Genomic DNA, 56,092 nt, shown 5'->3' with positions numbered 1-56,092 from the left:
CCCGTCCTCGGCGCTGCGATGCAGCAGGACGTGCAGAGTGGGGCGGCCCTCGGTCGGTTCACGGACCTGGAAGACCGCACTGAGCACCTCGACGGGTGTCGGCGTCGCCATGGCGCTGAGTCTAACGGCCGCCGCCTGCCGCCCGGCGGCGGGAATAAGGCCGGTGCGGGCCGGTGTTACCATGGCGATCAGTAGTTTTCGACCGATGGTCGAAAACCCTGTTCAGGCCAGCCCGCCTGGGCGGGACGCTGCGAAGGGAGCAGTCGCCATGACTTCAACGATCATCACCCGGACCGAGACCGATCTGGGCATGCCCGACCCGGGCGTCACCATCCCGGCCGCCTACGGCGGCGTGGAGGCCACGCCGGAGTGGGCCGCCGAGATCAAGCGGCTCGCGAAGGAGCGCAACGCGGTGATCCTGGCGCACAACTACCAGCTGCCCGCCATCCAGGACATCGCCGACTACGTGGGCGACTCGCTGGGCCTGTCGCGGGTGGCCGCGGAGGTCGACGCCGACGAGATCATCTTCTGCGGCGTGCACTTCATGGCCGAGTCCGCGAAGATCCTGAGTCCGGAGAAGCGCGTGCTGATCCCGGACGAGCGGGCCGGTTGCTCGCTCGCCGACTCGATCACCGCCGAGCAGCTGCGCGAGTGGAAGGCCGACTACCCGGACGCGATGGTCGTCTCGTACGTCAACACCACCGCGGAGGTGAAGGCGCTGACCGACATCTGCTGCACGTCGTCGAACGCCGTCGACGTCGTCGCCTCGATCGACCCGGACCGCGAGATCCTGTTCCTGCCGGATCAGTTCCTGGGTGCGCACGTGAAGCGGGAGACCGGTCGCGACAACATCCACATCTGGGCCGGGGAGTGCCACGTGCACGCCGGCATCAACGGTGACGAGCTCACCGACCAGGTCGACAGCCACCCGGACGCCGAGCTGTACATCCACCCCGAGTGCGGCTGCGCCACGTCGGCGCTGTATCTCGCGGGCGAGGGCACCGTGCCCGACGAGAAGGTGAAGATCCTCTCCACCGGCGGCATGATCGACGCGGCCCGCGAGTCCACCGCCAAGCAGGTCCTGGTGGCCACCGAGGTCGGCATGCTGCACCAGCTGCGCAAGGCTGCCCCGGAGGTCGACTTCCAGCCGGTGAACCCGCGTGCGGCGTGCCCGTACATGAAGATGATCACCCCGGCCGCGCTGCTGCGGTGCCTCACCGAGGGGCGCGACGAGGTGCACGTCGACCCCGAGATCGCCGCCAAGGCGCGGCTGAGCGTGCAGCGGATGATCGAGATCGGCAACCCCGGCGGCGGTGAATAGCCCGGTGGGCGAGTCGTTCATCGGACAGGCGGGGCCGGCCGCGGAGCTGGACTTCGCCGTCACCGAGGAGCTGGTGGCGCTCATCGCCACCGCGCTCGACGAGGATCTGCGCTACGGCGCGGACGTGACCACGCTGGCCACCGTCCCGGCCGACACGGTCGCCGACGCGCGCATCGTCAGCCGACAGCCCGGCGTGATCGCCGGGCTGCCGGTGGTGCGTGCCGTCTTCGATCTGGTGATCGGCGCCGACAACTACGCGGTGACTTCCGAACTCGCCGACGGCAGCGTCGTGGAGCCCGGGCAGACGGTGCTCGCGCTCCGCGCGCCGGCGACGACGTTGCTGACCGCGGAGCGCACGGCGCTGAACCTGCTGTGCCATCTGTCGGGCATCGCCACGGCGACCGCGCAGTGGGTGGCCGCCGTGGAGGGTACGTCCGCGCAGATCCGCGACTCCCGCAAGACGCTGCCCGGCCTGCGTTTCCTGCAGAAGTACGCGGTGCGCGCCGGCGGCGGCGTCAACCACCGCATGGGGCTCGGCGATGCCGCCCTGATCAAGGACAACCACGTGGTCGCTGCGGGCGGCGTGGCTGCCGCGCTGGAAGCGGTGCGTGCTGCCGCCCCCGACCTCCCGGTGGAGGTGGAGGTCGATTCGCTCGCCCAGTTCGATGAGGTGCTCGCGCTGAACCCGCAGCTGGTGCTGCTGGACAATTTCGAGCCGTGGGAAACGCAGATGGCGGTCCAGCGCCGCGACAAGCGATCCCCGGGCACCAAGCTGGAATCGTCCGGCGGCCTCACCCTGGACGTGGCGATCGACTACGCCCGCACCGGCGTCGACTACCTCGCCGTCGGCGCCCTCACCCACTCGGTCACCGTCCTCGACCTCGGCCTCGACTGGTAACTGTCCCCGCGTGTCGCGGAACCGGAGGCGCGGGTGACCGCGTCTAACCGGGCATGGGGGATATCGGTGCCGTCGCGGCAGAACTGGCATCGCACGACGGCGTGATCACCGCGCAGCGCTGGTCCGGGTTGCGGCCGCCGCGCACGGCGGTGTCGCCGACCGCACGACGGCGGCGTGGTGGCACGGTCTGGTCGATGAGTTGGCCACTCCGCTGACCTTCGCGGTCCCGGACCGGGTCCCGCCGCACAGCTGGAAACAAGGCCCGATCGATGCGATCCGGCGGCGCTATCACCTGGCCGACGTGGTCACTGTGCGCGACCTACCTGTGACCGGGCTTGCGATGACGATCCTCGCGGCGAGCATCGAGGTCGCCGACGGCGCGCGACTGATCGATCATGCACTCCAGACCCAGCCCGTGGTCGTGGCCGACTTGACGGCCTGCGTGGAGCGTAACGCGGGGTTGCGCGGCTTCGTCGAGGTCCGGCGCCTGCTGTCCATCGCGAGCGGCGACACCGAATCCGCGGCCGAGCGGATGTTCGTCGACTCCGTGCGCGCCGAACGGCTGACCGGGTGGGTGCTGCAGCATCGGTTCGGGCGATGGCGGATCGACGTGGCGTGGCCGGTCGAGCGTGTCGCCGTCGAGATCGATGGCTGGGCCTTCCACCGCGGCGTCAAGGAGTTCGATCGGGATCGGGCCAAACGCAATGCGCTGGCCGCCGCCGGGTGGATCGTCCTCTCCTTCACCTGGCACCAGCTGACCTACGAACTGGAGTCGTGCACGCGCCAGCTCATCGAGGTGTTGGCGAGTCGCCGGGCCGAGTTGGCCTGACCGCTCGCCTGAGTGTGAGGTTGTGACGCTCATAGCGCCACAACCTCACACTCTGTGGGCGGCTGGCTCGGGTAGGTCAGCGGTAGTCGATGACCATGCGACCCTCGATCTCGCCCTGCTCCATCCGGTCGAAGACGGCGTTGATGTCGGCCAGCTTCGCGGTCGCGACGGTGGGCTTGATCAGGCCGCGGGCGTAGAAGTCGATCGCCTCCACCATGTCCTGCCGGGTGCCGACGATCGAGCCGCGGATGGTGAGGCCCTTGAGGACCACGTCGAAGATCGGGGCGGGGAAGTCGCCGGGCGGCAGACCGACGAAGACGATGGTGCCGCCGCGGCGGGCCATGCCGATCGCCTGCCCGAAGGCCTGCGGGTGCACCGCCGTGACGAGCACGCCGTGCGCGCCGCCGGTCTGCGCGGTGATCGCGGCGACGGGATCTTCGACGGCGGCGTTCACCGTCACCTCGGCGCCGTGTTCGCGGGCGAGTGCCAACTTGTCGTCGGCGATGTCGACGGCCGCCACCCGCATGCCCATCGCGCGGGCGTACTGCACCGCGACGTGGCCGAGGCCGCCGATACCGGAGACCACCATCCACTGGCCGGGCCGCACGTCGGCCACCTTCAGGCCTTTGTAGACGGTGACGCCGGCGCAGAGGATCGGGGCCACTTCCACCGGATCCAGACCCTCCGGGACGCGGGCGGCGAAGCGGTCGTCCACCAGCATGTATTCGCCGAACGAGCCGTTCACCGAGTAGCCGCCGTTCTGCTGGCTCTCGCACAGGGTCTCCCAGCCGGTGCGGCAGTATTCGCAGACTCCGCACGCCGACCACAGCCACGCGTTGCCGACCAGATCACCGACCGCGAGTTCGGTGACGCCGTCGCCGACGGCCACCACCCGACCCACGCCTTCGTGGCCGGGCACGAACGGGGGAGACGGCTTCACCGGCCAGTCGCCGTTCCGGGCATGCAGATCGGTGTGGCACACGCCGGAGGTCTCCAGCTTCACCAGCGCCTGCCCGGGGCCGGGCGCCGGCATGTCGATCTCGCTGATCTCGAGGGCTTCGCCGAGCGCGGTGACGACGGCGGCGGTGATCTTCTCGGACATCGGTACTCCTAGCGGGACAGTCGCTGCTACGGGTCCCGGGCAGCGTGGCCGGTGGTTACCTGTCAGCTTGCCCGCTGCACCCGGGGCGCAGGAGCCGAATCGTGCACTGTCTACCGCTCGCGTGCCGGAGTGTCACGGAACCGAGGAGCGGGGTGACCGCGTCTCACCGGGTATGGGGGATACCGGTGCCGTCGCGGCACATTTGGCAGCGCACGACGGCGTGATCACCCGCGCAGCGGGCGGTCGCGTGCGGCGTGAGTCGAGCGCAGCCGGATCCCGGAGCCTCGGTAGGGGAGTCGGACCTCAGCGGTAGGGCGAGGTGCTGCCGGAGCGGATGCCGGCCGGCCCGTGCAGGACGGCGCGGGCGAAGTCGGCGAGGTGCGGATCCAGGGCGCGCGGGGGCGGCCAGCCGGTCGCGCCCACGGTGGAACCGAGCGAATTCAAGACGAACTTGACGGGCAGCGTGATGTCGCCGATCGAGCGCCGGTCGAACCGGTCGTCGCCCTCTCCTCGGGGCTCCCAGCCGCACACGTCGAGCGCGTACGCGACGTCCCGCCAGCGTTCGTCTGCCCAGGTGTTCGGCGTCGCGCGACCGTCGGCGTAGGTCGTCAGGAGCGCGGCCCCGGCGACCTGGGCGCCGGGCGACAGGGTGTGCAGGATGCGCGAGGTCAGGGCGTCCCACAGTGCGTCGGTGCCGGTCGCGGCCCGGTGGCCGTGGCCGGTGCGGACCAGTCGGCCGCGCAGTTTTCGGACGAGCCCGAGCCGGGTGGCAGCGTCGCGCAGATCGCGGATCGGCGGGGTGGACTCCTCGCGGGTGCTCGAGCCGATCCGGCTGTCGTGCCAGCCCAGCGTCGTCATGCCGTCGAGCACCACTGCGGGCGGCAGCCAGCCGGCTTTGGTCAGCGTCAGGCCGTCCGGTCCGACCGCGTCGAGAAGCCACGCGAACGGTGCCACCAACTGTCTGCGGACCTCCGGCGACACGTCGACCGGGTCGAGCAGGCCGGTGCGCCGGACGTACTGGCGGAACTCCGACCGGATACCGGCGGGAAGGCCGGAGGCGAAGTCGGCGAGCAGGGCATCCGGCGCCAGATCGTCGGGGCCGCGCAGATCGTCGGCGACGAGGAGACCGGACAGGTCCAGCGGGTCGCGTTCGTCGGCGCGATAGCCGAAGTAGTCGTCGAGTTCGGCCTGAATCGACGCGACGTCGAACGTCTCCGGCGTCGGCGGGAACCACGGTCCGGTCACCGCGGCGACCCATTCGGCGATCTCGGCGTGCTCGGGATGGTCGGGGTCGGCGAGGATCGCGAGTTTCTCGGTGTAGCCCCACGCGCCGCCGGAATCCTCGACGGGTCCGCGTCGCTGCCCGCCGACGAGGGTGACCGGCCGCAGGTCGCCGATCGCGGTGGTCTGCGCCGAGGCAGTGATTCGGTGGGTCCAGCCGTCGCCGAAGTCGTACTCGTACCAGATCGGACCGCCGTCGACGGCCGCGGCGATCGACACCTCGGCCTCCGGGCGGAAGCCCGTCGGGTCGAGCTCGTCGAGTTGGTACGGGTCGCCCCAGTGCCGGGTCGCGCGGCGCGGGTCCTGCGCGTCGACGAAGAGGTGCAGGTGCTGCTCGCGCCACCCGAAGGCGAGCTGAATCGCGGTGTGCAGGTCGGCCATCGACAGGTCGCCGTTCACCTGGAGTTCCCGGACGATGGGCGGCTCGATCTCCTCGAGCTGGATGTGCAACGTGATCATCGACGCCATGCGAGGAGCGTACGTGGGGCCGAGCGCACAGCTCCCTGGTTGGAAAGAGTTTGCGAGCGGCGCATATCCTAGAAGGACACTCCACGCCGAGACAAGGGACAACCACTTCATGCTCGCCAGAACCGATCTGCGCGGTACCGACGTCACGCTGAGTCAGCTGCGTCGTGCCCTGCCGCGCGGAGGCACCGACATCAACTCCGTACTGCCGGTCGTGACGCCGGTGGTGGAGGCGATCGCCGAGCACGGGGCGAGCGCGGCGCTGGACTACACCGAGCAGTTCGACAAGGTCCGTCCCGCCTCCGTGCGGGTCCCGGCCGCGGTGATCGCGCAGGCCCGCGCAGACCTCGACCCGGCCGTCGTCGCAGCCCTGGAGGAAGCGATCCGACGCGCCCGCAAGGTGCACGCCGATCAGCGTCGCCAGACCTCCGTCACGCAGGTGGCGCCCGGCGGCACCGTCGCCGAGAAGTGGATCCCGGTGCGCCGCGTGGGCCTGTACGTGCCCGGCGGCAACGCCGTGTACCCGTCGAGCGTGGTGATGAACGTGGTGCCCGCGCAGGAGGCCGGCGTCGGCTCGCTGGTGGTCGCCTCGCCCGCGCAGGCCGACTTCGGCGGCTGGCCGCACCCGACGATCCTGGCGGCCTGCGCGCTGCTCGGTGTCGAGGAGGTGTGGGCCGTCGGCGGCGCGCAGGGCGTGGCCCTGCTGGCCTACGGCGGCACCGACACCGACGGCGCTGAGCTGGATCCGGTCGACCTCATCACCGGCCCGGGCAACATCTACGTGACCGCCGCCAAGCGCCTGGTCCGCAGCGTGGTCGGCATCGACTCGGAGGCCGGTCCCACCGAGATCGCGATCCTCGCCGACGACTCCGCCGACCCGGCGATGATCGCCGCCGACCTGATCAGCCAGGCCGAGCACGACGTGCTCGCCGCCTCCGTGCTGGTCACCGAGAGTGCGGCACTGGCCGACGCCGTCGACGAGGCCGTCGCCGAGCGCGCCGCCACCACCAAGCACAGCGAGCGTGTGCTCACCGCCCTCGGCGGTCCGCAGTCGGGCATCGTCCTGGTCGACGACCTCGAGGCCGGGCTGCGTGTGGTCGACGCCTACGCCGCCGAGCACCTCGAGATCCAGACGCGCGACGCGCAGGCGGTGGCCGACCGGGTGACCAGCGCCGGGGCGATCTTCGTCGGCGCCTACTCGCCGGTGAGCCTCGGCGACTACTGCGCCGGGTCCAACCACGTCCTGCCGACGTCCGGTTCGGCGCGCTACTCGTCGGGCCTGTCGGTGCAGACCTTCCTGCGCGGCGTGCACATCATCGACTACGACCGGGACGCCCTCGCCGACGTCGCCGACGCCGTGGTCACCCTCGCGAACGCCGAGGACCTGCCCGCCCACGGCGAAGCGGTGACCGCGCGGTTCGGGGGCACCGCGTGACCGCTCAGCCGACGACGCCCGGCGCGCGGGTGACGCTCGACGACCTGCCGCTGCGCGACAACCTGCGCGGCAAGAGCCCGTACGGTGCGCCGCAGCTGCAGGTATCGGTGGTGCTCAACACCAACGAGAACCCGCACCCGCCGAGCCCGGCGCTGGTGGAGGACGTCGCCGAAGCCGTCGCCGACTGCGCGCGGGCGCTGCACCGCTACCCGGACCGCGACGCCGTCGCGCTGCGTACCGACCTCGCCGACTACCTGACCGACGCCACCGGGGTCGCGCTGACCCACGAGAACGTGTGGGCCGCCAACGGTTCCAACGAGATCCTGCAGCAGATCCTGCAGGCCTTCGGCGGTCCCGGGCGCACCGCGCTCGGCTTCACGCCGTCGTACTCGATGCACCCGATCATCTCCGACGGCACCGAGACCGCCTGGCTCGACGGTAAACGCGCCGCCGACTTCGGCCTCGACGTCGACTACGCGGTCGGCGAGATCGCCGCGCAGGCCCCGGACGTGGTCTTCGTGACCTCGCCCAATAACCCGACCGGCGGCAGCGTCCCGATCGCCGACCTGCGCCGCATCCTGGATGCGGCCCCCGGCATCGTGATCGTCGACGAGGCCTACGGCGAGTTCTCCGACCAGCCCAGCGCCACCACCCTGATCGACGAGTACCCGGCCCGCCTGATCGTCTCGCGCACCATGAGCAAGGCCTTCGCCTTCGCCGGCGGCCGCCTCGGCTATCTGGCCGCCGCGCCCGCGATGATCGACGCCCTGCTGCTGGTGCGCCTGCCGTACCACCTGTCGGTGCTCACTCAGGCCGCCGCGCGCGTCGCGCTGCGCCACAGCACCGAAACGCTGGCCGGTGTGGCGGCGATCGTCGCCGAACGCAAGCGGGTCACGGCGGCGCTCACCGCGATGGGCTACGACGTGATCGCCTCCGACGCCAACTTCGTGCTGTTCGGCGAATTCGCCGATGCGCCCGCGAGTTGGCAGCATTACCTCGACCACGGCGTGTTGATCCGCGACGTCGGGATCCCCGGTCGCCTGCGTGCGACCATCGGGTTGCCCGCCGAGAACGACGTCTTCCTCGACGTCAGCCGCGCCCTCGCCGCCACCGACCGAAAGGCCGTCTCATGAGCCGTATCGCCCGCATCGAGCGAACCACCCGCGAATCGTCGATCACCGTCGAGATCAACCTCGACGGCACCGGCGTCACCGACATCTCCACCCGGGTGCCGTTCTTCGACCACATGCTCACCGCGTTCGGCGCGCACGGCGGCTTCGACCTCACCGTGCAGGCCGTGGGCGACATCGAGATCGAGGCGCACCACACGGTCGAGGACACCATGATCGTGCTCGGCCAGGCCATCGCCGAGGCGCTCGGCGACAAGCGCGGCATCCGCCGGTTCGGCGACGCCTGGATCCCGATGGACGAGACCCTCGCGCAGGCGATCGTCGACGTCTCCGGCCGCCCGTACTGCGTCTTCACCGGCGAGCCCGATCAGATGCTGACCACCGTGATCGGCGGCTACTCGGGCGGCGACGCCGGGCCGGTCACCTCGTACGCCACCGTGATCAACCAGCACGTGTGGGAGTCGTTGGCGCTCAATGCCCGCATCGCGCTGCACGTGCGCGTGCTGTACGGCCGCGACCCGCACCACATCACCGAGGCCGAGTTCAAGGCCGTCGCGCGGGCCCTCCGCGCGGCCGTCGAACCCGATCCGCGCGTCACCGGCATCCCGTCCACCAAGGGCACCCTGTGACCGCTCGCGTGCCGTCGGTGGTGCTGCTCGACTACGGCTCGGGCAACATCCGCTCCGCCCAGCGCGCCCTGGAACGTGCCGGGGCCGACGTGGAGGTGACCACCGATTTCGCGACGGCGGTGGAGGCCGACGGTCTGCTGGTCCCCGGTGTCGGTGCCTACGCGGCCTGCATGGCCGGACTGCGCGCGGTGCGCGGCGATCGGATCATCGGCCGACGACTGGCCGGCGGTCGCCCGGTGCTCGGCATCTGCGTCGGCATGCAGGTGCTGTTCGAGCAGGGCGTCGAGTTCGGCGTGGAAACCGAGGGCTGCGGCGAGTGGCCGGGCGCGGTGACCCGCCTGCCCGCGCCGGTGCTGCCGCACATGGGCTGGAACACCGTCGAACGCTCCGACGACTCCGCGATGTTCGCCGGAATCGACCTGGACGCCCGTTTCTACTTCGTCCACTCGTATGCGGCGCAGACCTGGGAGCTCGACAATGTCGGCTCGCCGCTGACCGCGCCGAAGCTGGCCTGGACCGACTACGGCGCCCCGTTCCTCGCGGCGGTGGAGAACGGTCCGCTGTGGGCCACGCAGTTCCACCCGGAGAAGTCCGGGGACGTCGGCGCGGGGCTGCTGCGCAACTGGGTGGCGACGCTGTGAACCATGCGGGCGGCGCCGCCGAGCACTTCTCGTTCGGCCGCATGGTTGCGCGAGCACTCGGCGCCGCGGCCCTGGTGTTGGTGGTGGCCGTACCGTTGGTGTGGTGGCTGGCGCGCACCGTGGAGATGGTGGCGCTCGGCGTGGCGATCGGCGCCATCGTGGTGATGCTGATCGTCATGGCGGTGGTGGTGCGTCGCGAGCTGCGACACGTCCAGCACGAGATCGACCACTTGAAGTCCCGCCGCCACCCCGAATCCTGACCGACCCCGACACCTGAACCACCCCGAATCCTGATCGACCGACAACCCTTCCCGCCCAACCACTTTCGCCCAACCACCAATTTCGAGAGAAGACTCCAACCAGATGGCTCAGATCCTGGAACTCCTGCCCGCGGTCGACATCGTCGACGGCCAAGCCGTCCGCCTGGTGCAGGGCGCCGCGGGGTCGGAGACCTCGTACGGTTCGCCCCGCGACGCCGCCCTGGCGTGGGAACGTGACGGCGCCGAGTGGATCCACATGGTGGATCTGGACGCCGCCTTCGGGCGCGGCGACAACCGCGCCCTGATCAGCGAGGTGGCCGCCGAACTGAACCTGAAGCTGGAACTGTCCGGCGGCATCCGCGACGACGCGTCGCTGGCCGCGGCCCTGGCCACCGGCTGCACGCGGGTCAACCTGGGCACCGCGGCGATCGAGAATCCGGAGTGGTGCGCCCAGGCGATCGCCGAGCACGGTGACCGGATCGCGGTGGGCCTGGACGTGCTCCGCGACGAGAACGGCGTCTACCGGGTGCGCGGCCGCGGCTGGGTCACCGAGGGCGGCGAGATCTGGGAGGTGCTCGAGCGTCTCGACCGCGACGGCTGCGCCCGCTACGTGGTGACCGACGTCAGCAAGGACGGCACCCTCACCGGCCCGAACCTGGAGCTGCTCGAGCAGGTCGCCCGCCGCACCGACGCCCCCGTCGTCGCCTCCGGCGGCATCTCGGCGCTCGACGACCTGGTCGCGATCGCCGAACTCGCGCCGCTCGGGGTGGAGGGCGCCATCATCGGCAAGGCCCTCTACGCCGGACGCTTCACCCTGCCGCAGGCGCTGGAGGCGGTCGCGGCCGTGGCGCGATGACCCCGGCGCCGGTCGGCGAGCTGGATCTGCCCGCGCTGCAGGCGACGGCCACGGCGATCCTGGACGAGGCGGCCGACGAGTTCCTCGCCGGTCTGGGCGCACCCCGCGCGGTGGTCAAACGCGGCACCGACTTCGCCACCGAGATGGACCTGTCGCTGGAACGACGCTTCGTCGAGCAGTTGCAGGAACGCACGTCGATCCCGGTGCACGGCGAGGAGTTCGGCGGCCCGGACCCCAGCGTCGGTGCCGTCTGGCTGGTGGACCCGATCGACGGCACCTTCAACTATTCGACCGGACTCCCGTCGGCCGCCATGCTGGTGGCACTGGTGGTCGACGGCGAACCGGTGATCGGCCTGACCTGGATTCCGGCGCTGGGCCAGAGATTCGCGGCACACCGCGGCGGTCCGCTCCTGATCAACGGGGAGCCTGCCGCCCCGCTCGCCGCATGCGAGGGCCTGCACGGACAGGCCGTCGGATACGTCTCGTACAACGCCGACCAGGAGGGCCGGTTCCCGGGTGCGCAGCGTGCCCGCGTGCAGCGCGAGATCACCGGTCGTCATGCGCGGATCCGCGTGCACGGGTGCACCGGCTTCGACATGGCGTACGTGGCCGGCGGACGACTCGCCGGTGCGGTGTCCTACGGCCGTCACCCGTGGGATCACGCGGCCGGCGTGGTGCTGGTCCGCGCGGCGGGCGGCAGCGCCACCGACATCTTCGGCCGACCGTGGACGGTCACCACGCCGTCGCTGGTCGCCGCGGCCCCCGGCGCGCACGCCGAGCTGCTCGAGATCCTGGCCGACGGCCCGTGGCCGTCGCCGCACACCCTGACCTACCAACCCCCGAACAACCCTGCCTGACCAGAAGGAAGTGACCACCGAAATGACCTTGGCGACACGAGTCATCCCGTGCTTGGACGTCGACGGCGGACGGGTGGTGAAGGGCGTCAACTTCGAGAACCTGCGCGATGCGGGTGACCCGGTGGAATTGGCGGCCCGCTACGACGCCGAGGGCGCCGACGAACTGACCTTCCTGGACGTGACCGCGTCCAGTTCGGGTCGGGCCACCATGATCGACGTGGTGCGCGCGGCCGCGGACCAGATCTTCATTCCGCTCACCGTCGGCGGCGGCATCCGCACCGTCGACGACGTGGACGTCCTGCTGCGCGCCGGCGCCGACAAGGTGAGCGTGAACACCGCGGCCATCGCGCGACCGGAGGTGCTCGAGGAGATGAGCCGGCGGTTCGGCTCCCAGTGCATCGTCCTGTCGGTGGACGCGCGCACCGTGCCCGCCGGCAACCCGCCCACCCCGTCCGGCTGGGAGGTGACCACCCACGGCGGCCGCAAGAGCACCGGCATCGACGCCGTGGAGTGGGCGCGTCGCGGCGAGGAGCTGGGCGTGGGGGAGATCCTGCTGAACTCGATGGATGCCGACGGCACCAAGGAGGGCTTCGATCTGCGCATGATCGAAGCCGTGCGCGCCGCGGTCGCCGTCCCGGTGATCGCCAGCGGCGGTGCGGGGAAGGTCGAACACTTTCCGCCGGCCGTCGCCGCCGGCGCCGACGCGGTCCTGGCCGCCTCGGTCTTCCACTTCGGCGAACTGACCATCGGCGACGTGAAGTCGGCGATGGCCGCCGAAGGCATCACCGTCCGCACCGACCGCGACCGACAGGACCGATGATGGCGCTGCCCGCCGAACTCGCCGCCCGACTCAAGCGCACCGACGACGGCCTCGTCGCCGCCATCGCCCAGGAACGCAGCACCGGTCAGGTGCTGATGATGGCCTGGATGGACGACGAAGCGCTCGAACGCACCCTCGCCACCCGCCGAGCCACCTACTACTCCCGCTCGCGGCAGCAGTATTGGGTCAAGGGCGAGACCAGCGGCCACGTCCAGTACGTCCACCGGATCAGTCTCGACTGCGACGGCGATACGCTGCTGTTGACGGTCGATCAGACCGGCGCGGCGTGTCACACCGGCAACCACAGCTGCTTCGACACGCCGCCGCTGGAGTTCGGGGTGCCCGTGGACACCGACCACGACGACCCGCACACCGACAACTAGGAAGGACGCCATGCCGCTCATCCAGATCTCCCAGACCCCGGGCCTGTCCGATCGGGTCAAGAACGAGACCATCGCCGCGGTGACCGAGGCCTACGCCCGCGCGACCGGCAAGAATCCGGACTCGGTGTGGGTCACCATCACCGAGGTGCCGCGCACCCAGTGGGGCGTCGGCGGGGTTCCGCTGGGATGACGAGCACCGCGGACTCCACCCACACCACCAGCCTGGAGACCTTCCTGGATCTGGCCGCCGACCACCGCGTGGTGCCGGTGACCCGGAAGCTGCTGGCCGATTCCGAGACGCCGCTGTCGGCGTACCGCAAACTCGCCGGGGACCGGGAGGGCACGTTCCTCCTCGAATCGGCGCAGAACGGGCAGTCGTGGTCGCGCTGGTCGTTCATCGGCGCCGGTTCGCCGTCGGCGCTGACCGTGGCCGACGGGCAGGCGCACTGGTGGGGCACGGTCCCGGCCGGAGCACCCACCGGCGGCGATCCGCTGGAGTCGCTGGCCGCGTCGCTGCGCCTGCTGCAGACCGACCGTCTGCCCGGTATGCCGCCGCTGACCGGCGGGTTCGTCGGGTTCATGGCCTACGACTTCGTGCGCCGCCTCGAACGCCTGCCGTCGACCACCGTCGACGACCTCGGCCTGCCCGACATGTGCTGGCTGCTGGTGTCCGACCTGGCCGCCTTCGATCACCACGAGGGCACCATCACCCTGATCGCCAACGCCATCAACTTCGACGGCAGCGCCGATCGGGTCGAGGAGGCCTACGCCGACGCCGTCGCGCGCCTGGACACCATGACCGCGGCCCTGGCCGCGCCCGCGCCGTCGACCGTCTCCACGTTCACCCGCCCGGCGCCGGACTACACCGGCCAGCGCACGCTGGACGACTACCGCGGCATCGTCGAGGGCCTGGTGGAGGCCATCGAGTCCGGCGAAGCCTTCCAGGTGGTGCCGTCGCAACGATTCGAGATCGCCACCGAGGCCGATCCGGTGGACGTGTACCGGGTGCTGCGGGCCTCCAACCCGAGCCCGTACATGTATCTGCTGCGCCTGCCCGGTGTCGGCGATTCCGGGGTCGGCAGTCGACCGTTCAGCATCGTCGGCTCGTCGCCGGAGGCGTTGGTCACCGTGGCCGACGGCACCGCGACGACGCACCCGATCGCCGGCACGCGCTGGCGCGGGGCCACCGAGGAAGAGGATCAGCTGCTGGCCAAGGGGCTGCTGGAGGACGAGAAGGAGAACTCCGAGCACCTGATGCTGGTGGACCTGGGCCGCAACGACCTGGGTCGCGTCTGCGAGCCCGGCACCGTCCGGGTGACCGACTACCGCCGAGTGGAGCGCTACAGCCACGTGATGCACCTGGTCTCGACGGTGTCCGGCAGACTGCGCGAGGATGCGCAGGCGCTGGACGCGGTGACCGCGTGCTTCCCGGCCGGCACCCTCACCGGCGCGCCGAAGGTGCGGGCGATGGAGCTGATCGAGGAGAACGAACTCACCCGGCGCGGCCTGTACGGCGGCATCGTCGGCTACCTCGACTTCGCCGGCGACGCCGACACCGCGATCGCGATCCGCACCGCGCTGATGACCGAGGGCCGGGCCTACGTCCAGGCCGGTGGCGGCGTGGTGGCCGACAGCGACGCCGAGTACGAGTTCAACGAGGCCCGCAACAAGGCGACCGCCGTCCTCAACGCGGTGGCGGCGGCCGCCACCATGACGCCGGTGACCGAAGAGAGCGAACAGTGAGCAGCCCAGATCCCAGCAGCCCAGATCCCAGCAGCACCGACCCCACCGCGATCGTCACGCCCGCGGAACCGGAGACGGTGCGCCCCAACCGCAGGCCCCAGGCGATCTCCGCGGGCTTCCTCGTGGTGGCCGCGGCACTGCTGTGGATCGCGTCCCGGATGACGTGGTCGGAGGTGTACGCCGAGGACGGCCTCGGCGAGCCGCGCATCTACGCCATCGCGGGTAGCGACTGGAGTCCCTGGCTGGTGGCGATCGCGCTGCTGTTCCTGGCCGGACTGGTGGTCCAGTTCGCGCTGCACGGCTTCTTCTTGCGCGTGGTGGCAGCCCTGGTCGCGGTGTGCGCGGTGGTGGTGGCCGTCCCGGCGATCACCCTGCTCACCAACGGTCAGGACAGCGGGTACGCGATCGATCGCGCCGACATCGGCGCCCGCTACGAGGTGGTGGCGGTGACGGCCTACAACAATGCCGGCATCGTGGCGCTCTTCGGTGCGTTCTTCGGGGTGGTCGGCGCGGTCGCGATGGCCTCGGCGGCGTCCGGCGCGAAGAAGATGTCCTCGCGCTACGCCTCGCCGGCAGCGCGCCGAGAGGAGCTGGAACGACGGGTTTTCGCCGAGCACGCGCAGGCGCAGGCCGACGGCGACGCGGCAGCCGCACCCACCGAACGCGAGTTCTGGGATGCCCTCGACGAGGGCGTGGATCCCACCGACCTCCACGGCGGCGCCGACCCCGATGCACCCCGCCCCGACGAAACCCGCGGGTAACCCCACCCGCGGGCGGGCGCGCGGTGTGTGGACTCTAGGCTGGAGCGACATTCTGCATTGCAGACGCGTGAAAGGGGACCGACCGTGACTGGCGGCACAGTGCTCGACTCGATCATCGAGGGTGTGATGGCCGACGTGGCCGCGCGCGAGGCGGTGCTCGACCTGGCGGCGGTGAAAGAGGCCGCGCTGCGGGCCCCCGACCCCCGGGACGCCACCGCGGCGCTCCTGCAGCCCGGTATCGGCGTCATCGCCGAGGTGAAGCGGGCCAGCCCCTCCAAGGGGGCGCTCGCCAACATCCCGGATCCGGCCGACCTGGCCCGCGCCTACGAGGCCGGCGGCGCTCGCGTGATCAGTGTGCTCACCGAGGAGCGCCGTTTCCACGGCAGCCTGGCCGACTTCGACGCCGTGCGCGCCGCGGTCGACGTGCCGCTGCTGCGCAAGGACTTCATCGTCGGGCCGTACCAGATCCACGAGGCCCGCGCCCACGGCGCCGACGTGATCCTGCTGATCGTCGCCGCCCTGGAGCAGCCGGTGCTGGCGTCGCTGCTGGACCGCACCGAGTCGCTGGGCATGACCGCTCTCGTCGAGGTGCACACCGAGGAAGAGGCCGATCGCGCGCTCGAAGTGGGTGCCACGGTGATCGGCGTCAACGCCCGCAACCTCAAGACGCTTGACGTGGACCGCGACAGCTTCGCCCGGATCGCCCCGGGCCTGCCGTCGAACATCATCAAGGTCGCCGAGTCCGGCGTTCGCGGTCCCGCCGATCTGCTGGCCTACGCGGGCGCAGGCGCCGACGCGGTGCTGGTCGGCGAGGGTGTGGTGACCAGCGGCGATCCGCGGCAGGCGGTGTCGGATCTGGTGACGGCCGGCGCGCATCCGTCGTGCCCCAAGCCCTCGCACTGACACCCGGACACCGCGCCGCCGGGTCGGCGTCGCACCCGGTGCGCACCGTGGCGACCGCGACGAGGATACTGGGTAACTGTGACCGAGAATCCCGACGTGCAGACTGATCGCTTCCCGCTGGCCAGCGACGGAATTTCCGACCGCTCGCCGATCGGACCGGACGAGTTGGGCCATTGGGGCGTATTCGGCGGGCGGCATGTCCCCGAGGCGCTGATGGCGGTGATCGAGGAGACGACGGCCACCTACGAGAAGGTGCGCACCGACAAAGACTTCTTCGCCGAGCTCAACGCCCTGGCCCGCGACTACACCGGCCGCCCGTCGCCCCTCTACGAGGCTACGCGGCTCGCCGAGTTGGCCGGCGGCGCGCGGATCTTCCTCAAGCGGGAAGACCTCAACCACACCGGCTCGCACAAGATCAACAACGTCCTCGGTCAGGCGCTGCTCGCCAAGCGGATGGGCAAGACCCGCGTGATCGCCGAGACCGGCGCCGGCCAGCACGGCGTCGCGACCGCGACGGCCTGCGCGCTCCTCGGCCTGGAGTGCCTCATCTACATGGGCCGCGTGGACACCGAGCGCCAGGCGCTGAACGTGGCGCGGATGCGTCTGCTCGGCGCCGAGGTGGTCGCGGTGGAGACCGGTTCGGCCACCCTCAAGGACGCCATCAACGAGGCGCTGCGCGACTGGGTGACCAACGCCTACAACACCTACTACTGCTTCGGCACCGCCGCGGGGCCGCACCCGTTCCCGATGATGGTGCGCGACCTGCAGCGCATCATCGGGATGGAGGCTCGCGCGCAGATCCTCGATCAGGCCGGACGACTCCCGGATGCCGCGGTGGCCTGTGTCGGCGGCGGCTCCAATGCGATCGGGCTGTTCCATCCGTTCATCGACGACGCCGGGGTGCGGCTGGTGGGCTGCGAGGCCGGCGGCGACGGCGTGGAGACCGGTCGCCACGCGGCCACCTTCACCGGCGGCACACCGGGCGCCTTCCAGGGCGCCTACTCGTACCTGATGCAGGACGAGGACGGCCAGACCATTGAGTCGCACTCGATCTCCGCCGGACTGGACTACCCGGGCGTGGGCCCCGAGCACGCGTACCTGCGCGACCTCGGTCGAGCCGAGTACCGGCCGATCACCGACGCCGAGGCGATGGACGCGCTGTCGGTGCTGTCGCGGCGCGAGGGCATCATCCCGGCCATCGAATCGGCGCATGCCGTGGCCGGTGCACTGCAGTTGGGTCGAGAGCTGGGGGAGGGCGCGATCATCATCGTGAACCTGTCCGGTCGCGGCGACAAGGATGTCGACACCGCCGCCAAGTGGTTCGGCCTGTACGACAAGCCGCAGTCGGAAGTCGAGTACGCCGCTGCGCTCGCAGCCCAGAAGAAGGCAGCCCAGCAGAAGTCCGCCCAGAACGAGTCTGAGAAGGAGACCGGCCGATGAGCCGTCACACCACCGCGCCGTCCCGGTTGAGCGGACTGTTCGCGCAGTGCCGCGACGAGGGTCGCGCCGCGTTGATGGGCTATCTGCCCGTCGGCTTCCCGTCGCTCGACGAATCGCTGACCACCATGCGCACCATGGTCGACAGCGGCTGCGACGTGGTCGAGATCGGCGTCCCGTACTCCGATCCGGTGATGGACGGACCCACCGTGGCGCAGGCCGCGTTCGAGGCGCTGAACAACGGCGTGCGGGTGCGCGACCTCTTCGTCGCCGCCGAGACGGTGGCCGCCGCCGGCGCGCAGCCGGTAGTGATGACCTACTGGAACCTGGTGCTCAAATACGGCGTCGACGCCTTCGCGCGGGATCTGGCCGCCGCGGGCGGCGTCGGCATCATCACGCCCGACCTGATCCCGGAGGAGGCCGCCGCGTGGGAGGCCGCCTCCGACGCGCACGGCCTGGACCGGATCTACCTGGTGGCCCCGTCGTCGACGCCCGAGCGGCTCGCGATGACCGTGGAGCACTGCCGCGGATTCGTCTACGCGGCATCGACCATGGGTGTCACGGGTGCGCGGGACTCGGTGTCGTCGATGGCGCCGGAACTGTGTGCCCGCGTGCGAGAGCACTCGGACATTCCGATCGGCGTGGGCCTGGGCGTGCGCAACGGCGCGCAGGCCGCGGAGATCGCCGAGTACGCCGACGGCGTGATCGTCGGCTCGGCGATCATCTCGGCGTTCCGTGCCGGCGGACAGGCCGGCGCGGCCAAGCTGGTCAGTGAACTCGCCGAGGGCGTGCGCGGCGAGGTGCGCTGACGTAAGTCCGTTAGGGTGGCACGCGTGAGCGACACGACCCTTCTGGCGTACATTCCGAGCCCGTCGCAGGGCGTATGGGAGGTGGGCCCGTTCCCACTGCGCGCGTATGCGCTGTGCATCATCGTCGGCATCGTCGTCGCGATGTGGTGGGGCGATCGTCGGTGGCGGGCGCGCGGCGGTCAGCCCGGTGACGTGCTCGACGTGGCGCTGTGGGCGGTGCCGTTCGGCCTGATCGGTGGTCGGCTCTACCACGTCGCCACCGACTGGCATCGCTACTTCGGGGAGAACGGCCGGGGCTTCGGTGCCGCGGTCGCCATCTGGGACGGCGGCCTGGGTATCTGGGGCGCCGTCGCGTTCGGTGCGGTCGGCGCGTGGATCGGCTGCCGCTGGAAGGGCATCAAGCTGCCGTCCTTCGGCGACGCACTGGCCCCGGCGATCCTGCTGGCGCAAGCCATCGGCCGTCTCGGCAACTACTTCAACCAGGAGCTCACCGGCGGTCCCACCACCCTCCCGTGGGGCTTGGAGCTGTATGTGCGTCAGGACGGTGCGGGCAACACCGGGATCGCCCTGCCCGACGGCGTCTCCACCGGCGTGGTGCACAGCGTGGTCCATCCGACCTTCCTGTACGAGATGCTGTGGAACATCCTCGTGGTGATCGCGCTGGTGCTGCTCGATCGGCGTTTCCGGATCGGACACGGTCGTCTGTTCGCGCTGTACGTCGCCGGCTACTCCGCGGGCCGCTTCGGCATCGAGTTGCTCCGCACCGACTACGCCACCGAGATCCTCGGGGTGCGCATCAACGTCTTCACGTCCGCGATCGTCTTCCTGTGCGCGGCCCTGTACTTCGTGATGGCTCCGCGCGGCCGCGAGCTCGGCCTGTCGATGTACTGGCCGAAGCGGGCCGAGGAACTGGCCGCCGAGGGCGAGCTGGGTTACGTGCCGCCCGCCCTGGAAGACGACGAGGCCGACACCGCCGAGGACCAGACGGACGCCGACGAGCTCGAACCCGAGACCGACGACCTCGAACCCGAGACCGACGAGCTCGAACCCGAGGCCGACGAGCTCGAACCCGAGGCCGACGATCGTGATGCGTCGACCGTCTACACCTTCGAGTCCGATCCGGCCGCGCAGGTCGGCGGCATCGAGATCCGCGAGGTGATCGCCTCGGACGAGGATTCCTCGATGGTCGTGGTGGAATCGGCTGCCCAGGCCGAGACCGACGCAGCCGAGACCGACGCCGCCGACACGGATTCCGACGAACCCGACGTCGCCGACGACGCAGAACCCGAGGTGGACGGATCCAACCGGGAAGGTTCCGACGCCAAGGACTAGCCTTGGTCAGGTGACTCGTCGAACCAAGATCGTCTGCACCCTCGGACCCGCCACCAATACTCCAGAGCGCATCACCGAGCTCGTTGAAGCCGGCATGAACGTCGCCCGGATGAACTTCAGCCACGGCACCCACGAAGACCACCAGAGCGTGTACGAGGCGGTGCGCCAGGCCTCGGCGAACACCGGTCAGCCGGTCGGCATCCTCGCCGACCTGCAGGGTCCCAAGATCCGCCTGGGCTGGTTCGAGGACAACGGTCGCCCCAACGGCGCCGTCGACTGGAAGACCGGCGAACAGGTCCGTATCACCGTCGACGAGATCGTCGGCAACCACGACCGGGTCTCCACCACGTACAAGCAGCTCGCCCAGGATGCGGCGCCCGGTGACCGTCTGCTCGTCGACGACGGCAAGGTGGGCCTGGTGGTGGAGGGCGTCGAAGGCAACGACGTGGTGTGCCGCGTCACCGAGGGCGGCACGGTCAGCAACCACAAGGGCCTGTCCATGCCGGGCATGAAGATCTCGGTGCCGCCGCTGAGCGAGAAGGACATCGCCGACCTGGAGTTCGCGCTCGGACTGGGCGTGGACATCGTCGCGCTGTCGTTCGTCCGCAGCCCCGGCGACATCGAACTGGTCCACGAGGTGATGGACCGCGTGGGTCGTCGCGTGATGGTGGTCGCGAAGTTGGAGAAGCCGGAGGCCATCGAGAACCTGGAGGCCATCGTGTTGGCCTTCGACGCGATCATGGTGGCCCGCGGCGACCTCGGCGTCGAGATGCCGCTGGAGCAGGTGCCGCTGGTGCAGAAGCGCGCCATCCAGATCGCCCGCGAGAACGCCAAGCCGGTGATCGTGGCGACGCAGATGCTCGACTCGATGATCGAGAACTCGCGCCCGACGCGTGCGGAGGCCTCCGACGTGGCCAACGCGGTGCTCGACGGCGCGGACGCGGTGATGCTGTCCGGCGAGACCTCGGTGGGCGCGTTCCCGTTCGAGACGGTGCGGACGATGAGCTCCATCGTGGTCGCGGCGGAGGAGAGCCGCCGCGAGGTGCCGCCGCTCAAGCACGTGCCGCGCACCCAGCGGGGTGTGCTGAGCTACGCCGCGCGCGACATCGGCGAGCGGTTGAACGTCTCGGCCATCACCGTATTCACCGAGACCGGTGACACGGCACGACGGATCGCGCGCCTGCACTCGCGGCTCAAGCTGATGGCGTTCACCACCCGGGAGCTCACCCGCAACCAGCTGACCCTGTGCTGGGGCGTCGAGCCGTTCCTGGTGCCCAAGTCACCGTCGACCGACGCGATGATCGATCAGCTCGACGCGTTCTGCGAGTCCAATGGCATGGTCAAGCGCGGCTCCGTGGTGGTCGTCGTGGCGGGCGCACCGCCGCAGGTGCCCGGCTCCACCAACCTGTTGCACCTGCACCGCATCGGCGAGCAGGATCACTGACTCGGATAGGTTTGTGGGATGACCCGCAATCTGAACGACCCGAATCATCGGATCGCCTCCGAGGCCGAGGGCGGTGACTTGGCCAAGCTCCTCGAGCTCCTCGAGCTGGAGCAGCTCGAGGACGATCTGTTCGTCGGTCAGCACCCCGAGCAGAAGACCGCGCGCACCTTCGGCGGGCAGTTGCTCGGACAGGGCGTGATGGCCGCAGGCCGCACGCTCACCCGCGGGCATCCGCCGGTGCACGCGCTGCACGCGCACTTCATTCGCGGCGGCGACGTGAACAAGCCGATGGAATACCGTGTGCAGCGGTTCCGCGACGGTAAGGCGTTCGCCAACCGTCAGGTCACCGCGATGCAGGACGGTGCGGAGGTGTTCACCATGCTGGTGGCCTTCCAGGACAACAACGCCGGTCTCGAGCACGCCGTGGAGATTCCGCTGGTGCCGTACCCGGAGGAGCTGCCGGCGCTCGGCGAGCACTTCAAGGGCTACGAGGAGCAGGTCGCGCTGTTCGTCAACGCGCTGCACCCGATCGACATCCGGTTCGCCAACGACCCCACGTGGAAGATGAAGGATGCGGGCGAGACCCTCACGCACAACCGCGTGTGGATGAAGACCGACGGCGACATGCCCGACGATCCGCTGCTGCACGTCGCGGCGATGGCCTACGCGTCGGACACCACGGTGCTCGACTCGATCATCACCACGCACGGCCTGTCGTGGGGGATGGATCGGCTGTTCGCGGCCACGGTCAACCATTCGATGTGGTTCCACCGCGAGTTCCGCTTCGACGACTGGCTGCTGTACGCCACCGAATCGCCGGTCGCCGCCGGATCGCGCGGCATCGGTTCGGGCCGCTTCTTCATGCGCGACGGCACGCTCGCCACGTCGGTGGTGCAGGAAGCGCTGATCAAGTACTTCCCGCCGCGCAACTGATGAACGAGTCGCGGGGGCCGTCGATCGAGTACTTCCAGCCGCCCGGACCGTATGTGCCCCGCAACAGTTGGCGACGGCGCTCGGACACCTGGGTGTGGGTGGTGAGCATCTTCGCGGGGGTGCTGCTGGCTGCGGCGGCGGTGACCGCATTGATCGTCGGCATGCGCAACCACGACGCCGCGACCCCGGATCGAGAATCCGGGGCCGCGACCGTCTACCCGTCCGTGGTCACTTCAGTGGTCGGTCCACCGGGACGTTGACCCAGCTCGGGTTCTTCGGATCGATCTCGATGAACTGCGGACCGAACTTCGAGTTCCACATCGCCGGACCCAGCGGAAGAGCCTTGGGTGCGTTGAGGGAGTAGATGTCGATGCGCAGTCGGTCGCCCGGGCGCAGGGCGGCCTGCGTCGGGGTCATCGGGATGTCGAGCGCGATCACCTGACCGGGGCGGACCGGCTGGTACTTGTCGATGGACAGATAGAGGAACGGATCCACCAGGTCGCCGTTGGCGGCGAACTGGCTGCGGGAACGGTCCACCGCGCGCAGTGACACCATCAGCTGGCCCATCGAGACCACCTGCGACCGACCGTCCGGCGACACGATGTTCACCGTGGCGTGCCAGTAGCCGTCGGTGGCCTGCAGTCGCTGGTTGAGATGGATACCCGGCCAGCCGGACAGGCGCGTGGTCTTGGTGACCGGCGCGGAGGTGAAGGTCTGCGCGGACAGTTCGGCGAACCGGTTGTCCCGACCGCAGAAGTCCAGCAGCGCCGTCACGCCGGCGGCGCCCTGCGCGCCGTCCTTGCCGCACACGTTACTCAGACCGGGCGTCACCACGCGGGTGGCCCGGGTGGTGGGCGCCGACGACGACAGCGAGCCGTCCCCGGCCACCGGGGTCGACACCGAGCGCGACGGTTTGCCGGTCAGGTACTGCCGCTGATGGGTGTAGCCGGGCAGCGGGAACGACGGTCCCTGCACGAAGTTGTCCCGCGGCATGGAGGCCAGCGTCGCCGGCGAGTACCGGTCGATGCCGTTATCGATGCCCTTGAGCCAGCGGTCGTACCAGGCGCGGGCGAGCACGTTCATCTTCGGCGGATTGCCGGGCGTGCCCAGCTGCGCGCCGGTGGTGACGTGGTAGCCGTCGTCCATGATCAGCTTCTTCTGGCTGTCCGGCAGCTTCGAGAGCCCGGAGAGCAGGCGGGCCTCGCTGTTGGTGAACAGGTCGTTCCAGCCGCCGATGGCGAAGGTGGGCGTGGTGACCGTGGACAGGTCGGTGTGGAGCGAGGCACGACGATTCGAGTCCGCGCTGAGCAGGGCGCGGGTCTCACCGGTGACCTGACCCGGGTGCTGCACGGTCAGCGCCTGCAGCATCACGTCGAAATAGGTCAGCGGGTCCTTGGCGCGGTCGCCGAGCCACTTCCAGTCGAAGGTGCCGTTCAGCATGGACGCCACGTTCGGGATCATCTTGCTGGTGTTGACCAGCGCCAGCCACATGGACAGGAAGCCGGCGCCCACGCCGCCGCCCGGGGCCACCACGTCGCGCAGAATGTCGGCGCCGGGCACCACCGGGAAGATGGCGCCGAGCTTGCCGGGGCGATCGGAGGCCGCCTGCAGCTGGTTGATGGCCGAGTACGACGCGCCGGCCATGCCGATCTTGTCGGTGGACCAGCGCTGCTTGCCGACCCAGTCGATCACCTCGACGGTGTCCTTGCGTTCCCGCTCGCCGAAGACCTGCCAGGTGCCCTGCGAGAAGCCGGTGCCGCGCACGTCCACCACCAGCATGTTGTAGCCGGAGCGGATCAGCTTGGGATCGTAGGAGAAGCTGGTGGCGAAGCCGCTGCGCAGCGAGCCGACGAGTTCGTTGTAGCCGGAGAGCACGGTGCCCTGCAGGTTGATCGCATTCAGCAGTTCGATCAGCTGCGGCATGAGGACCGGGTAGTTCACCACTTCGGCGGCCAGCGCGCTCACCATCTTGGTGTAGGGCGTCATGTTGACGATGGTGGGCAGCTTCTTGTCGATCGGCTTGCCCGCCTGATTCGCCGGTCGGATCAGGTTGCCGCGCAGCACGGTGCCGTCGCTCATCTTGATCGGCACGTCCGGCGTCACCGCGTAGCCGGGGTACTTCTGCGGGCCCTCGGCGGTGCGCGTCCACTTGGCGCCGAGTGCGCCGAAGACCGCGGCGTCGGCGGTCGCCGCTGACGTCGGCCACAGGCCGGCACCGGCCGCGATGAGCAGCGGGATCAGGAACACCGCGAAGGATCGGAAGAGCCTTCGCCGAACTGTACGAACCATGTGATGAACAACTTCCCAAAGTCGTTGTGTGAAGCAACCTGTCAAGTTACTGTGACGTAACTTAGCGGACGGTGAAACAAAAGTCGATGGTGTGCTTTATCGGGCGGGTGTCGGAGCCCGATTACCGGTGGACCCGAGCCGGGCCGTACACTTCTGTCTCGTCGCACGCTCGCGTGCGTTCGCACACCAGCCCCGGTGGCGAAATTGGCAGACGCGCCGCACTCAAAATGCGGTCTCGAAAGGGGTGCCGGTTCGAGTCCGGCCCGGGGCACACGTTTCCGGCGTGGTCGACGACCGCGCTCACCACCGCTGAACCGGGAGAGTGCAGGGCGATGAGCCAAGCCGGGTCCGCACCGGACCAGCCGCACGCACATCGCGTGGTCGTCGCCGAAGACGACTCCCTGATCCGCATGGATCTGTGCGAGATGCTTCGCGACGAGGGCTACGACGTCGTCGGTGAGGCCCCGAACGGTCAGGTGGCCGTCGATCTCACCGAGTCGCTGCTGCCCGATCTGGTGATCATGGACATCAAGATGCCGGTGCGCGACGGCATCGATGCGGCCAGCGAGATCGCCCGTCGTCGGCTCGCCCCCGTGGTGATGCTGACTGCGTTCTCGCAGCGGGACTTCGTCGAACGGGCCCGCGACGCCGGCGCCATGGCCTACCTGGTGAAGCCGTTCAACCAGTCGGACCTGGTGCCCGCCATCGAGGTGGCGCTCAGCCGCTTCCGGGAGCTGCGGGCGCTGGAAGCGGAAGTGGCCGGCATCAACGAGCGTTTCGAGACGCGCAAGCTCATCGAGCGGGCGAAGGGTCTGCTGATGGAGAAGCAGGCGCTGACCGAGCCGGAGGCGTTCCGGTGGATTCAGACCAATGCGATGGACCGGCGCGTCACCATGAAGGCGGTGGCGCAGGTGGTGGTCGAGACCCTCGGCGGCGACGCGCCGTCGGTCTGACCGGCCCGCCTCACCCGCCCGCCCGAACCGTCGTACCGGCTCACTACACTCGGACGATGTGAGCCCAGCGCAGACGTCCTCCAGTCCCAGTACCCGCGGCACGTCGGAGAAGCGGCCGACGCTGATGCTGCTCGACGGCCATTCCCTGGCCTATCGCGCCTTCTTCGCGCTGCCCGCGGAGAACTTCAAGACCAACACCGGGCAGTCGACCAACGCGGTCTACGGCTTCACGTCGATGCTGATCAACCTGCTGCGCGACGAGGAGCCCAGTCACATCGCGGCGGCCTTCGACGTCTCGCGCAAGACCTTCCGGTCGGAGATGTTCCCCGACTACAAGGCGCAGCGGTCGTCGTCGCCCGACGAGTTCCGCGGCCAGGTGGATCTCACCAAGGACGTGCTCGACGCGATGGGCATCCCCGTGATGGCGATCGACGGCTTCGAGGCCGACGACGTGATCGCCACGCTCGCCACGCAGGCCGACGCGGCGGGCTACCGCGTCCTGGTGGTGACCGGCGACCGCGATGCGCTGCAGCTGGTCAACGACAACATCACCGTGCTCTACCCCAAACGCGGCGTCTCCGAACTGACCCGCTTCACTCCGGAAGAGGTGGAGAAGAAGTACGGACTGACCCCGGCGCAGTACCCGGACTACGCGGCGCTGCGCGGCGACCCGAGCGACAACCTGCCCGGCATCCCCGGCGTCGGCGAGAAGACCGCCGCCAAGTGGATCCGCGAGTACGGCTCGTTCGAGGAACTGGTCAACCGGGCCGACGAGGTGCGCGGCAAGGTCGGCGACTCCCTGCGGGAGAACCTGGCCGGCGTGATCATGAACCGTCGTCTCACCGAGCTGGTCCGTGACATGGACCTGCCGCAGGGGCCCGACGAGCTGGCACTGCACGGGTGGGACCGCGACCGTATCCACCGACTGTTCGACGACCTCGAGTTCAAGGTGCTGCGCGACCGTCTGTTCTCCACGCTCACCTCGTCCGAGCCCGAAGCCGAAGCCGGTTTCGAGGTCTCCGGCACGCGGCTGGGCGCGGGGGAGGTCGCCGCGTGGCTGACCGAGCACGCGCAGACCGGCCGCAGCGGGCTCGCGGTGACCGGCGCCGCCCGCGTGGTGGGTTCGGAGGCGACGGCCGTCGCGATCGCCGCCGCCGACGGCGAGGCCGCCTACCTCGACCCGATCGCGCTGACCTCCGAGGACGATCAGGCGCTCGGCGCCTGGCTGGCCGATCCGGAGCGGCTCAAGGCCGTGCACGAGGTCAAGTGGGCGATCCATGCGCTGCACGGCCGCGGATGGACGCTGGCCGGGGTCACCTCGGACACCGCGTTGGCCGCCTACCTGGTGCGGCCCGGTCAGCGCACCTTCAATTTGGACGATCTGGCGCTGCGCTACCTGCGGCGGGAACTGAAGGACGATGCGGGCGGCGACGACGGCCAGCTCTCGCTGCTCGACGGCGACGAAGACGAGCTCGCGGCGTCGAACCAGTTGATGCTGTCCGCGCAGGCCGTCGCCGAACTCGCCGACACTCTGGACACCGAACTCGAACGCATCGAGTCGGTGCCGTTGCTGCGCGACATGGAACTGCCGCTCGCCTTCGTGCTCGCCGAGTTGGAGACCACCGGTATCGCGGTCGACGTCGCACAACTGCAGGAGCTGGAGCGCGGTTTCGCGCAGCGCGTGCGCGACGCGGCCGAGGCGGCCTACGAGGTGATCGGGGAGCAGGTGAACCTCGGCTCGCCCAAGCAGCTGCAGGTGGTGCTCTTCGACAAGCTCGACATGCCGAAGACCAAGAAGACCAAGACCGGCTACACCACCGACGCCGATGCGCTCGCCTCGCTGTACGAGAAGACCGAGCACCCGTTCCTCAAGTATCTGCTGGAGCATCGGGACGCGACGCGCCTGAAGGTGACCGTCGACGGCCTGCTCAAGACCGTCGCCGACGACGGCCGGATCCACACCACGTTCAACCAGACGGTCGCCGCGACCGGGCGGCTCAGCTCCACCGAGCCGAACCTGCAGAACATCCCGGTCCGCACCGACGCCGGACGGCAGATCCGCGGCGGCTTCGTGGTCGGCGAGGGCTACGAGTGCCTGATGACCGCCGACTACTCGCAGATCGAGATGCGCATCATGGCGCACCTGTCCGGCGACGAAGGCCTGATCGAAGCCTTCAACACCGGCGAGGACCTGCACAATTTCGTCGGCTCGCGGGCCTTCGGCGTGCCGATCGACGAGGTGGACGCGCAGATGCGGCACCGGGTCAAGGCGATGTCGTACGGCCTGGCTTACGGGCTGTCGGCGTTCGGTCTGGCCGCCCAGCTCGGCATCAGCCGGGACGAGGCGCGCGATCAGATGGACCAGTACTTCGCGCGGTTCGGCGGGGTCCGCGACTACCTGCACGAGGTGGTGGTCGAAGCCCGCACCAAGGAGTACACCGAGACCCTGTTCGGGCGACGCCGCTACCTGCCGGACCTCAACTCCGACAACTTCCAGCGCCGCCAGGCCGCCGAACGGATGGCCCTCAACGCACCGATCCAGGGCAGCGCCGCCGACATCATCAAGGTGGCGATGATCAACGTGGCGCGCCGCCTCGATGCCGAGGGCTTGGCGTCCCGGATGCTGCTGCAGGTGCACGACGAACTGGTCGTCGAGATCGCCGCGGGGGAGCGGGACACGGTGGAGCAGTTGGTCCGCGAGGAGATGGGCGGCGCCATCGCACTGTCGGTGCCGCTGGACGTCTCGGTCGGCTTCGGTCGGTCCTGGGACGACGCGGCACATTAGGCCATGCCGGTTATCTCGGGTTGACAACGGATGACCGTTTAAGCTCTGGGAATGTTCGCGGATCGAGTCAACACCCGTTTCGGGCCGTACCAGCTGCAACAGCTGTTGGGCCGCGGTGGCATGGGCGAGGTGTATCGCGCGTACGACACCGGCAAGCAGCGGACGGTGGCGCTGAAGCTGCTGCGCGCCGACCTGGCGCGTGACCCCGTCTATCGCGAGCGATTTCGGCGCGAATCGATGGTCGCGGCTCGTCTCGGCGAGCCGCACGTGATCCCCATCCACGACTGGGGCGAGATCGACGGCCTCCTGTACATCGACATGCGGCTGGTGCAGGGGCCGGATCTACGGAAAGTCCTGCGGACCGAGCAGCGCCTGGCCCCGGCGCGGGCCGTGGCCATCACCGAGCAGATCGCCTCGGCATTGGACGCGGCGCACGCGGGCGGACTGGTCCACCGCGACATCAAGCCGGAGAACATCTTGGTGGGCGATCGCGACTTCGCCTACCTCGTGGACTTTGGAATCGCTGCCGCGCAGGCGGATACGCGTCTCACCCAGGTGGGGTCCGCGATCGGTTCGGTGGCCTACATGGCACCGGAATTGTTCGACGGCGCGCCCGCGAGCCCGGCCAGCGACGTGTATGCGCTGACCTGCGTGTTGTGCGAGGCCCTGACGGGGCGAGCGCCGTTTCCGGCGCCGCCGCCCGTCGCCAGTGCGGTGGTGCCGGGCGTGCCACAGGCAGTAGATGCGGTGCTCGCGCGCGGGCTGGCGCGGGATCCGTCGATGCGGTTCGGCAGCGCCGGCGAGTTGGCGGCCGCGGCGCGGGCGGCGCTGTCCACGCCGGAGAGCGCGCGTGCCCACACGATGGTGGCCCCGCCGCCCGATCGGGGCGTTCCGGGTGTGGACTACCCGGGCCCGCCACCGCCACCTCCGCGGTCGAAGTCGGTGGTGCCGGCGCTGATCGCCGTCGTGGGCACCGTGGTGGTGTTGGCGGCGGCGGCGCTGGTGGCGCTGATGATGCTGTCGGGGCGCGACGCCGACGAGGCGGCATCCGCCCCAGCGGACGCGGGGCAGCCACTGACGTCGTCGGCGACGGTGCAGCAGGTGCCGACACCCTTGTCGAACACACCCGTTTCGGCCGCGCCGCCGACGTCGCCCACGGTGCGCACGTATCCGGCGCCCACGCCGCACATCACCGCGAGTGCCGATCCGTCGGCCCCGGGGTACATCCCGCCGCCGCCTCCGCTCGACTCTGCGCGATATTTCGCTCAGTTCGGGGCGTTCAACACTCTGGATGCAGCCCGCGCCAGCTCATCGGAGCACTACGGCGCCGTGGTGGTCGACGGCTATGTGGTGGGAAGCAGCAGCAGGTACGTCGTGGTGCGCGCGACCACTTCGTGGGATGAGGCGGAGCGTGTGTGCGCCAAGTTCGCGGAAGGTCAGTGCTATCCGCGTGAGCGCGCCCGATAGTAGGCAACCGTCGGGTAGGTTCAGTTCTCGAACTCACCGGTACCTGGGCCGGTGGCCGAGGGAGGAGCTGCCGGTGCTGCGCGGATCATTGCGACCCTTCGCCGCACTGCTCGCGATCCTGGTGATGCTGGTGGCGACGTCGTGCACCAACGACGAATCGGCGCTCGACGTCCAGCCGATCACCGTGCAGGTCGGCGAGCAGCCGGCCATCGCCGCGCTGGTTCCGCCGAAGATCGCGAGCAGCGGTGTACTGCGGGTGGGTACCAACCCGCCGTACCAGCCCAACGAGTTCAAGAACCCGCAGGGCAAGATCGTCGGTTTCGACATCGACGTGATGGAGGCGATCGCCGCCGTCCTGGGCCTGCAGCCGAAGTTCTTCGAGTCCGACTTCGACAAGATCATCCCGGCCATCCAGGCCGGCACCTTCGACATCGGCATCTCGTCGTTCACCGACACACTCGAGCGGGAGAAGCAGGTCGACTTCGTCACCTACTACCGGGCTGGTGTGCAGTGGGTGCAGCGGGCCGGTGACAACGTCGACCCGGATAACGCCTGCGGGCTGCGGGTGGGCGTGCAGGCGACCACCGTCGAGGACACCGACGAGGTGCCGGCCAAGAGCGCGGCCTGCGTGGCCGCCGGCAAGCCGCCGATCGAGAAGGAGAAGTTCGACGCCCAGGACCAGGCGGTCACCGCGCTGCTGCTGGGCAAGATCGACGCCTTCTCCGCCGACTCGCCGGTGAGCGCCTACGCGGTGACCAAGGTCGCCAAGATCGGTGAAGACCTGGAACTGGTCGGCCCGATCTACGACGCGGCCCCGTACGGCATTCCGCTCCCGAAGGGCTCGTCGCTCGGACCCGCGGTGCAGCAGGCCATGCAATACCTGATCGACAACGGCTACTACCGGCAGATCGCCGAGCATTGGGGAGTCGAAGCCGGAATGATCGAGACCTCGCAGATCAACGGAGCGCAATCATGAGCCCCACACCGAGTGAATCCGCACCGGATTCGGCTGAGTTCGAGGCCGCGGAACCGGGACCCGCGCCGATCAAAGCGGTGCCGCTGCGTCATCCGGGGCAGTGGATCGCCGCGGTCATCATCCTGATCCTCGCCGGACTGTTCATCTACGGTGCGGCGACCAACGACGCCTACCGGTGGTCGACCTACGCCGACTATCTGTTCGACACGCGGATCATCGAGGCGGCCGGCTGGACACTCGCGCTCACCGTGCTCGCGATGATCCTCGGCGTGGTGCTCGGCGTCATCTTCGCCGTGATGCGCCTGTCGTCGAACCCGGTGCTGCGCTCGGTGGCGTGGCTCTACCTCTGGGTCTTCCGCGGCACCCCGGTGTACGTGCAGTTGGTCCTGTGGGGCCTGTTCGGTTCGATCTACAAGCAGATCGACCTCGGCATCCCGTTCGGGCCGCAGTTCTTCCACATCGACGTGCAGGCGATCAACGCGGCGTTCCTGTTCGCGGTGATCGGCCTCGGCCTCAACGAGGCCGCGTACATGGCCGAGATCGTGCGCGCCGGTATCGCGTCGGTCAACGAGGGACAGATGGAGGCCTCGGTGGCGCTGGGCATGACGTGGACGCAGACCATGCGCCGCGTCGTGCTGCCGCAGGCCATGCGGGTGATCATTCCGCCGACCGGGAACGAACTGATCAGCATGCTGAAAACCACGTCACTGGTCACCGCCATACCCTTCTCGCTGGAGTTGTACGGACGCCAGCGCGACATCTCCAGCCTCAACTTCCAGCCGATCCCGATGCTGCTCGTGGCGTCCACCTGGTATCTGGCGGTCACCAGCATCCTGATGATCGGCCAGCACTACCTGGAGAAGCATTACTCCAAGGGGGCCAGCCGCATGCTGAGTGACGATCAACTCGCCGAGCTCGCCCGCGCCGAGGCGACGGAGGGCGGCCGATGAGCGCGACGCCCATGGTGCAGGCCGAAAGCGTCTGCAAGAACTTCGGCGCCCTGCAGGTGCTGCGCGGGATCTCGCTGGAAGTCCAGCACGGCGAGGTCGCGTGCCTGATCGGGCCGTCGGGGTCCGGCAAGTCGACGTTCCTGCGCTGCGTCAATCACTTGGAGAAGGTGAACGCCGGACGGTTGCGAGTCGACGGTGATCTCATCGGCTACCGCGAGCGGGGCGGCAAGCTCTACGAGATGAGTCCGCGCGATGCGGCGCGTCAGCGTCGCGACATCGGCATGGTGTTCCAGCACTTCAACCTGTTCCCGCACCGCACGGTGCTGGCGAACGTGATCGAGGCGCCGATCCTGGTGAAGGGGCAGTCGCGCGACGAAGCCGTCGCGTGGGCCGTGGACCTGCTCGACAAGGTGGGCCTGGCCAACAAGGCCGACGCCTATCCGGCGCAGCTGTCCGGCGGTCAGCAGCAGCGCGTCGCGATCGCGCGGGCGCTCGCCATGGATCCGAAGCTGATGCTGTTCGACGAGCCCACCTCCGCGCTCGACCCGGAACTGGTCGGCGACGTGCTGGCGGTGATGCGCGACCTCGCGCAGGCCGGCATGACCATGCTGGTGGTGACCCACGAGATGGGCTTCGCCCGCGAGGTGGCCGATCAGTTGGTGTTCATGGCCGACGGCGTGGTGGTGGAGCGCGGCGATCCGCGGGAGATGCTGGAGAACCCGCAGCACCAGCGGACCAAGACGTTCCTGTCCAAACTGCTCTGAGTCTCGGGCCGTTGCCCGGGCCCGGCGGGTTCACCCTCGCCGGGGTCAGCCCGGCTTGTGGCAGACGAAGATCGCGGTGCCCGGGAACAGGGCGCCACGCAGCGGGGACCACTGGCCCCATTCGGCGTCCAGGTCGTCGGGCCACTCCGGCTCGACGATGTCGTCGAGCACCAGGCCGGCGGCCACGATCTCCCGCACCCGATCGCCGATGGTGCGGTGGTGTTCCACGTAGGAGATGTTCCCGTCGTCGTCGACCTCCGAGTACGGCGTGCGGTCGAAGTACGATAGGGTCACCGTGAGCCCCTCCGGGCCGGGATCGTCGAGGAACATCCAGCGCATCGGGTGGTTGGTGGCGAACACCCAGCGGCCGCCCGGCCGCAGCACGCGGGCCGCCTCCGCCATCGCCCGCGCCGAGTCGGCGACGAACGGGATCGCGCCGAACGCCGACGTCATCAGGTCGAAGCTGTTGTCGGCGAAGGGAAGTCGTTCCGCGCCGGCCCGCACCAGCGGCACCGGGCCGGGATCGTCGGCCATCGCGGCGACGGCGTGCGCGAGCATGCCGATAGACACGTCCAAGCCGACCACTCGGGCGCCCTGGGCGGCCATCCACCGCGCGCACGGCGCGGAGCCGCAGCCGATCTCCAGCACGTCCAACCCGGCGACGTCGCCGAGGAGGCGCACCTCCTCTTCGCGGAGACGTTCCGGGCCCCAGACGAAGTCGCCGCCGGGCACCTCGTTGCCGAGGAACACGCCGTGCTCGGACTGGTAGTCGTCGGCTTGCTCGTCCCACCACGAACGGCTGGCCGCTTCGCTGGTCGCCGAATCGAGGTCGCCGAGCACCCTGGGCGGCCGCGGTGCAGGAGTGGTCATGGCCCCCCAGTGTAGGTGCCCGAGTGTGGGTGTCCGGCACTAGAAGGGCGCCTCGACCACGACATCACGCGCGGCGTCGCCGTCCCAGCGGCGTATCGCGGTGAAGGCGACGGGCTGATCCGTCCGGTCCAGCAGCTCCAGGGCCGCGCCGACCTGGTCGCCGGTGAGGCGGCGCGCCAAGGTCAGGTGTGCGGTCCATCGGCCGGGTCGGGTGTGGCCGAAGGTCTGTGTGGCGTAGGCGTCGAGCGCTGCCGCGGCCTGCGCGTGCAGGGCGAGCAGTGCCGCGTTCGGCACCACGGCGACGGCCAGCGTGTAGCGACCGCGCCCGGGCAGCGCCACCGGCGGCCCCAGGTGGGCGGCGAGGGGGAGATGCGTCGCGAGTTCGGGGAGCAGGGCGTCGACGTCGGATGCGATTCGGGGCGCTGCGATCAGCGTGCAATGCGGGCGATCGGTCGGGGAGGCGGGCCGTCGCACCGCACGCAGGCCGGCGGCGGCGAGCCGATCCCAGGCGGCGCGCAGCACGGCGTCGGTCTCCGGGCCGGGGAGCAGTTCGAGGGAATGGGCCACGAGACGCCTTTCGGTAGGACGGTGCACCGAGCGTGCGTTCGGCCCCGTTTGTGCAGCACAGAGGTGGTGGAGTAGCCTTGCTGGTGCGTGTCTTCGATACGCGCATCCGGCTCCGTGGACCGTAACTCTTACCGGAACTCTTACCGGTGACGATCGCGGGGCTGGGCCAGTAATCGGTAAAACGGTCGCTACCTGCAGTAATGCGGCCGTGGAAACCGCCACAACCTACTTACCTGTCCGGAGCAACTCACCACATGTCGTCCCCCACGATCACCTCGCCGCAAGTAGCCGTCAACGATATCGGCTCGGCTGAGGACTTCCTCGCTGCCATCGACTCCACGATCAAGTACTTCAACGATGGCGACATCGTCGAGGGCACCATCGTCAAGGTCGATCGCGACGAGGTGCTGCTTGACATCGGCTACAAGACCGAGGGTGTCATCCCCTCGCGCGAGCTGTCGATCAAGCACGACGTCGACCCGAGCGAAGTCGTCACCGTCGGTGACGAGGTCGAAGCCCTCGTTCTCACCAAGGAGGACAAGGAAGGCCGCCTGATCCTGTCCAAGAAGCGCGCACAGTACGAGCGCGCCTGGGGCACCATCGAGGAGCTCAAGGAGAAGGACGAGGCCGTCAAGGGCACCGTCATCGAGGTCGTCAAGGGCGGCCTGATCCTCGACATCGGCCTGCGCGGCTTCCTCCCGGCTTCGCTGGTGGAGATGCGTCGCGTCCGCGACCTGCAGCCGTACATCGGCAAGGAGGTCGAGGCCAAGATCATCGAGCTCGACAAGAACCGCAACAACGTGGTCCTGTCGCGTCGCGCATGGCTCGAGCAGACCCAGTCCGAGGTCCGCAGCGAGTTCCTGAACAAGCTGGCCAAGGGGCAGGTCCGCAAGGGCGTCGTGTCCTCGATCGTCAACTTCGGCGCGTTCGTCGATCTCGGCGGCGTCGACGGCCTGGTGCACGTCTCCGAGCTGTCGTGGAAGCACATCGATCACCCGTCCGAGGTCGTGGCCGTGGGCGACGAGGTCACCGTGGAGGTCCTCGACGTCGACATGGATCGCGAGCGCGTCTCCCTGTCGCTCAAGGCGACGCAGGAAGACCCGTGGCGTCAGTTCGCCCGCACCCACGCGATCGGTCAGATCGTGCCGGGCAAGGTCACCAAGCTGGTGCCGTTCGGTGCGTTCGTCCGCGTCGAAGAGGGCATCGAGGGCCTGGTGCACATCTCGGAGCTGGCCGAGCGCCACGTCGAGGTTCCGGACCAGGTCGTCGCAGTCGGCGACGACGCGATGGTCAAGGTCATCGACATCGACCTCGATCGTCGTCGTATCTCGCTGTCGCTGAAGCAGGCCAACGAGGACTACACTGAAGAGTTCGATCCGTCGAAGTACGGCATGGCCGACAGCTACGACGATCAGGGCAACTACATCTTCCCCGAGGGCTTCGACGCCGAGACCAACGAGTGGCTCGAAGGCTTCGACGCGCAGCGTGAAGAGTGGGAAGGCCGGTACGCCGAGGCGGAGCGTCGTCACAAGATGCACACCGCTCAGATGGAGAAGTTCGCAGCGGCTGCTGCCGAGGCGGAGAACGCCGGCGACTACTCCAGCTCCACCGGTGGCTCGTCCTCGAGCTCCTCGTCGAGCTCGTCCAGCAGCAGCTCGGCTCCGGCCGGCGGCTCGCTGGCCAGCGATGAGCAGCTCGCTGCTCTCCGCGAGAAGCTGACCGGCGGCAACTGACCCGGTAGCTGACAGCTAGCACAGAACCCCCGGTCCGCTTCGGCGGCCGGGGGTTCTGGCATCTCGGTTCGGGGTGCCGAATCGGCTGGCGAACCGTCGGGCGGCCCGGTCCGTGGCTGGTCAACCCGAAGCCGTCACGCCTTCCTGACGACGCCGCCTGGTAAAACAACGGCGTCCTGGCGCTCACCGACGACGTAAATGCATTGGCGGCCGCCAGGACGCCGTTGTTCTACCGATGCACCGGTCAGTCGGCGACGGTGATCCGCACCCGCGCGGGGCGGCCGGGATCGACGGTCGCGTGGAGGCCCTCCGCGGCGCCGGGCAGGCGGGGGAAGCCGGCAGCGGAGAGGAGTTCGGCGGCGCGGGCGGCGGCCGCCTGATCGGCCACCGTCACCTCGACGTCGATCACCGGGATCGCGGACGCGGCGCTCGGGTCGGCGGTGGGGCCGACGTGGTCGATCTTCGTGGCGGTCGCGCCCAGGATCGCCCACAGGCGGTTCACGACGCGCGCGCCGACGGCCGCCCACGTCTCGTCGGCGTCCACCGCGTCGGTGGGCAGCGGTGCGGGGGCGCCCGCAAGGTGGTTGTCGCGCAACGGAATCAGACGCTCGGTCCACACCTGCAGTGCTTGGGCCGCCAGCTCGTCGGGGGTCCCGGAGTTGTCCAGCCAGATGTCGGCGACGGCGCGGCGCTGCTCGTCGGTGGCCTGCGCGTCGATCCGCGCGCGGGCGTCGTCGGCATCCATGCCGCGCAAATTCACCAGCCGGTCCAGGCGGAGGTCGGCGTCGGTGTGCACCACGATCACCGCGTCGTAGAACGGCGCCATGTGGCCTTCGACGAGGAGCGGGACATCGTGCAGGATCACCGCGTCGGCGGGCGCGGCGTCGTTCAGCTCCTGGGTGCGCGCCCCGATCAGCGGGTGCGTGATGCCGTTGAGGGTCTTGACGCTCTCCTCGTCGACGAAGGCGCGAGCGGCCAGCGCGGGGCGGTCGAGGCTGCCGTCGGCGGCGAGAATCTCCGGGCCGAAAGCCTCCACCAGCGCGGCGAGACCGGGGGTGCCGGGCTCCACCACTTCGCGAGCGATGCGGTCGGCGTCGACGTGATAGGCGCCCCGCTCGATGAAGGTCTTGGCCACGGTCGATTTGCCGGCGCCGATACCGCCGGTCAGTCCCACTCGAATCACGCTCTCCAGTGTGACAGGCGCACAAGGGTTTCGGCGCGAGGGTCAGTGCGCCAACGCGCGTCGCCGGTGCAGGGTGGCTGCGATCCCGCCGGCCGCGGCGCGCACCGCCGCCACGTGCTGCTCGGGTCGATAACGGTGCACCGGACCGGTGGCGCTGATGGCGGCGATGAGGGAGTTGTCGCCGACGTCGAGGATCGGCGCGGCCACACACGCGATGCCGAGAGCGGACTCCTCGTACTCGAAGGTCACGCCGGTCTCGCGGGCCGCGTCGAGCTGTTGGCTGAGGAGGCCGGGCGCGACGATCGTGCGCGGCGTGCGGCGCACCAGGGGGGCGCTCAACACTCGTCGCTGCGTCTGGGCATCGGTGTGTGCCAGAAGGGCTTTCCCGATTCCGGTGCAGTGCAACGGCATTCGGCCGCCGGTGCGGCTCGGCGCGCTCGCCTGGCGGTGGCCGCCGATCTTGGCCACGTACATCACTTCGTCGCCGTCGAGCACGCCCAGATGGACGGTCTCGCGCGTGCGCTCGTACAGGTCCTGGAGGAAGGGCATGGCGATCTCCAGCAGGCCGCGCTCCACCGACGCGCGCATGCCCAATTCGAAGAGTCCGCCGGACAGTCGATAGCCGCCGGGGGTGCGGTCCAGCAGATGGGCCTGGACCATCTCGCCGCAGAGTCGGTGCGCGGTGGCCTTGTGCAGGCCGGTGCGGCGCACCAGTTCGGCGAGCGCCAGGTCGTGATCGTCCACCTCGAAGGCGTGCAGGATCGTCATCACTTTCCCGAGGACGGTGTCGGTCGGCGGCGTCGACGAACTGCTCATGACACCAGCGTATCGCTCAGTGAGACGAAAGGCTTTCCGGTGGCGCGCGGCGGGGTGATCATCGAGTCATGACCACATCTGTCGAGAACGAAGCCGCCGAGGCGCAGGCGGCGGAGCGGCTGCTCACCGCGCTGCAGACGCGGACCGCCTGCGCGCCGGTGCGCGAGTTCATCGGGCCCACCGACCTCGCCGCCGCCTACCGCGTGCAAGAACGCCTCACCGCCGGCCGCGTGGCCGCCGGCGCCACCATCGTCGGCCGCAAGATCGGCCTCACCAGTGCCGCCGTGCAGGAGCAGATGGGCGTCGACCAGCCCGACTTCGGCGTCGTCTTCGACGACATGGCCTACTCCGACGGCGACGAAGTGCCGATCGACCGGTTGCTGCAGCCCAAGGCCGAGGCCGAGGTGGCCTTCGTCCTCAAGGCCGACCTGGCCGACGGACCGCTCGACACCGAGCAGATCCGCGCGGCCGTCGACTACGGCGTGGCCGCCATCGAGATCTGCGACAGCCGGATCGCCGGCTGGGACATCGCCTTCGCCGACACCGTCGCCGACAACGCGTCGTCGGGCGTCTACGTCCTCGGCACCGACCGCAAGACCCTCGACGAGTTCTCGCCCGTCGACGTCGGCATGCGGATGCTCATCAACGGCGAGGAGGTGTCCACCGGCAACGGTGCCGCCTGCCTCGGCGACCCCCTCAACGCCGTCGCCTGGTTGGCTCGCGCCGCCCGCGACTTCGGCGAGCCGCTGCGTGCCGGCCAGGTGATTCTGTCCGGTGCCCTCGGCCCCATGCGTCCGCTCGCCGCCGGCGACGACGTCACCGTCGAGATCATCGGCCTCGGCACCGTCAACGCCCGATTCAGTGAAGGAAACACCCATGAGTAAGAAGACCAAGGTCGCCATCATCGGCTCGGGCAACATCGGCACCGACTTGATGTTCAAGGTGATCCGCAACGCCAAGCACCTGGAGATGGGTGCCATGGTCGGCATCGACCCCGACTCCGACGGCCTCGCCCGCGCCCAGCGCCTGGGCATCCCGACCACCCACGAGGGTGTCGACGGCCTGGTGAAGCTCCCGAACTTCGACGAGATCGACATCGTCTTCGACGCGACCTCGGCCAAGGCGCACGAGCACAACGCGTCGATCCTGCAGCCGCTCGGCAAGCGGATGATCGACCTGACGCCCGCCGCGATCGGCCCGTTCGTGGTGCCGTCGGTGAACCTCGACGACCACCTCGACGCCCCGAACGTGAACATGGTGACCTGCGGTGGCCAAGCCACCATTCCGGTGGTCGCCGCCGTCTCGCGCGTCACCCCGGTGGCCTACGCCGAGATCGTCGCCTCCATCGCCTCCAAGTCGGCCGGCCCGGGCACCCGCGCCAACATCGACGAGTTCACCGAGACCACCTCGGGCGCCATCGAGCAGGTCGGCGGCGCGCGTCGCGGCAAGGCCGTCATCATCCTGAACCCGGCCGAGCCGCCGCTGATGATGCGCGACACCGTCTACACCCTGGTCGAGGCTCCGGACGAGGATACCCAGGAGCAGATCCGCCTGTCGGTGGAGAAGATGGTCGACGACGTCTCGGCCTACGTCCCCGGCTACCGCCTGAAGCAGAAGGTGCAGATCACCGAGATCCCGGAGTCGAGCCCGGTCGAGACGCTGCTCGCCGACGACGAGGAGATCCGCCCGACCCACCAGGTGTCGGTCTTCCTCGAGGTGGAAGGCGCCGCCCACTACCTGCCCGCCTACGCGGGCAACCTGGACATCATGACCTCGGCCGGCCTGCAGGTCGCCGAGCGGATCGCGGCGCGTGCCGCCAATGAAGGGGAACTCGCATGACCGACCAGCAGCAGAACTCCGGCCCGTCGATCTTCGTGCAGGACGTGACCCTGCGCGACGGCATGCATGCCATCCGGCACCAGATCTCCACCGAGGACGTGCAGCGCATCGTCTCGGCGCTCGACGACGCCGGCGTGGATGCCATCGAGGTGGCCCACGGCGACGGCATCTCGGGCGGTTCGGTGAACTACGGTCCCGGCTCGCATACCGACTGGGAGTGGATCGAGGCTGCGGCCGACGTGCTGAAGAACGCACGGCTGACCACCCTCATGCTCCCCGGCGTCGGCACCGTCACTGAACTCAAGCGCGCCTACGACCTGGGCGTCCGCTCGGTTCGCGTGGCCACCCACTGCACCGAGGCCGACGTCTCCGCGCAGCACATCGGTGCCGCCAAGGAGATCGGCATGGACGTCTCCGGCTTCCTCATGCTCTCGCACATGAGCGACCCCGCATCGCTGGCCAAGCAGGCCAAGATGATGGAGTCCTACGGCGCCGACTGCGTGTACATCACCGACTCGGGCGGCCGCCTGACCATGGGTGACGTGCAGGCGCGGGTCAAGGCCTACCGCGACGTGCTCGATCCGAACACCGAGATCGGCATTCACGCGCACGAGAACCTGTCGCTGTCGGTGGCCAACTCGGTGGTGGCCGTGGAGAACGGCGTGTACCGCGTCGACGCCTCGCTGGCCGGCCACGGCGCGGGTGCGGGTAACTGCCCGATAGAGCCGTTCATCGCCGTCGCCAACCTGCTCGGTTTCGAGCATCGCTGCGACCTGAACAAGCTGCAGGATGCGGCCGACGACATCGTGCGTCCGCTGCAGGACCGCCCGGTGCGGGTGGACCGCGAGACCCTGACTCTCGGCTACGCCGGTGTCTACTCGTCGTTCCTGCGTCACGCCGAGACCGCCGCCGCGCGCTACGACCTCGACGTGCGCGACATCCTCACCGTCTGCGGTGAGCGTCGTCTGGTCGGCGGCCAGGAGGACATGATCGTCGACATCGCGCTGAACCTGGTGGCCGAGCGCGACGGCGAGCTCGAGAACGCCTGACCGCCCGTCGAGCCTGAACAGCCGTTGGTCGAGCGAGGTTTGTGACGCACACAATCAGCTCGCCCGCTCGGTAGCATGAAACACACCCCGAACCGGTGGTTCGGGGTGTGTTTCATTCTTCGATCCGGTGAACAGGTGGTGAGGGTCGTGGTCGAGAAGTCGTTGGCGGGTCCGATCACCGAGGCGCTGCGTCGGGTGCGTCGCACCAGTGGCGTCTCGCTGGCGTTCGCCGGTGTGGTGCGCGACGGGTCGGCGGTGACCCTCGCGCACTTCGTCGGCCGCACCAGCGGGGTGCTCGACGGTCTGTCCGTCGAAGCCGGGCACGGGTTGGGTGGCAAGGTGCTGCGCCTCAACCGCCCGCTCGCGGTGGACGACTACCTGAAGACCCCGCACATCACCCACCGCTACAACCCGGCCATCTCCGCGGAGGGGCTGCGCGCGGTGGCCGCCGTGCCGGCCATCGTCGACGGGCGGGTGGTCGCGGTGCTCTACGGCGGTCTGCACTGCGAGAACCCCGTCGGCAACCGTCTCTTCGACACCCTGGTGGGCGAAGCGCGGACCCTGGAACAGCAGGTCGCAGTATCCCGCGCACTGATCGAGGCGGACGCGGGCGCGGGCCCGGACGTGGACATGCTGCGCGACCGCATGTCGCAGGCGTACACCCGACTGCGGCTGTTGGCGCGCACCGTCGACGACGCCGCGCTGGCCGACGAGATCGCCCGCATCACCGACGTTCTGCTCGACGAGCCCGCCCTGCGGGTGCCGGTCGCGGTGACGCTGACCCCGCGCGAGCAGGATGTGCTCGCGCTGGCTGCGCTGGGCTATTCCAACGCGCGAATCGGCGGAGAGCTGGGCGTCTCGGCCGAGACCGTCAAGGGCTACATGAAGGCCGCCATGGGCAAACTCGAGGCCGGCACGCGGCTGGAGGCCGTGGTGCTGGCCCGGCGCGCCGGGCTGCTGCCGGGCTGACCCTTCTAGTTACTTCCGATTAACCGACCCCCCTTCGGGGGGTGGTGCCTCGTTCGGTCGCCGCCTTAGTGTGAGCGAGCTTACGTAATTCGCCGACTGTGAAGTCAGCGACATGACAGGAACGAGGATCCACCGTGACAACGGCCCCGTCGGCACCACGCACCAGTATGGGGAGAGTGGCTGCGGCCAGCTCCATCGGAACGACCATCGAGTTCTACGACTTCTTCATCTACGGCACCGCTGCCGCACTCGTCTTCCCGACGGTGTTCTTCCCGGAAGCCAACGGCACCGCGGGCACGCTCGCGTCGTTCGCGACCTTCGCCGTCGCATTCTTCGCCCGACCGGTCGGCGCGATCCTGTTCGGACACTTCGGCGACGTCATCGGCCGCAAGCGCACCCTGGTGTGGACGCTGCTGATCATGGGCCTGGCCACCGTGGGTATCGGACTGCTGCCCGGCTATGAGACCGGCGCCTTCGGCATGTTCGACGGCGGTATCGGTATCTGGGCGCCTACCATCCTGGTGGCCCTGCGCTTCCTGCAGGGCTTCGCGGTGGGCGGCGAATGGGCCGGCGCCACGCTGCTGACCTCCGAATACGCCCCGGCGGGCAAGCGCGGCCTGTACGCGATGTTCCCGCAGCTGGGCCCGGCCTTCGCCTTCTTCCTGTCCAGCCTCACCTTCCTGGTCGCCAGCCTCACCGTCGGCACCGCCAGCGACGCCTTCCTCAGCTACGGCTGGCGCATCCCGTTCATCCTGTCCATGGCGCTGGTGCTGGTGGGCCTCTGGGTCCGCCTGGCCGTCGCCGAGACCCCGGTGTTCCAGCAGGCCCAGGCGCAGCGCGCCCAGGCGCCGAAGCAGGCTGTCAACCGTCTCCCGTTCCTCGACGCCATGAAGTTCCAGTGGAAGGAGATCGTGATCGCCGGCGGTGCGCTGGCCAGTCTGTTCTCGCTCTTCTACATGGGTACGGCGTTCCTCACCAGCTTTGCCACCAACCCCGACCAGATGGGTCTGTCGCGCAACTTCGTGCTGACCTCCGGCATGATCGCGGCAGTCTTCTTCGGCCTGTCCACCGCGGCGTCGGCCATCTACTCCGATCGTTTCGGTCGCCGTCGGGTCATCATGGTCTCGGTGATCGTGGCGGTGCCGTGGTCGCTGCTGCTGTTCCCGATCCTCAGCGTCGGCGGCGAGCTCGCCTTCCTCATCGGGCTGATCGGCACCCTGCTGATCTTCGGTATCGCATACGGCCCGGCCGGTGCGCTGCTGCCGGAGATGTTCCAGGCGCGCTACCGCTACACCGGCGCGGGCATGGGCTACAACCTGGCCGGTATCTTCGGCGGCGCCATCCCGCCGCTGATCGCGGTGCCGCTGATCGCCGGTCCCGGCACCATCTGGGTGGGTATCATGCTCGCGGTCCTGTCCTCGGTCAGCGTGCTGTGCACGTACCTGATCACCGAGACCAAGGACGCCGACGTCAGCGCCGTCCATCCGGTGCCGGTCCAGGCGCACGGCGACGAGGCCCCGGAACTGCAGCCCGCGTAACCGGTCTCAGGAACCGTTCCGCCAATCGAGTCGGCCGCCGACGGTGACCTCCAGCCACGTCTGGACGTCACCGTCGGCGGCCGCTCCGGTCAGTGCGGCCACCGCGATCTCGGTGGCCTCGGTGGCTTCGGCGGTGGTGAGCAGACCTGCGGCGTGGGCGTCGAACAGCTCGTCGACGTCGATCAACTGCAGCGGGGTCCCGGGGACGTCCACCAGATCCAGGTACCAGTCGACGGCGTGCCAGCGGCCGCGGGAGTCGGGGCCATGGAAGCGGCCGACGTCCAGATACAGACGTTGCCCGGTGCGGTGGCCGTCGGTGAAGTGAAAGATGTTGGCGCGCAAGCCGAGTACCGGCAGCAGCCAGCTCTCCAGGTGGTGGAACCGCGGGTGATCGGCGGTGCGGGACATGTACAGGCCGTACGGGGTCGCGCGGTAGAGCTCGACGGGCCGGACGAACCCCTTGTTGTCGGTGTTCGTCATGGCCGGGACGTCGAACACCTCCCGTTTGGGCGGGTGCACGTCAGACGCCGGACACGCGGCCGTCGGCGTCCACGGCGAACGCCGGATTGAACACGAAATCCCACCGGAAGCCGTCCGGATCGGCCACGCAGGCGCTCACGCCGCCCCACTCCCGTTCGGTCGGCGCGCTGATCGACGTCGCCCCCGCGGCCAGCGCACGACGGTACAACGCGTCCACCTGTCCCACCTCGGAGACGTTGTGCCCCAACGACATCGGCGGGGCCAGCGCCCCGAAGCCCACGTCGCCGTACTCGCCGGGCATGGAGGCGACGTTCCACAGCGCGAGCAGCAGTCCCGGTCCGGCCTGCACGAAGGCGATCTCGCCGTCGACCCGGCTGACCGGAGTGAAGCCCAGCCCTTCGGTGTAGAAGCGGGCGGCGACGTCCACGTCGCGCACGCCGAGGGTGATCGCGGTGATCCGGGGGATGGTGGTGCCGGTCATGCCTCGACCGTAGCGCCGACGACGCTAGACACGCACGATATCGCTGCCGCGGACTTCGATCTCGACCGGCTCGAGGCCGCTGGGGGCGGGGCCCGCGGTGCGCTCGCCGTCGAGCGCGAAGTGGCTGCCGTGGCAGGGGCAGACGAGTTCGGCGCCGCTGACGGTCACCGTGCAGCCGGCGTGCGGGCAGACCGCGGAGAACGCCTCGAAGGTGCCTGCGACCGGCTGGGTCACCAGGATCTGATCGGTGTCACCGACCAGCAGGCCGCTGCCGGTCGGCACCTGATCGACCGTGGCCAGGATCGTCGTGCCGTCGGGCAGTTCGACGGTGGGCTCCGGTTGTGCGGCCGGTGGGGCGGTGCTGCAGGCGGCGGCGGCGAGGGTCACCGCGGCGGCCCCGGCGCCCGCGAGAACCGCCCGACGACCGACGTGCGGAGCCTGCTTTCCGTGCGCGGAGCAACTGGTGCAGGTGGGCGTGGAGTGCTGGGGCTCGTTCATGGGCGTCCTTACCTGGCGGGCTCGGTGTCATTGTGCCACCGGATCGCCGTCCGGTGGGGCGGTCGGGCCGCGGACGAACCCATGCACGTATGCATTATTGACAATAATTGTCATTAAGGTGTGAACTGGCGTCATGAAAACCGCTCCCAGACTTCTCTTCCTGTCCGCCGCCGCACTGGTCGGGTTGACCGCGTGCTCATCCGACGACGTCGGCCCCGATCCCGGAGCGCACAGCGCGGGTCCCATCGAACAGTCCGCCGCGCAGCCGCGGCTGGTGCTGACCCACGCCGGGGGCCTCACCGTGCTCGACGGCGGCGATCTGGCCACGGTCGCCGACTTCGCATACGAGGGCTTCATCCGGGCCTCCCCGGCGGGCGACGGACGACACGTCTTCGTCGCCACCGGGGCCGGTTTCGAGCTGCTCGACCTCGGGACGTGGCGTGAACGGCACGACAGCCACGCCCACTACTACACGGCCGCACCGACGCGGACCGGCCTGACCTACCCCGGTGCCAAGCCCGGCCACGTGGTGGTGCACGACGACCGCACCACGCTGTTCACCGACGGAACCGGCGACGTCCGGATCCTGGACACCGCGAAGATCGGCTCGGCCGACGCGGTGATCCGGGAGTTCACCGTGCCCGCGCACCACGGGGTCGCGGTGGCCCGGGCGGACGGGACGACGGTGGTGTCCGCGCCGAACGGCGAGAAGGCGGGCGGCGTGCGCATCCTCGACGGCGACGGTCGCGAGGTGGCCGCGAACGTCGATTGCCCGGGTCTGCACGGCGAGGCCGCCGCGGCCGACGGCGTCCTGACCGTCGGGTGCACCGACGGGGCGCTGGTGGTGCGCGGCGACCACATCGTCAAGGTGCCGGCCGCCGACCCGTACGCCCGGCTCGGCAACCAGGCCGGCAGCGAGCACTCCACGGTGGTGCTCACCGACTACAAGACCGATGCGGACGCCGAGCTCGAGCGGCCGCAGCGGTTCGCGCTCCTGGACACCGCCGGTGCCGGAGCCGTCACCGTGGTCGACATCGACTACAGCTACAGCTACCGGTCGCTGGGCCGGGGTCCCGCGGGTGAGGCGCTGCTCCTGGGCACCGACGGTGCGCTGCACGTCATCGACCCGGTCGACGGCGCGGAGAAGGCCGCGTACCCGGTGATCGGCGCCTGGACCGAGGCGGAGGACTGGCAGGCGCCCGGGCCGGACCTGTTCGTGCTCGGCTCCACCGCCTACGTGACCGACCCGGCCGCCCGGCGGATCCGGGCGGTGAGCCTGCACGACGGCACGATCCTGGCCGAACGGGCCCTCGACGCGCCCACCGTCGAACTGACCGGCGTCACCGGCTGAGCCGTCCCGGTGTCGGCGGCAGCGGATACCCTGGAGGTATGGCATTCGCAGCGGAACAGCCGGTCGTCGCGCATTCGGAGTATCGGCCGATCGGGGACGTGGAGCGCGCGCGCAACACGCTCGAGGTGGTCAGCGACCTGGTGCCCGCCGGCGATCAGCCGACCGCCATCGCCGACCTGGAACGACGCCTCACCGCCGGCGAGCGGGACGTGGTGCTGATGGGTGCCACCGGCACCGGCAAGTCGGCCACCACGGCCTGGCTGATCGAGAAGATGCAGCGCCCCACCCTGGTGATGGCGCCCAACAAGACGCTCGCCGCGCAGCTGGCCAACGAGTTGCGCGAGATGCTGCCGAACAACGCCGTCGAGTACTTCGTCTCGTACTACGACTACTACCAACCCGAGGCGTACATCGCGCAGACCGACACCTACATCGAGAAGGACAGCTCGATCAACGACGACGTCGAGCGGCTGCGCCACTCCGCGACGTCGAACCTGCTCTCGCGGCGGGACGTCGTGGTAGTGGCGTCGGTGTCGTGCATCTACGGTCTCGGCACCCCGCAGTCGTACCTGGACCGGTCGGTCGAGCTGTCGGTGGGCGAGCAGATCGACCGTGACGCGCTGCTGCGGCTGCTCGTGGACATCCAGTACGACCGCAACGACGTCTCGTTCACGCGCGGCGGCTTCCGGGTGCGCGGCGACACCGTCGAGATCATTCCGTCGTACGAGGAACTGGCCATCCGCATCGAGTTCTTCGGCGACGAAGTGGAGGCGCTGTACTACCTGCATCCGCTCACCGGCGACGTGATCCGGCAGGTCGAGAGTCTGCGGATCTTCCCGGCCACCCACTACGTGGCCGGCCCGGAACGCATGGCGAAGGCGATCGACGGGATCGAGGCCGAACTCGAACAGCGGCTCGCGGTCTTCGAGGAGCAGGGCAAACACCTAGAGGCGCAACGACTCCGGATGCGCACCAACTACGACATCGAGATGATGCGGCAGGTCGGCTTCTGCTCGGGCATCGAGAACTACTCGCGGCACATCGACGGCCGCGACGCGGGCAGCGCCCCGGCGACGCTCATCGACTACTTCCCGGACGATTTCCTCCTCGTGATCGACGAGTCACACGTGACGGTGCCGCAGATCGGCGCCATGTACGAGGGCGACATGTCGCGCAAGCGCAACCTCGTCGAGTTCGGCTTCCGGCTGCCGTCGGCGGTCGACAACCGCCCGCTCACCTGGGACGAGTTCGTCGACCGCACCGGCCAGACGGTGTACCTGTCGGCCACACCGGGCGCCTACGAGCTCGGTCAGTCCGGCGGCGAGTTCGTGGAGCAGGTGATCCGGCCGACGGGTCTGCTGGATCCGAAGGTCGTGGTGAAGCCCACCAAGGGGCAGATCGACGATCTGATCCACGAGATCCGCCTGCGCACCGAGCGCGACGAGCGGGTGCTGGTCACCACGCTCACCAAGAAGATGTCCGAGGACCTCACCGACTACCTGCTCGAACTCGGGATCCGGGTCCGCTACCTGCATTCGGAGGTCGACACGCTCCGGCGCGTCGAACTGCTGCGACAGCTGCGGTCGGGCGAATACGACGTGCTGATCGGCATCAACCTGCTGCGCGAGGGCCTGGACCTGCCCGAGGTGTCGCTGGTCGCGATCCTCGACGCGGACAAGGAGGGGTTCCTGCGAAGTACCACCTCGTTGATCCAGACCATCGGTCGTGCCGCCCGTAACGTCTCCGGCGAAGTGCACATGTATGCCGACAAGATCACCGATTCGATGCGCAATGCCATCGACGAGACCGATCGACGTCGCGCCAAGCAGATCGCCTACAACGAGGAGATGGGCGTCGATCCGCAGCCGCTGCGCAAGAAGATCGCCGACATCCTGGACCAGGTGTACGCCGAGGCCGACGACACGGTGGAAGTGGGCGGATCCGGCCGCAACGCGAGCCGCGGTCGACGGGCCCAGGGCGAAGCCGGACGGGCGGTCAGTGCGGGCGTGTTCGAACAGCGCGATACGTCGTCGATGCCGCGCGCCGAGCTCGCCGACCTGGTGCAGGAGCTGACCGCGCAGATGATGAACGCGGCGCGCGATCTGCAGTTCGAATTGGCCGGGCGGCTCCGCGACGAGATCGCCGACTTGAAGAAGGAACTGCGCGGAATGGACGCGGCCGGGATCAAGTAGGCCGTCGACACGCGGCCGCAGGGTATGTTTCTTGAATATCGTCCCGCTCGGAGACGCCGGGCGGGTACACGTCGGAGGTAGATGCAAGTATGGCCGATTACAAGACCGTCGTCGTCGGAACCGATGGCTCCGAGTCCTCGCTGCACGCCGTGCGTCGCGCGGGTGCCATCGCCGGTGAATCCGCCACCCTGGTGATCGCCTGCGCGTACTTCCCGAACGACGGCCGTTCGGCGAGCGCGGCCGGCGACGCCCTCGGCGCCGACGCCTACCAGGTGATGGGTTCCTCGCCCACCGAAGAGATCCTGCGCGTCGCCAAGGAGCGTGCGGTCGCCGCCGGTGCCCGCTCGGTCACCACGCGCGCGGTCAAGGGCGCCCCTGTCGAGGCGCTGCTGCAGCTGGTCAACGATGTGCAGGCGGACCTGCTCGTGGTCGGCAACAAGGGCCTCAACTCGATCGCCGGTCGTCTGCTCGGCTCGGTGCCCGCCGACGTCGCCCGCAAGGCCGCGTGCGACGTGTTGATCGTGCACACCACGTAGTCTCCGCTTTTCTCGCTGCTCGGACCCCCGGCAGGCCGCTGCGGCCTACCGGGGGTCCGACTGCTTTTGCGGCAGGTCGGCGAGCGCCTCCGGCAGCGGGTCGTGGTGCACCACGACCAGGCGCTGCGTCGCGCGGGTGAGGGCCACGTACAGGTCGCTGAGGCCGCGCGGAGAGGTGGTCGCGAGCGCATGCGGCTCCACCACGATCACGTTGTCGAACTCGAGGCCCTTGGCGTCGTGCAGCGGTAGCACCCGGATCCCGTCCGGACGATCCGCCGTCGCCGCCGCGGCGGCCGCGGTGTCGGCCACCAGGACGGCGGTCAGTCCGGGCCAGTCTGCCTCCTCGGCGACGGTCAGCGCCGTCGCCAGCGCGTCGTCCGCGGGTGCCTCGACGCGATACGGCTCGATCCCGTTGCTGCGCAACGACTCCGGCGGCGTCTGCGACGGATCGATCAGTGCGAGAAGACGATTCGCGTACCGGGTGATCTCGCTCGGCGTCCGGTAGTTCACCGTCAACTCGCGCAGCCGCCACCGGTTGGCGACGTACGGGGTGAAGATCCGCTCCCACGACGTGGTCCCCGCCGAATCGCCGGTCTGGGCGGTGTCGCCGATGATCGTCATCCAGCGATTCGGTATGCGCCGCATGATCATTCGCCACGCCATCGTCGACAGTTCCTGCGCCTCGTCGACGATCACGTGCCCGAACGTCCAACTGCGATCGTCGTAGGCCCGCTCTGCCGTGGTGCGGTACTCGGTCACTTCCTGGCGTTCGGCGAGCTGCTCGGCGTCGATCAGGTCGTACGCCATCAGCAGCTCGGGATCCATGTCGTCCTCGATGTCCTGCGGCGCCGAGCCGGTGAGGATGTCGAGGGCGTCCTGCGCCTCGGCGATCCGCCTGCGCCACTGGGCCTTCTGCTCCCGCAGCGCTTCGTCGGTGCGGTAGCCGATGAGCTCGGCGAGTTCGTCGAGGAGGGGGACGTCGGCGGGGGACATGTCGGCGGCCTCGGGCAGCGGCGCCGCGTCGCGCTGCAGCTCGGCGCGATCCTCGTCGCTCCAGCCGCGCGTGGCGCCGCGCCGAAAACGGCTGTCCGCGTACAGGTCTCGCAGCAGATCCTGCGGGTGCAGGGTTGGCCAGAACTGCAGCACGGTGCGCACCACGTCGTCGTCGGTGGACAGCTCGACGCGGATGTCGTCGAGGTCGGCGGCCGTGAGCAGCTGAGATCCGTCCAAGGTAGACGCCCCCAGCTTGCGGGCGTGCACCGCAGCCAGTTCGTCGAACGCGGTCCGCAGGAAGGCGCGCTGAGCCAGATTGTGCGGGCGGCGCGTGGAGCGGGCGGCGGCGCGGGCAGCCTTGATCACGGCCGAGTCGACGGGCACGCGGTAGCCGTCGAAGTTCACGTACAGCCCGGCCGGCGGCAGGCTCTGTCGGGCCCGGACCGCGGCGCGCAGCACCGGCAGGATGCGGTCGGCGTCGCCCTTCAGCTCGGCGGCCCGACGGGAGTCGACGCCCGCGGCGCGGATCCCCGGGAAGAGGTTGCCGACCGTCGACAGCAGCACGCCGGTCTCGCCGAGCGAGGGGAGCACCTGGGCGATGTAGTCCAGGAAGGTGTCGTTGGGGCCGATGATCAGCACGCCGCTGCGGGACAGCACGTCGCGGTGCGTGTACAGCAGGTAGGCGGCGCGGTGCAGCGCCACCGCGGTCTTGCCGGTGCCCGGTCCGCCCTGGACCACCATCACGCCGCGATGCGCGTTGCGGATGATCTCGTCCTGCTCGCGCTGGATGGTCTCGACGATGTCGGTCATCTCGCCGGTGCGGGCGGCGTTCAGGGCGGCGACCAGCGCAGTCTCGTTCACGACGCTGGCGTCGTGGCCGTCGCCGGCGTCCACCTCGCCGGACAGCAGGTACTCGTCGGACACGCTGCGCACCGCTCGGGTTCGCGTCCGCAGGTGTCGGCGGCGGCGGACGCCCTCCGGCGACGCCGGGGTGGCCAGGTAGAACGGGCGCGACAGCGGGGCGCGCCAATCCAGCAGCAGCGTGGTCACCTGGTCGTCGTCGAGGATACCCATGCGGCCGATCCGGGCGATGTCGTTGCCGGTGGCGTCCGGTTCGGACATGTCGAGCCGACCGAAGTACAGGTTGTGCTCGGCGGCGTCGATGCGGGTCAGCATCTGCGTGTAGTGCCGCTCGTACGACTCGCGTTCGGACAGCGCCTGCGGAGTGCCCGCCGACTCGAGGAGGGTCTCCGACAGGCGCCGATCGGCGGTCGCGCGCATGCGATCCAGCCGCGCATAGACGGCGTCGAGATGTACCTGTTCTTCAGCGAGGCGCGGATCGGGGGTCACAGTCGCACCAGTGTACTGACGCGCGGCGCGCGCGGCATGGTGCGAACTGCGACGCGGTCAGCTCCGGAAGCGGCGCTTCAGGCCGCGCGCCTCGACGACGGCCTGATGGCCCAGCTCGCTGGCCTTGTCCGCCGCCTGGTGACCCAATTCGCCCGCCTTGTCCGCGGCCTCGCGGGCCAGACCGGGAGCGCGATCGGCGACGACCAGCGCCAGCTCCTCGGCGCGGTGGCGCGCCTGGTCGGCGAGCAGCGGCGCTCGCTCGGCCACCTTGACCGCGGCGATCTCGGCCCGTGCCCGACCCCGGTCGGCGACGTCGGCGGCACGTTCGCCGAACTCCTGCGCGTCCACGGCGGCGCGGTCCGCCCACGCCGACAGTGCGGACTCGGTCGCCTTCTCGCCGATCGGGAGGGCGGCGGCCATCGCGACCTTGGCGTCGTGCGCCCGACGCCGGCCGCGCCACGCGAGCGACGGCTTGCCCTCGGTGTCGGCGCTGGCCAGCAGCACGCCGCCGAGCAGGCCGAGATTCTTGACGAACGAGACCTTGCGGATCTCCCGGCGCACCGGATCGGTCTCGGTCCAGAACGCGCCGTCGTACACGGTCGACGGCACCAGCGTGGTGGCCAGCACCGCGGACGCCACGCGCGGAACGCGTCCGGTGGCGAGCAGGAGGCCGCCGCCGATCTGCACGGCGCCGTTGATGCGCAGGGCGGTCGCGGCATCCGCGGGCACCACCTGGGCCACGTCGGCGGGCAGTGCATCGCGGCCGGCGTCGACCAGCGGCTGCGCGGTGTCCACCACCGGACGCGGTGCGCGCAGCGCCTCGACGCCGGAGGCGACGAAGGCGGAGGCGAGCAGGGGACGAGCGATCTTGCGGAGAATCACGGTATCGACCTTCCGGTGGGAGCCTGTCTACGGGCGGCGCGGCGTCGGAGTGCCGGGCCTCAGTACACAGGGTAGGGAACAATCGCCTCCCGTGCGGCGCACGTCACTACCAACCGCGTGCGCGCCACTCGGGCAGGGCGGGGCGTTCGACGCCCAGCATGGTGTCTGAGCCGTGACCGGGATAGACCACCGTGTCGTCGCCGTATCGGCCGAACAGCTTGGTCTCGACGTCGTTCAGCAGGACCTCGAAGTCGCCGGGCTGCCAGGTCTTGCCGACCCCGCCGGGGAAGAGGGAGTCGCCGGTGAACAGGTGCACGCGGCCGCCGTTCTCGGTCAGGGCCAGCGCCACCGAGCCCGGCGTGTGCCCGACCAGACCGATCACGTCGAGAGTCAGATCGCCGACGGTGACGGTGTCGCCGTCGACCAGCAGGCGGTCCGGGGTGACCGGCAGCTCCGGGGCGTCCGACTCGCCGGCCGCCGTCGGTACCTGCCGCACGCGGTCGACCTCCTCGAGTGCCTGCCAGTGGTCGAAATGTCCGTGCGTGGTGACGATCTGCCGCAGATCCGCGTCCAGCGCCGAGAGCAGGGCGAGGATCGACGCGGCGTCGTTCGCGGCGTCGATCAGCAGGGTCGCGCCGGTGGCCGCGTCGGTCACCACGTAGACGTTGTTGTCCATCGGGCCCACCGACATCTTGACGATGGTCGCGTTGTCGAGGGTGCGGCGCTGCGCGCACACGTCATGGTGGTCGGCTGACGGGGTGGTGTCGCCGGTGTAGTCGTCGGAGATGCTGACCTGGATGCTCATGGCTCCCACCCTAGTGTCGACCGTCACATGACGGGCGGCGGCGTCCGCTCACAGCGCAGCGCTCGACGGCGGTCTTGTCGGTACCCCCGCGTACCCTGTCCTTTTGGGGAAGCGTGCTTCGCCAATCGCCGTGCTGAGCAGGAATGGGAGTGTCAAGTGGTTGATCGGCTGATCGTCCGGGGTGCGCGGGAGCACAATCTGCGCGGGATCGACGTCGACCTGCCGCGCGACTCGCTGATCGTCTTCACCGGACTGTCCGGCTCGGGCAAGTCGTCGCTCGCCTTCGACACCATCTTCGCCGAGGGGCAGCGTCGCTACGTCGAATCGCTGTCGGCCTACGCGCGCCAGTTCCTGGGTCAGATGGACAAGCCCGACGTCGACTTCATCGAGGGCCTCTCGCCCGCGGTCTCCATCGACCAGAAGTCCACCAACCGCAACCCGCGGTCCACCGTCGGCACCATCACTGAGGTGTACGACTACCTGCGTCTGCTGTACGCCCGCGCCGGTACGCCGCACTGCCCGACCTGCGGGGAGAAGATCTCGCGGCAGACGCCGCAGCAGATCGTCGACCAGGTGCTGGAGCTCGAGGAGGGCACCCGCTTCCAGGTCCTGGCGCCCGTGGTGCGCACCCGCAAGGGCGAGTTCGTCGATCTGTTCGCCGAGCTGCAGACCCAGGGCTTCGCGCGGGCCCGGGTCGACGGCGAGGTCCACCAGCTGTCCGATCCGCCGAAGCTGAAGAAACAGGAGAAGCACGACATCGACGTCGTCGTGGACCGGCTCGCGGTCAAGGCGACGGCCCGCCAGCGCCTCACCGACTCGGTGGAGACCGCGCTGCGCTTGGCCGACGGCGTGGTGGTGCTCGACTTCGTCGACCGCGACGAGGACGCGGCCGACCGCACCCGCCGGTTCTCCGAGAAGATGGCCTGCCCCAACCACCATCCGATCGCGATCGACGATCTGGAGCCGCGCAGCTTCTCGTTCAACTCGCCGTACGGCGCGTGCCCCGAGTGCGACGGCCTCGGCGTCCGCAAGGAGGTCGACGAGTCGCTGGTGGTTCCCGACCCGGAGATGACCCTCGCCGAGGGCGCCATCGCGCCGTGGTCGTCGGGCCACAACGCCGAGTACTTCGGCCGCCTCATCGGCGGTCTCGGCGAGCAGATGGGCTTCGACCTGGACACGCCGTGGAACAAGCTGCCGCGCAACGCGCGCAAGGCGCTGCTCGACGGCTCCGAGCACCAGGTGCACGTCAAGTTCCGCAACCGGTACGGCCGCACCCGCAGCTACTACACCGAGTTCGAAGGCGTCATGGCCTTCCTGACGCGCCGCGCCGACGCCACCGAGTCCGAGCAGATGAAGGAACGGTACGAGGGCTACATGCGCGACGTGCCGTGCCCGGCCTGCGCCGGCACCCGACTGCGTCCGGAGATCCTCGCGGTGACGCTGCACAACCCGGTCCACGGCGACTACTCGATCGCGCAGGTCACCGCGCTGTCGGTGGCCGAATGCGCCGAGTACCTCGACGGCCTGGCCCTGGGCGAGCGGGAAGCCGCGATCGCCGGCCGCGTCCTCAAAGAGGTGCAGGCGCGCATCACGTTCCTGCTCGACGTCGGCCTCGAGTACCTGTCGCTGTCCCGCGCCGCGGGCACCCTCTCCGGCGGCGAGGCACAGCGCATCCGGCTGGCGACGCAGATCGGCGCCGGTCTGGCGGGCGTGCTGTACGTGCTCGACGAGCCGTCGATCGGTCTGCACCAGCGCGACAACCGTCGTCTCATCGACACCCTCGTGCGTCTGCGCGACCTCGGCAACACGCTGATCGTCGTCGAGCACGACGAGGACACGATCCGCGCGGCGGACTGGATCGTCGACATCGGGCCGCGCGCCGGCGAGCACGGCGGCCAGGTGGTGCACAGCGGCGACTACCCGGGTCTGCTGAAGAACAAGGAGTCGATCACCGGCGCCTACCTGTCGGGGCGCAAGACGCTCGAGGTGCCCGCGGTGCGTCGACCCGTCGACCGCAAGCGGCAGCTGACCGTTGTCGGCGCCCGCGAGAACAACCTGCGCGGGATCGACGTCAAGTTCCCGCTGGGCGTGCTGACCGCGGTCACCGGCGTCTCCGGCTCCGGTAAGTCGACCCTGGTCAACGACATCCTCGCCACCGTGTTGGCGAACAAGCTCAACGGTGCGCGACAGGTGCCCGGCCATCACACGCGCATCACCGGCCTGGACCACCTGGACAAGCTGGTCCGGGTGGACCAGTCGCCGATCGGCCGCACCCCGCGCTCCAATCCGGCCACCTACACCGGCGTCTTCGACAAGATCCGCACACTCTTCGCGGCGACCACCGAGGCCAAGGTGCGCGGCTACCAGCCGGGCCGGTTCTCGTTCAACGTCAAGGGCGGCCGCTGCGAGGCGTGCATGGGCGAGGGCACCATCAAGATCGAGATGAACTTCCTGCCGGACGTCTACGTCCCGTGCGAGGTGTGCCACGGTGCCCGGTACAACCGGGAGACCCTCGAGGTGCACTACAAGGGCAAGACCATCGCCGAGGTGCTCGACATGCCGATCGAGGAGGCCACCGAGTTCTTCGAGCCGGTCACCTCCATCCACCGGTACCTCAAGACCCTCGTCGACGTCGGCCTCGGCTACGTCCGGCTCGGTCAACCCGCGCCCACCCTGTCCGGCGGTGAGGCGCAGCGTGTGAAACTGGCCGCCGAACTGCAGAAGCGGTCCACCGGACGCACCATCTACGTGCTCGACGAGCCGACCACCGGCCTGCACTTCGAGGACATTGCGAAGCTGCTGGTGGTGATCAACGGACTCGTCGAGAAGGGCAACACGGTGGTCGTCATCGAGCACAACCTCGACGTCATCAAGACCGCCGACTGGGTGATCGACATGGGCCCGGAGGGCGGCAGTGGCGGCGGCACCGTGGTGGCGCAGGGGACGCCCGAGCAGATCGCGGCCACCCCGGGCTCGCACACCGGCGGCTTCCTGCGCGAACTGCTCCCGGCCACCGAATCCGCCAGCTGAGTAGCATGGCTCCCATGAGCACACCTTCGTTCGACGACGCCCTCAGCCCCGGCGTGCAGGCGCCGTCGTACGAGGAGGTCACCGGCTACACCAAGGCCGGCGAGCCGACCCTCGACTTCGTGCGGGACAAGATCGAGAAGCGCGCCGCCGTCGCGATCGGCGCCGAGGAACTGGCGTCGGCCATGCCGGAGAGCCGCGAGCTCGACGACCTCCTCGCCGAGCGCGACAAGGCCGCCAAGGCCAAGCTGGAAGAGATCCGCAAGTCCATGGGCTGACCGCCGCGGCTGTGGACAGCGGGCCGGCCGCCACCGCCACGCGGGCGCCGTGCCGGACAGCGAGATCGTCGAGGTGGACGGCATTCGGGTCACCGACCTGCGGCGCACGGCGCTGGATCTGGCGCAGACCGGTACCTTCGCGCAGGCGCTCACCGTTGTCGACGGCGTCCTGGCCCGCGGGGTGAGTAAGGAGTCGCTGCAC

General features: G+C 69.5%; 55 protein-coding genes and 1 tRNA gene (2 of these 56 running past the window's edge). 42 read left to right on the top strand and 14 right to left on the bottom strand.

The features are described 5' to 3' along the window. Positions 1–111: the start of an NUDIX hydrolase gene (locus MUG78_RS15995; RefSeq protein WP_246996479.1), read on the bottom strand. The gene continues 591 nt to the left of window position 1, outside the view; only the first 111 of its 702 coding nucleotides appear in the window; its start codon is at positions 109–111; its stop codon lies beyond the left edge, outside the window. Positions 112–310: 199 nt separating this feature from the next. Here MUG78_RS15995 and nadA point away from each other — a divergent pair, with 199 nt between their 5' ends. From nadA to MUG78_RS15975, 4 genes are read left to right on the top strand one after another with little or no spacing between them, the layout of a single operon-like run. Further along, positions 311–1,321, top strand: coding sequence for a quinolinate synthase NadA (gene nadA, locus MUG78_RS15990; protein ID WP_246997131.1), 1,011 nt, complete (start codon positions 311–313; stop codon positions 1,319–1,321). A 4-nt stretch (positions 1,322–1,325) separates the two neighbouring features. Beyond that, entirely contained in the window at positions 1,326–2,219 is an 894-nt protein-coding gene (gene nadC / locus MUG78_RS15985; RefSeq protein ID WP_246997129.1) for a carboxylating nicotinate-nucleotide diphosphorylase, read from the top strand. Between the two features lie 53 nt (positions 2,220–2,272). Then, complete coding sequence (locus MUG78_RS15980) at positions 2,273–2,434, top strand: hypothetical protein (RefSeq protein WP_246996478.1); 162 nt, start codon at positions 2,273–2,275, stop codon at positions 2,432–2,434. Next, complete coding sequence (locus MUG78_RS15975) at positions 2,419–3,048, top strand: endonuclease domain-containing protein (RefSeq protein ID WP_246996476.1); 630 nt, start codon at positions 2,419–2,421, stop codon at positions 3,046–3,048. The genes MUG78_RS15980 and MUG78_RS15975 overlap by 16 nt, the downstream gene beginning before the upstream one ends. A gap of 76 nt (positions 3,049–3,124) precedes the next feature. Here the strand turns inward: MUG78_RS15975 and adhP are convergent, their stop codons facing one another. Together adhP and MUG78_RS15965 are read right to left on the bottom strand one after the other, a co-directional pair. Further along, on the bottom strand, positions 3,125–4,150 hold the full coding sequence (gene adhP / locus MUG78_RS15970) for an alcohol dehydrogenase AdhP (RefSeq protein ID WP_246996474.1): 1,026 nt from the start codon (positions 4,148–4,150) through the stop codon (positions 3,125–3,127). Between the two features lie 303 nt (positions 4,151–4,453). Beyond that, a complete protein-coding gene (locus tag MUG78_RS15965) occupies positions 4,454–5,899 on the bottom strand; it encodes a plasmid pRiA4b ORF-3 family protein (protein ID WP_246996472.1) in 1,446 nt (481 codons plus the stop codon). Between the two features lie 109 nt (positions 5,900–6,008). Between MUG78_RS15965 and hisD the strand changes: the two genes are divergently transcribed. The 19 genes from hisD (at position 6,009) to MUG78_RS15870 (ending at position 22,529) form a co-directional block, all read left to right on the top strand. Continuing rightward, positions 6,009–7,331, top strand: a complete 1,323-nt coding sequence (gene hisD / locus MUG78_RS15960; protein ID WP_246996470.1) for a histidinol dehydrogenase — start codon at positions 6,009–6,011, stop codon at positions 7,329–7,331. Beyond that, positions 7,328–8,464 (top strand): histidinol-phosphate transaminase, encoded by a 1,137-nt coding sequence (locus MUG78_RS15955; protein ID WP_246996468.1) that lies wholly within the window; start codon positions 7,328–7,330, stop codon positions 8,462–8,464. Before hisD ends, MUG78_RS15955 begins: the two co-directional genes overlap by 4 nt. Beyond that, entirely contained in the window at positions 8,461–9,090 is a 630-nt protein-coding gene (gene hisB / locus MUG78_RS15950; RefSeq protein WP_246996466.1) for an imidazoleglycerol-phosphate dehydratase HisB, read from the top strand. The genes MUG78_RS15955 and hisB overlap by 4 nt, the downstream gene beginning before the upstream one ends. Next, positions 9,087–9,731 (top strand): imidazole glycerol phosphate synthase subunit HisH, encoded by a 645-nt coding sequence (gene hisH, locus MUG78_RS15945; protein WP_246996464.1) that lies wholly within the window; start codon positions 9,087–9,089, stop codon positions 9,729–9,731. Before hisB ends, hisH begins: the two co-directional genes overlap by 4 nt. Continuing rightward, complete coding sequence (locus MUG78_RS15940) at positions 9,728–9,991, top strand: hypothetical protein (RefSeq protein ID WP_246996462.1); 264 nt, start codon at positions 9,728–9,730, stop codon at positions 9,989–9,991. The genes hisH and MUG78_RS15940 overlap by 4 nt, the downstream gene beginning before the upstream one ends. Before the next feature lie 103 nt (positions 9,992–10,094). After that, a complete protein-coding gene (gene priA, locus MUG78_RS15935; RefSeq protein ID WP_246996460.1) occupies positions 10,095–10,847 on the top strand; it encodes a bifunctional 1-(5-phosphoribosyl)-5-((5-phosphoribosylamino)methylideneamino)imidazole-4-carboxamide isomerase/phosphoribosylanthranilate isomerase PriA in 753 nt (250 codons plus the stop codon). Continuing rightward, positions 10,844–11,704, top strand: a complete 861-nt coding sequence (locus MUG78_RS15930) for an inositol monophosphatase family protein (protein ID WP_246996458.1) — start codon at positions 10,844–10,846, stop codon at positions 11,702–11,704. Before priA ends, MUG78_RS15930 begins: the two co-directional genes overlap by 4 nt. 22 nt (positions 11,705–11,726) lie before the next feature. After that, positions 11,727–12,524, top strand: a complete 798-nt coding sequence (hisF, locus tag MUG78_RS15925; protein ID WP_246997127.1) for an imidazole glycerol phosphate synthase subunit HisF — start codon at positions 11,727–11,729, stop codon at positions 12,522–12,524. After that, the gene (hisI, locus tag MUG78_RS15920) at positions 12,524–12,907 is read left to right on the top strand and encodes a phosphoribosyl-AMP cyclohydrolase (protein ID WP_246997125.1); all 384 of its coding nucleotides are present in this window, start codon (positions 12,524–12,526) and stop codon (positions 12,905–12,907) included. The genes hisF and hisI overlap by 1 nt, the downstream gene beginning before the upstream one ends. A gap of 10 nt (positions 12,908–12,917) precedes the next feature. Continuing rightward, the gene (locus MUG78_RS15915) at positions 12,918–13,097 is read left to right on the top strand and encodes a tautomerase family protein (protein ID WP_005935191.1); all 180 of its coding nucleotides are present in this window, start codon (positions 12,918–12,920) and stop codon (positions 13,095–13,097) included. After that, positions 13,094–14,650, top strand: coding sequence for an anthranilate synthase component I (locus tag MUG78_RS15910; RefSeq protein ID WP_246996456.1), 1,557 nt, complete (start codon positions 13,094–13,096; stop codon positions 14,648–14,650). Before MUG78_RS15915 ends, MUG78_RS15910 begins: the two co-directional genes overlap by 4 nt. Continuing rightward, the gene (locus MUG78_RS15905; RefSeq protein WP_246996454.1) at positions 14,647–15,411 is read left to right on the top strand and encodes a TIGR02234 family membrane protein; all 765 of its coding nucleotides are present in this window, start codon (positions 14,647–14,649) and stop codon (positions 15,409–15,411) included. Before MUG78_RS15910 ends, MUG78_RS15905 begins: the two co-directional genes overlap by 4 nt. 84 nt (positions 15,412–15,495) lie before the next feature. Continuing rightward, a complete protein-coding gene (gene trpC, locus MUG78_RS15900; protein ID WP_308221377.1) occupies positions 15,496–16,314 on the top strand; it encodes an indole-3-glycerol phosphate synthase TrpC in 819 nt (272 codons plus the stop codon). 78 nt (positions 16,315–16,392) lie between these two features. After that, positions 16,393–17,754, top strand: a complete 1,362-nt coding sequence (trpB, locus tag MUG78_RS15895) for a tryptophan synthase subunit beta (protein WP_246996452.1) — start codon at positions 16,393–16,395, stop codon at positions 17,752–17,754. Continuing rightward, positions 17,751–18,560, top strand: coding sequence for a tryptophan synthase subunit alpha (gene trpA, locus MUG78_RS15890; protein WP_246996450.1), 810 nt, complete (start codon positions 17,751–17,753; stop codon positions 18,558–18,560). The genes trpB and trpA overlap by 4 nt, the downstream gene beginning before the upstream one ends. A 24-nt stretch (positions 18,561–18,584) precedes the next feature. Continuing rightward, positions 18,585–19,892, top strand: a complete 1,308-nt coding sequence (gene lgt, locus MUG78_RS15885) for a prolipoprotein diacylglyceryl transferase (protein WP_246996448.1) — start codon at positions 18,585–18,587, stop codon at positions 19,890–19,892. Positions 19,893–19,902: 10 nt separating this feature from the next. Continuing rightward, positions 19,903–21,336 carry a pyruvate kinase gene (gene pyk, locus MUG78_RS15880; RefSeq protein WP_246996445.1) on the top strand — a complete coding sequence of 478 codons (1,434 nt, stop codon included), beginning with the start codon at positions 19,903–19,905 and terminating at the stop codon, positions 21,334–21,336. An 18-nt stretch (positions 21,337–21,354) separates the two neighbouring features. Next, a complete protein-coding gene (locus MUG78_RS15875; protein ID WP_246996443.1) occupies positions 21,355–22,269 on the top strand; it encodes an acyl-CoA thioesterase in 915 nt (304 codons plus the stop codon). Continuing rightward, on the top strand, positions 22,269–22,529 hold the full coding sequence (locus MUG78_RS15870; protein WP_246996441.1) for a hypothetical protein: 261 nt from the start codon (positions 22,269–22,271) through the stop codon (positions 22,527–22,529). The genes MUG78_RS15875 and MUG78_RS15870 overlap by 1 nt, the downstream gene beginning before the upstream one ends. Here MUG78_RS15870 and MUG78_RS15865 read toward each other — a convergent pair. Beyond that, positions 22,498–24,558, bottom strand: coding sequence for a CocE/NonD family hydrolase (locus tag MUG78_RS15865; RefSeq protein WP_246996439.1), 2,061 nt, complete (start codon positions 24,556–24,558; stop codon positions 22,498–22,500). The genes MUG78_RS15870 and MUG78_RS15865 overlap by 32 nt on opposite strands. A 189-nt stretch (positions 24,559–24,747) precedes the next feature. On the opposite strand from MUG78_RS15865, the gene MUG78_RS15860 reads away from it, so the two are divergent. The 7 genes from MUG78_RS15860 (at position 24,748) to MUG78_RS15830 (ending at position 32,453) form a co-directional block, all read left to right on the top strand. Then, positions 24,748–24,829, top strand: a tRNA-Leu gene (locus MUG78_RS15860). Positions 24,830–24,890: 61 nt separating this feature from the next. After that, entirely contained in the window at positions 24,891–25,511 is a 621-nt protein-coding gene (locus MUG78_RS15855) for an ANTAR domain-containing response regulator (RefSeq protein ID WP_246996437.1), read from the top strand. Positions 25,512–25,569: 58 nt separating this feature from the next. Continuing rightward, positions 25,570–28,296: a DNA polymerase I gene (polA, locus tag MUG78_RS15850; protein ID WP_246996435.1), complete on the top strand. Its 2,727-nt coding sequence runs from the start codon at positions 25,570–25,572 to the stop codon at positions 28,294–28,296. Positions 28,297–28,347: 51 nt separating this feature from the next. Next, a complete protein-coding gene (locus tag MUG78_RS15845; RefSeq protein WP_246996433.1) occupies positions 28,348–29,763 on the top strand; it encodes a serine/threonine-protein kinase in 1,416 nt (471 codons plus the stop codon). A 124-nt stretch (positions 29,764–29,887) separates the two neighbouring features. Continuing rightward, the gene (locus MUG78_RS15840; protein WP_246997105.1) at positions 29,888–30,739 is read left to right on the top strand and encodes an ABC transporter substrate-binding protein; all 852 of its coding nucleotides are present in this window, start codon (positions 29,888–29,890) and stop codon (positions 30,737–30,739) included. Then, a complete protein-coding gene (locus MUG78_RS15835; protein ID WP_246996431.1) occupies positions 30,736–31,689 on the top strand; it encodes an amino acid ABC transporter permease in 954 nt (317 codons plus the stop codon). Before MUG78_RS15840 ends, MUG78_RS15835 begins: the two co-directional genes overlap by 4 nt. A gap of 11 nt (positions 31,690–31,700) precedes the next feature. Then, entirely contained in the window at positions 31,701–32,453 is a 753-nt protein-coding gene (locus tag MUG78_RS15830) for an amino acid ABC transporter ATP-binding protein (protein WP_246997103.1), read from the top strand. Positions 32,454–32,498: 45 nt separating this feature from the next. On the opposite strand, the gene MUG78_RS15825 is transcribed toward MUG78_RS15830, so the two are convergent. After that, on the bottom strand, positions 32,499–33,323 hold the full coding sequence (locus MUG78_RS15825) for a class I SAM-dependent methyltransferase (RefSeq protein ID WP_246996429.1): 825 nt from the start codon (positions 33,321–33,323) through the stop codon (positions 32,499–32,501). A gap of 39 nt (positions 33,324–33,362) precedes the next feature. After that, on the bottom strand, positions 33,363–33,890 hold the full coding sequence (locus MUG78_RS15820) for a 2'-5' RNA ligase family protein (RefSeq protein ID WP_246996427.1): 528 nt from the start codon (positions 33,888–33,890) through the stop codon (positions 33,363–33,365). Between the two features lie 254 nt (positions 33,891–34,144). On the opposite strand from MUG78_RS15820, the gene rpsA reads away from it, so the two are divergent. Further along, a complete protein-coding gene (gene rpsA, locus MUG78_RS15815; protein WP_246996425.1) occupies positions 34,145–35,623 on the top strand; it encodes a 30S ribosomal protein S1 in 1,479 nt (492 codons plus the stop codon). Between the two features lie 244 nt (positions 35,624–35,867). On the opposite strand, the gene coaE is transcribed toward rpsA, so the two are convergent. Together coaE and MUG78_RS15805 are read right to left on the bottom strand one after the other, a co-directional pair. Next, on the bottom strand, positions 35,868–36,806 hold the full coding sequence (coaE, locus tag MUG78_RS15810) for a dephospho-CoA kinase (RefSeq protein WP_246996423.1): 939 nt from the start codon (positions 36,804–36,806) through the stop codon (positions 35,868–35,870). Positions 36,807–36,848: 42 nt separating this feature from the next. Then, the gene (locus MUG78_RS15805; protein WP_246996422.1) at positions 36,849–37,622 is read right to left on the bottom strand and encodes an IclR family transcriptional regulator; all 774 of its coding nucleotides are present in this window, start codon (positions 37,620–37,622) and stop codon (positions 36,849–36,851) included. A 68-nt stretch (positions 37,623–37,690) separates the two neighbouring features. Between MUG78_RS15805 and MUG78_RS15800 the strand changes: the two genes are divergently transcribed. From MUG78_RS15800 to MUG78_RS15780, 5 genes are all read left to right on the top strand, one after another. Beyond that, positions 37,691–38,506, top strand: coding sequence for a 2-keto-4-pentenoate hydratase (locus tag MUG78_RS15800; RefSeq protein WP_246996419.1), 816 nt, complete (start codon positions 37,691–37,693; stop codon positions 38,504–38,506). Then, positions 38,499–39,461, top strand: a complete 963-nt coding sequence (locus MUG78_RS15795) for an acetaldehyde dehydrogenase (acetylating) (protein ID WP_246996417.1) — start codon at positions 38,499–38,501, stop codon at positions 39,459–39,461. The genes MUG78_RS15800 and MUG78_RS15795 overlap by 8 nt, the downstream gene beginning before the upstream one ends. Beyond that, positions 39,458–40,510, top strand: coding sequence for a 4-hydroxy-2-oxovalerate aldolase (dmpG, locus tag MUG78_RS15790; RefSeq protein WP_246996415.1), 1,053 nt, complete (start codon positions 39,458–39,460; stop codon positions 40,508–40,510). Before MUG78_RS15795 ends, dmpG begins: the two co-directional genes overlap by 4 nt. A 135-nt stretch (positions 40,511–40,645) precedes the next feature. After that, positions 40,646–41,479 carry a LuxR C-terminal-related transcriptional regulator gene (locus tag MUG78_RS15785; protein WP_246996413.1) on the top strand — a complete coding sequence of 278 codons (834 nt, stop codon included), beginning with the start codon at positions 40,646–40,648 and terminating at the stop codon, positions 41,477–41,479. A gap of 167 nt (positions 41,480–41,646) precedes the next feature. Next, positions 41,647–43,017, top strand: coding sequence for an MFS transporter (locus tag MUG78_RS15780; protein WP_246996411.1), 1,371 nt, complete (start codon positions 41,647–41,649; stop codon positions 43,015–43,017). 6 nt (positions 43,018–43,023) lie between these two features. On the opposite strand, the gene MUG78_RS15775 is transcribed toward MUG78_RS15780, so the two are convergent. Genes MUG78_RS15775 through MUG78_RS15765 form a run of 3 tightly spaced genes read right to left on the bottom strand, consistent with a single transcriptional unit; the run spans position 43,024 to position 44,476 of the window. Beyond that, a complete protein-coding gene (locus MUG78_RS15775) occupies positions 43,024–43,497 on the bottom strand; it encodes a ribonuclease FAU-1 family protein (RefSeq protein WP_246996409.1) in 474 nt (157 codons plus the stop codon). A gap of 40 nt (positions 43,498–43,537) precedes the next feature. Further along, on the bottom strand, positions 43,538–43,978 hold the full coding sequence (locus MUG78_RS15770) for a VOC family protein (protein WP_246996407.1): 441 nt from the start codon (positions 43,976–43,978) through the stop codon (positions 43,538–43,540). Positions 43,979–44,002: 24 nt separating this feature from the next. Beyond that, positions 44,003–44,476 (bottom strand): QcrA and Rieske domain-containing protein, encoded by a 474-nt coding sequence (locus MUG78_RS15765; protein WP_246996405.1) that lies wholly within the window; start codon positions 44,474–44,476, stop codon positions 44,003–44,005. A gap of 133 nt (positions 44,477–44,609) precedes the next feature. On the opposite strand from MUG78_RS15765, the gene MUG78_RS15760 reads away from it, so the two are divergent. From MUG78_RS15760 to MUG78_RS15750, 3 genes are all read left to right on the top strand, one after another. Continuing rightward, the gene (locus tag MUG78_RS15760; protein ID WP_246996403.1) at positions 44,610–45,827 is read left to right on the top strand and encodes a hypothetical protein; all 1,218 of its coding nucleotides are present in this window, start codon (positions 44,610–44,612) and stop codon (positions 45,825–45,827) included. A 38-nt stretch (positions 45,828–45,865) separates the two neighbouring features. Further along, positions 45,866–48,019 (top strand): excinuclease ABC subunit UvrB, encoded by a 2,154-nt coding sequence (gene uvrB / locus MUG78_RS15755; RefSeq protein ID WP_246996401.1) that lies wholly within the window; start codon positions 45,866–45,868, stop codon positions 48,017–48,019. A gap of 89 nt (positions 48,020–48,108) precedes the next feature. Next, positions 48,109–48,555 carry a universal stress protein gene (locus MUG78_RS15750; RefSeq protein WP_246996399.1) on the top strand — a complete coding sequence of 149 codons (447 nt, stop codon included), beginning with the start codon at positions 48,109–48,111 and terminating at the stop codon, positions 48,553–48,555. Between the two features lie 45 nt (positions 48,556–48,600). On the opposite strand, the gene MUG78_RS15745 is transcribed toward MUG78_RS15750, so the two are convergent. The 3 genes from MUG78_RS15745 to MUG78_RS15735 form a co-directional block, all read right to left on the bottom strand. Further along, positions 48,601–50,898 carry a HelD family protein gene (locus tag MUG78_RS15745; protein WP_246996397.1) on the bottom strand — a complete coding sequence of 766 codons (2,298 nt, stop codon included), beginning with the start codon at positions 50,896–50,898 and terminating at the stop codon, positions 48,601–48,603. 57 nt (positions 50,899–50,955) lie between these two features. Then, on the bottom strand, positions 50,956–51,780 hold the full coding sequence (locus tag MUG78_RS15740; RefSeq protein ID WP_246996395.1) for a DoxX family protein: 825 nt from the start codon (positions 51,778–51,780) through the stop codon (positions 50,956–50,958). Between the two features lie 106 nt (positions 51,781–51,886). Beyond that, complete coding sequence (locus tag MUG78_RS15735) at positions 51,887–52,585, bottom strand: MBL fold metallo-hydrolase (protein ID WP_246996393.1); 699 nt, start codon at positions 52,583–52,585, stop codon at positions 51,887–51,889. Between the two features lie 156 nt (positions 52,586–52,741). Between MUG78_RS15735 and uvrA the strand changes: the two genes are divergently transcribed. The 3 genes in view from uvrA to MUG78_RS15720 are tightly spaced (at most 49 nt apart) and all read left to right on the top strand, a layout consistent with a single transcriptional unit that may run on beyond the window. Continuing rightward, entirely contained in the window at positions 52,742–55,615 is a 2,874-nt protein-coding gene (uvrA, locus tag MUG78_RS15730) for an excinuclease ABC subunit UvrA (RefSeq protein WP_246996391.1), read from the top strand. Between the two features lie 14 nt (positions 55,616–55,629). After that, a complete protein-coding gene (locus MUG78_RS15725) occupies positions 55,630–55,890 on the top strand; it encodes a hypothetical protein (protein WP_308221376.1) in 261 nt (86 codons plus the stop codon). 49 nt (positions 55,891–55,939) lie between these two features. Continuing rightward, positions 55,940–56,092: the 5' end (the start) of a hypothetical protein gene (locus MUG78_RS15720; RefSeq protein WP_246996387.1), read on the top strand. The gene runs 462 nt beyond the window's last position; 153 of the gene's 615 nt are visible here — the first part of the coding sequence; the start codon lies at positions 55,940–55,942; its stop codon lies beyond the right edge, outside the window.

Source organism: Gordonia alkaliphila, assembly GCF_023017165.1.
GTDB classification, from domain to species: domain Bacteria; phylum Actinomycetota; class Actinomycetes; order Mycobacteriales; family Mycobacteriaceae; genus Gordonia; species Gordonia alkaliphila.
Note: the sequence above shows the minus strand (reverse complement) of the source record. Positions and strands in the feature narration are given on the sequence as shown.

What these genes read in the sequence shown, in the direction of transcription:
- adhP (WP_246996474.1), bottom strand. Translation starts at nt 4,150, where the DNA reads ATGTCCGAGAAGATCACCGCCGCCGTCGTCACCGCGCTCGGCGAAGCC.
- MUG78_RS15930 (WP_246996458.1), top strand. Translation starts at nt 10,844, where the DNA reads ATGACCCCGGCGCCGGTCGGCGAGCTGGATCTGCCCGCGCTGCAGGCG.
- MUG78_RS15805 (WP_246996422.1), bottom strand. Translation starts at nt 37,622, where the DNA reads ATGAGCAGTTCGTCGACGCCGCCGACCGACACCGTCCTCGGGAAAGTG.
- MUG78_RS15915 (WP_005935191.1), top strand. Translation starts at nt 12,918, where the DNA reads ATGCCGCTCATCCAGATCTCCCAGACCCCGGGCCTGTCCGATCGGGTC.
- uvrB (WP_246996401.1), top strand. Translation starts at nt 45,866, where the DNA reads ATGGCATTCGCAGCGGAACAGCCGGTCGTCGCGCATTCGGAGTATCGG.
- MUG78_RS15830 (WP_246997103.1), top strand. Translation starts at nt 31,701, where the DNA reads ATGGTGCAGGCCGAAAGCGTCTGCAAGAACTTCGGCGCCCTGCAGGTG.
- hisF (WP_246997127.1), top strand. Translation starts at nt 11,727, where the DNA reads ATGACCTTGGCGACACGAGTCATCCCGTGCTTGGACGTCGACGGCGGA.
- hisI (WP_246997125.1), top strand. Translation starts at nt 12,524, where the DNA reads ATGGCGCTGCCCGCCGAACTCGCCGCCCGACTCAAGCGCACCGACGAC.
- MUG78_RS15870 (WP_246996441.1), top strand. Translation starts at nt 22,269, where the DNA reads ATGAACGAGTCGCGGGGGCCGTCGATCGAGTACTTCCAGCCGCCCGGA.
- MUG78_RS15965 (WP_246996472.1), bottom strand. Translation starts at nt 5,899, where the DNA reads ATGGCGTCGATGATCACGTTGCACATCCAGCTCGAGGAGATCGAGCCG.
- rpsA (WP_246996425.1), top strand. Translation starts at nt 34,145, where the DNA reads ATGTCGTCCCCCACGATCACCTCGCCGCAAGTAGCCGTCAACGATATC.
- MUG78_RS15875 (WP_246996443.1), top strand. Translation starts at nt 21,355, where the DNA reads ATGACCCGCAATCTGAACGACCCGAATCATCGGATCGCCTCCGAGGCC.
- MUG78_RS15980 (WP_246996478.1), top strand. Translation starts at nt 2,273, where the DNA reads ATGGGGGATATCGGTGCCGTCGCGGCAGAACTGGCATCGCACGACGGC.
- priA (WP_246996460.1), top strand. Translation starts at nt 10,095, where the DNA reads ATGGCTCAGATCCTGGAACTCCTGCCCGCGGTCGACATCGTCGACGGC.
- MUG78_RS15735 (WP_246996393.1), bottom strand. Translation starts at nt 52,585, where the DNA reads ATGAGCATCCAGGTCAGCATCTCCGACGACTACACCGGCGACACCACC.
- MUG78_RS15725 (WP_308221376.1), top strand. Translation starts at nt 55,630, where the DNA reads ATGAGCACACCTTCGTTCGACGACGCCCTCAGCCCCGGCGTGCAGGCG.
- trpA (WP_246996450.1), top strand. Translation starts at nt 17,751, where the DNA reads ATGAGCCGTCACACCACCGCGCCGTCCCGGTTGAGCGGACTGTTCGCG.
- MUG78_RS15770 (WP_246996407.1), bottom strand. Translation starts at nt 43,978, where the DNA reads ATGACCGGCACCACCATCCCCCGGATCACCGCGATCACCCTCGGCGTG.
- hisD (WP_246996470.1), top strand. Translation starts at nt 6,009, where the DNA reads ATGCTCGCCAGAACCGATCTGCGCGGTACCGACGTCACGCTGAGTCAG.
- MUG78_RS15775 (WP_246996409.1), bottom strand. Translation starts at nt 43,497, where the DNA reads ATGACGAACACCGACAACAAGGGGTTCGTCCGGCCCGTCGAGCTCTAC.
- MUG78_RS15750 (WP_246996399.1), top strand. Translation starts at nt 48,109, where the DNA reads ATGGCCGATTACAAGACCGTCGTCGTCGGAACCGATGGCTCCGAGTCC.
- MUG78_RS15825 (WP_246996429.1), bottom strand. Translation starts at nt 33,323, where the DNA reads ATGACCACTCCTGCACCGCGGCCGCCCAGGGTGCTCGGCGACCTCGAT.
- MUG78_RS15845 (WP_246996433.1), top strand. Translation starts at nt 28,348, where the DNA reads ATGTTCGCGGATCGAGTCAACACCCGTTTCGGGCCGTACCAGCTGCAA.
- hisB (WP_246996466.1), top strand. Translation starts at nt 8,461, where the DNA reads ATGAGCCGTATCGCCCGCATCGAGCGAACCACCCGCGAATCGTCGATC.
- dmpG (WP_246996415.1), top strand. Translation starts at nt 39,458, where the DNA reads ATGACCGACCAGCAGCAGAACTCCGGCCCGTCGATCTTCGTGCAGGAC.
- MUG78_RS15795 (WP_246996417.1), top strand. Translation starts at nt 38,499, where the DNA reads ATGAGTAAGAAGACCAAGGTCGCCATCATCGGCTCGGGCAACATCGGC.
- MUG78_RS15800 (WP_246996419.1), top strand. Translation starts at nt 37,691, where the DNA reads ATGACCACATCTGTCGAGAACGAAGCCGCCGAGGCGCAGGCGGCGGAG.
- MUG78_RS15910 (WP_246996456.1), top strand. Translation starts at nt 13,094, where the DNA reads ATGACGAGCACCGCGGACTCCACCCACACCACCAGCCTGGAGACCTTC.
- MUG78_RS15835 (WP_246996431.1), top strand. Translation starts at nt 30,736, where the DNA reads ATGAGCCCCACACCGAGTGAATCCGCACCGGATTCGGCTGAGTTCGAG.
- MUG78_RS15780 (WP_246996411.1), top strand. Translation starts at nt 41,647, where the DNA reads ATGGGGAGAGTGGCTGCGGCCAGCTCCATCGGAACGACCATCGAGTTC.
- MUG78_RS15855 (WP_246996437.1), top strand. Translation starts at nt 24,891, where the DNA reads ATGAGCCAAGCCGGGTCCGCACCGGACCAGCCGCACGCACATCGCGTG.
- MUG78_RS15865 (WP_246996439.1), bottom strand. Translation starts at nt 24,558, where the DNA reads ATGGTTCGTACAGTTCGGCGAAGGCTCTTCCGATCCTTCGCGGTGTTC.
- MUG78_RS15765 (WP_246996405.1), bottom strand. Translation starts at nt 44,476, where the DNA reads ATGAACGAGCCCCAGCACTCCACGCCCACCTGCACCAGTTGCTCCGCG.
- nadA (WP_246997131.1), top strand. Translation starts at nt 311, where the DNA reads ATGCCCGACCCGGGCGTCACCATCCCGGCCGCCTACGGCGGCGTGGAG.
- MUG78_RS15840 (WP_246997105.1), top strand. Translation starts at nt 29,888, where the DNA reads ATGCTGGTGGCGACGTCGTGCACCAACGACGAATCGGCGCTCGACGTC.
- MUG78_RS15760 (WP_246996403.1), top strand. Translation starts at nt 44,610, where the DNA reads ATGAAAACCGCTCCCAGACTTCTCTTCCTGTCCGCCGCCGCACTGGTC.